This window comes from Sphingomonas sp. Ag1, from assembly GCF_000980895.1.
GTDB classification, from domain to species: domain Bacteria; phylum Pseudomonadota; class Alphaproteobacteria; order Sphingomonadales; family Sphingomonadaceae; genus Sphingomonas; species Sphingomonas panaciterrae.
This window is the reverse complement of sequence record NZ_LAZX01000079.1, coordinates 1-55,309: the sequence shown is the minus strand read 5'-3', so window position 1 is coordinate 55,309 and position 55,309 is coordinate 1. Positions and strand designations below refer to the sequence as shown.

The window sequence follows — 55,309 nt, the reverse complement described above, 5'->3', positions numbered from 1 at the left end:
GCCGCCGCCGCCGGATCGCCCGCGCCCCCCGCCACGGCATAGGTCGACGTCGCGCCGCCCAGCAGCTTGCCCGCCGCTTCCACCTGGTAGCGGTGGAGCAGCCAGATCGGCACGAACTTGCGCCGCAGCGCCGCGACCGGCTCGCCCGTCGCCAGCGCGCGCGGGCCGAAGCGTGCGATCGCCGCGGCGCGTACCGCCATCATCCGCTCCAGCTCGGCGACCGGGTCCGCGCCGTCGTCCCACAGGCTGCCCCATGGCTGCGACGCGGACACGACGCGCGAATTCTCGTCGGAAACGAACCGCAGGCCCTTGGCTTCCGCCGCCGCCGCCTTGGCCCGCGCCGCCGCGTCGGGATTGCCGCCTGCGGGGTCGCCGTACAGCCAGTCGATCGCATGATGGTCCCATGCGCCCAGCCCGACGCCATAGGCATCGCTCAGGTCCGGCGCACCATTGACCAGCCCGATGCGCGGCGCGGGATAATCCATCACCGATGCGCGATCCTGCGTGCTGCCGGCGAAATTGTGCTGCAGCCCCAGCGCATGGCCCACCTCATGCGCGGCGAGCTGCCGGATGCGCGCCAGCGCGACCTGCGCCGGATCGTTCGGCCCGCCCGTCCCGGTCTTGTCCGCTCCGACCAGCCCTTCGTAGATCAGCATGTCCTGCCGCACGCGCAGCGACCCCAGCAGCACCGATCCCTTCAGGATCTCGCCGGTGCGCGGGTCGGACACGGCATAGCCATAGGACCAGCCCCGCGTCGCGCGATTGACCCAGTTGACGACATTGTACCGCATGTCGAGCGGGTCGGCCCCGTCGGGCAGGATCTCGACGCGATAGGCATCGATATATCCCGCCGCCTCGAACGCCGCCTTCCACCACGATGCGCCTTCCAGCAGCGCGGTGCGGATCGGCTCGGGCGCGGCATTGTCGATATAGAAGGTGATCGGCGTCTTCACGCGCGATCGCGGCGCGGCGGGGTCGACCCGTTCCAGCCGGAAACGGTTGGACAGGTTCTGCACGATCTGCCCGCCCAGCGGCGCACCGAAATCAAGCACTTGCGTCGCGAAGCTGCCGCCGCGCGGGTCGAACGCGCGGGTGACATAGCCCGGCGTCGGCATCGCGACGAAGCTGTGCCGCACCACCATCGTCACTTGCCGCGGGTCGGGCGCGATGTTGCGCACCTCCGCGCCGGGCGTCTCGCTGGCATAGGTCTGCCGCGCCTCGAACTCGAGGTTCAGCGGAAAGGCCCGGACATTGTTGGTGTCGGCCGCGCTCAGCGCCTCGACCAGCTTCCAGCCCTTTTCGCCCCCGCTGTTGAGCTGCGCGGTGATCCCCTTGGTGTCGCGCGCCAGGAACGGCGCGATGTCGACCAGCAATGTGCCGTCGGCGGCATCGATCGCATCGCCCAGCCAAAGCGTGGAGGTGGCAAAGGCATCGCTCGCCGCTGCCTGCTCCGCGGCCGAGCCATTGGTGGCGCGGAACCGCGGGTTGGCGAGCTCGAACGCGATCTTCTTGCCCAGCCGCCGGATCACCAGCTCCTGCGCCGGCCCCGGCTGCGCGCGATCAAGCCCGATCGGGGCGGAGCCAAGCCCGGTGCGCAGCGCATTGATATACAGCAGCCGTGTCGCCACCCCGTCGCGCCCCGGCGCCGGCAGCGCCAGCAGGATGCGCCCGCCCTTGCGATCGACATGCACCGGCAGCAACCCGTCCAGCCGCTCGGTCCCGCCGCGCGGATCGCCCGCCGGCAGGCGCTGGGTGGCGGGGCGATCCGCCGCGCTCGCCGCGACCGGCGCGACCATGGCAAACAGAATGCTGACGGCGATGGATGTACGGATCATTTTTCCCCCCGGCGGGCGTCGTGCCGGATGGAAGCGCCTGCGGCAAGGGTGCTGGCCGGCGCATCGCGCCCCGTGGCCAAATCGCGCCGGCAACAGGCCGCACCCCGGCCGCTCGCGCTGCGCTCGCGGCCGCCGCGCACCCGCCCAATTGGTCGACAGCGTGCGTCCGATTGCCTAGCCTCGCGCGCATGGTCACGCGCATCATCATGGCCGGCGGCACGGGCCTGGTCGGCGGCCTCCTCACCGCCCGCCTCCGCCGCCGTCCCGACGTCACGCTCGACAGCCTCGTGCGAAATCCCCGGCAGCCCGTGGAGCGCAAGGTGGATTTCACCGCGCTCGCCGCCCTCCCGACGGCACCCGCCGACGTCGCCATCTGCTGCCTCGGCACCACCCGCCGCGCCGCCGGATCAGCCGCCGCCTTCCGCCGCGTCGACCATGATTATGTCCTCGCCTTCGCCCGCCTCGCCCGTGATGTGGGGGCGCATCATTTCATCATGGTCAGCTCGGTCGGTGCCGGCGGCCGCGGCCTGTATCTTGCCACCAAGGGTGAGGCCGAAGCGGGCGTCGCCACACTCGGCTTCGACCGGGTGGACATCCTTCGCCCCAGCCTGCTCCTCGGCCCACGCGCGGAGCGCCGCCCTGGGGAGTGGCTGGCGCAGCGTATCGCCCCCTTGCTCGACCCGCTGCTCCCCGGCCCGCTCGGCCGCTACGCCGCGCTCGAAGCCGCGATCGTGGCGGCGGCGATCGACCGGCTGACGACGTGCACCGCCCCCGGCGTGTACCGCCACCACGTCCCCGACATCCGCCGCCTCGCCAGCTAAAGCGGTACCGCGCCGCCCCGGATACGCCTATGATCGCCCCGCCACGATCGGGTCGCACGCAGCAACGGCGGAAGGGACGACGCATGATCACCATCTGGGGCGGACAGATTTCGCGCTCGATCCGGGTCGTCTGGCTGCTGGAGGAAATGGGCCTGCCCTATGAGGTGCGGCAGGTCGACATGCTGGCTGAAGAACGCGACCCCCAGTTCCTGGCCCTCAACCCGGCCGACTATATCCCCGTGCTGCAGGACGGTCCGGTGACGATGGTCGAATCGATCGCGATCATGGAATATCTGCTCGCCCGCCACGGCCCGACGCCGCTGGCCCCCGCGCCGCATGATCCCGGCTTTCCCGCCTATCAGCAGTTCCTTCACCTCGGTGAGGCGGGGCTGGCGACGCTGATGATGCCCGCCATCGTCAGCCGCTTCATGGCCCCGCCGGCTGAGCGCGACAATTGGGCCGCGCGCTGGTGCCTGCAATCCTTCCGGAAACGCGTGACGCTGGTCGAGCGGCGGCTCGCTGAGGCGCCTTATCTGGCCGGGGACAGGTTCACCGCGGCAGATATTTCCGTGACATACGCCTTCATGCTCGGGCAGCGTCATTGCGACCTCACGCTCAGCCCGGCGGCTAGGGATTACCTCGCGCGCACCACCGGCCGCGACGCCTATGGGCGCGCGCTGGAGCGTTCGCACGAGGGCGTTGCAACCAGCTAGAAACCTAGCGTGACCACCACGAAATCGGAATATTGCCCGACCGGCGGCAGCGCGCCGATCTCCACCGGGCCATAGACCGGAACGGTCTGCGCCGCGCCCGTGCCGGCACCCGTCACCGACCCGTCGATCGCGAACGTGTCGGTGCGCGCGGCATCACGGTACAGTCGATAGGGAACAAGGTTGCCGTCCGCATCCTGCATGCGTCGCTCGGTCCCCGCGGCATGGCGCCCGCCATCGAAACTGAGCGTCCAGCCGCGGTTCGGCGGGCACACCAGCTGCACCGATCCCGCCGCATCGATCTGGTCGCGAAAGCCCGCCAGCTCGCCAAAGTCGATGTCGCCGATCGTGCCGAGCGTGCATGCCTCGATCAACGTGGCGCGCACGCTCAGCGTCACGTCAATCCCTGAAAAATCGGGCGCGTTACGCTGGCAGATGCTTGTGCCGGTGGTAAGAATGCCGATCAACGTATTGTAGAAGAAGGCCGAATAGCTGCCCGGGGGCGCGGCCTGTCCGGGGGGTATTCGCCCGTAATACGTGAAGGTGCCGGATGTCCTGCCATTGGCGGCAATGGCCACGTTCGCCGTCAGCAGCGTGCTGCTGTCCCACAGCTCGTTTCCGGCACTGTCGACATAGACGTTGAAGTCCAGGAAGATGGGAGAGCTGCCGATCATCTTGGGCTGCTGCGGTGTTCCCGGGTAGCTTGGCGTGCCGATCGCGGCGCACAAGGTGAAGGCGACGGGGGTGGGGTCGAAGTTGGTGCAGGTCCAGTTGATCGTCCCCCGTGCCGTAAGGGCCGAGCCGAAATCGAGCGTCGGCTGATCGGCCTGGCAAAAGGCGTTGGCCTTCGCCTCCTGCGGGACGAGAAGGATCGCGAGGATAGCGCCGATGATCGCCAGCCACAGGCAGCGGCACGCCACAGGAGTCAGGAGCCGCTTCGCTGACCCTAGCGGCATGTGACCGGCCCGATCTCTACCTGCCGGCCCTCAGCGGGTTGATAATCGAACTGCGCGGCGCAGGTGCCGCCCCCGTCGATCTGCACGTCGAGCTCGTTTGAGCTGCCCAGTCCGGTGAGATACACCCGCCCGTCATAGCCGACGACCGTCGGCTCGCCGCCGCCCCGCACCGTGACGGTTGTGCCCACCGGCAGAACACGCCCCGCCGCATCGACGAGGACCACGACCGCGCTATTTTCGCGCGCCACGCCGAAATCGATCACCACCCCGCCAAGTGGCGCGGGCACCACCACCGCGTCGGTACGGGCCGGCCGCACATCCACCGGCAGCAGGGTGGGGTCGATCGAGACGGTGTTGGGCTGCAGCGGATCAAGGTCCGTCACCAGTGCCGCGCCGCGCTTGTTCGTCCGCGTCACCAGCTTGGTATTCGACAACACCGGAGTGTTGGCTCCGGCTCCGGTGACCACGGCAAAGCTCGTGTCGATGCGCGGGGCGGCATAAATGCCGTTCATGGCGACGATCGAGCCTTCGGCATAAGCGGTGGCGTGGACGTCGCCGCCATATTGCTCGATCCCCGCCTCCAGCGTGGCGAAGCGGGCAAGGTAGGCGACATTGGCGGCGCGATAGGTGTCGCTCGGCCCGGACAGCGCCTGGTTGCTCGTCACGGTCCAGCCGAACGATCCCCGCCTGACCCCCGGGGAGCGCCAAGCCCGCGTCTGAAGCCGCGCGCCACGGTCTGTCCGCGAGACGGAGGCGGAGGCTGATCCGCTGCGCCCCAGCGGAAAGGTGATGCCGGCAAAGACGCCCCAGTCGCGACCGCTCCCGAAATCCTTGTACCCGTTGATCCAGATCGACGAGCGCCTGAACACGGGGCGGAACAGCGACAGGCTGGCGATCCGCAGGTCATCATCCCCTAGCCGAGCATGAGCGTAGTTGAGGTTCACCCCGGTGCGCAGGATAGAGAAATTGGCGCCGAACCGCTTCACCCGCCGGGAAAATGACAGAAGCGCCGGCAGCGTCGGATCCGGTGCGACGACCAGATCGGGCGAGCGATTGGTCAGTTGTTCGCGCGTCAGCGTCGCGCTGGCGATGTCCTGGTAGCGGCTGTCGGCATCCTCGATGCCACCGAACAGGTTGATCCCGGCCACCCGAGCCTGAACGTCGATCCGACGCCGGATGCCGATCCTGCCCTGGAAGCGGCTGACGGCGAGCCCGGCGGTAAGCGAGCCCCAGTCCCCCAGCCGGGTGATGCCCCCCAGGCTCGCATTCCACAGGCCGCGCGTACCCTCGACATGGCCGAGCACGGTCAGCAGGTCGGAAAGGCCGTAAGCGACCGTGCCCAACGCGGCGAAATCCGGATAATAATCAACGACCGTGTCCCGCAGTTTCGCCGCGGAAAACCCGCCTCGAGCGAGAAGCCGATCCGACCCTTCGGCAGGAGGTTAGGGACGAAGAACAGCGGTTTGGTAATTTTGGTCTCGCGGCCGCTGGCATCGGTCAGCACCACCGTCGCGGTCGCACCGCCGCCCAGATTGGGAAGCGACCGGAACTCGAACGGGCCCCGTCCGACCTGCCCTGAAAAATAGCGCAGGCCGTTCAGGTACAAATCGACGCTCGAGGGGACAGCGGCGGAGGCGGTCAGGACCGGCAGCGCGGTGGCGACCAGATCGGGCCGCTCATTGTAGTTGCGGCGGATCTGCACGCCCGCCATCCGATAGGCGGTGGCGAGCTGCCCTCCATCGGCAATCGTATCGCCCACGGTCATCGCCAGCACGCGGCGCACGTCGACATAGCGCCATTGCGTGTCGAGCCGGACATGTTCGAAGCCGCCCTTGCTGGGCGGGCGCCAATTGGCAAAGCCGGTGGTCTGACCAACGCCGTACCGGCTGATGAAGCGGAAGTCGTATTGGCCTGTCGCATGGAGCCCCGCGCGCGAGCCATCGACGAAGAGGTTATAGTTGAGGACCGCGCCGGTACTCGTCTCGACGCTGTCCGGATTGAGCGGTGGCTGAAGCGCGGACTCGTCAAGAACGACCGGAACCAGCGCCTTTTCGCCCGCCTCGAACGACAGCGACTGCGTGGACTCTCGGTACTGAACGTTGACACCCGGAAGGTCGGCCAGCTTCACCAACTGCTCGCCCGGCGGGATACCCAGGCGGCGCAGATCGAACCCCAGCAGTCGCAAACGCTCCGCCGTCATTGCCAGCGCTTCCGTCCGGAAGGCGGGTCACCTGCCACAAGAACGGTGAGACCCTGCCGTTCACCCTCACCGCCAGAACAAGTTCGACGTCCTGCGTCGCCGGGGTCTCCTGTGCGGCGGCGGCACCGCCCGATACCACGATGAGACAGGTGGCAACGGCAACCTTGATCCCACAAAAGAACCGCTCACCGGGTGGCGATCGTGGTCGCTTGCCTGATCTCACGACCGCCGACTCCTGCGACCAGCGTCACATTGCTATCCGCAGTCGGAAGCACCGCCCCGGCGGGGGCGACCCAGCGCCGCGTGGCGCCGGGGAGAACATAGCCATTGAGGCCGCTCCCGAAACTGATCGGTGCCTGGGCGCCCTCGAGCCGCAGATTATCGATGCGGGCGTGACTGCGGCCGGAGTTGGTCGCCTCGATCACCAACTGCCCGCCCGAGCGATATGCCCGCCAGGCGAGTGCGGGCTGCGGATCACCGTCGCGGAAGAACGCCGGCAGGTCGTAGCGCAATCGGACGTCCACCTCACCGCCGCCCGACGGCATCTGCCGGGCAGGCGGTGGAAGCTCGTCAATCCAGAGCCGGTAGCTCCTTTCACCCATGGAGACCGGGCCGGCGGTTCGCGCAATCCGGACGGTGTAGCTGGCGCCCGGCGGGATCGTCATCGCCGGGGGGCTCGCGACAACCTCGGTTGTGGGGGCGATCTGATCCTGGCCGTTCACCTGGGTCCAATCGAACACGCGGACTTGCAGGTTCATGGGACGAGCGCCACGATTCTGCACGCTGACGGCGGACGCCTGCGCCGGCGACGTCACCTCCACCGTCAGCGGCTGAACGCGAAGCGCGGTCTGCGCTGTCACCGGCGTCGCGCCAAGTGCAAGGAGCAGGGATGCCGATTGCAGGCGCATCGTCCAACCTTTCAAAACGAGACCGTAACCGTGACGACGTCCCGGTAGGTGGCGGGCGTCGGCGCAGCCTGTGCCGGCACCCGGCCGAATACCTGGATTGCTTCGGGCGTCCCGGTGCCAGTTCCGGACAGGGTCGACAGGATGTTGGCCCGCGCGGCATCCGAATAGATCTGGTATCGAACGAGCTCGGTTCCGCCTTCAAGCTGCATGGCGCGATCGCTGATCGCCGTGGCATGTTGCCCCGCGTCAAAGGTCACCGAATAGGTGACGCCGGGGTTGCAGAGCACCTCCAATGCATTCGGGCCCGATGTGCCGGTATCCTCATCGATTGCGTCCAGCAGCAATTGGGTTGAGCCGAAATCGAGGAGCGCACTGCCGATCCCGCCGCTGGAGGATCCCGAAACCTCGCACGATGCGGTGACGAGGAGCTTCACCTGCAGCTCGCCGGTCACGGTGGATGCAAGCTGCGCGTGGGCGCCGCCGCTCCACAGCAGGATCGGGGCAGCGACAAGAGCATAAGCGCGCACGGACTTCACTCCTATATAACAAAGCCCAAGCAACTGCCTGCCGGCCCGGAAGATGATCGATTCCTTTGCGCCGCAGCTTTGAGTGATCGCCGATCTTCGATCCGTAATGTTACGCGTGCGAGAGCGCTGAGAAGCAGCAGCTGCGCACTAGCGATAATGTCCGCTATCACTAGTGCGGTTGACCGGACGCGCGTCGTCGCGCACGGTCGAAAACAATGAACGCGTTGCTGCCATTTGCCGATGACGTGACCGGGTCGGGCATCGTTGCGATCGACGCCGATGTGATCGATGCGGCGCGCCGCGCGATGAGCCCCAATTCGTGGCGCGCGCTGCGCGCCGACATTCGCGTGTTCGCCGGTTGGTGTGCCGCACGCGGACTAATGACATTGCCCGCCTTGCCTGCGACCGTCGCGACGTTCCTCGCCGATCAGGCCGATCACGGAAAGAAGGCGGCCACGCTGGCGCGCTATACGGCGTCGATCGCGCGGCTGCATGCGCTGGCCGACCAACCCGATCCCACCCGTACCGAGCGTGTGCGTCTTGAGCTGAAGGCGCAGCGACGCGCGCTGGGGGTGCGGCAGCGACAGGCGCGCGGGCTGCGTTTCCGCGGCGAGGTTGCCGATCCGCTGGCGGCCGCCGGGCCAGTCGGCGTCTGCGTCGAAGCGATGCTGGCGGCGACCGGCGACGATCTGCCGGGTCAGCGTAATCGCGCGCTGCTCAGCCTTGCGTTCGACACCGGCCTGCGACGCTCGGAGATCGTCGCGATCCGCTGGCCGCATGTGGAGCGCGGTGGCGCGGGCGGCGGCAGGTTGTTCGTGCCGCGCTCCAAGGCAGATCAGGAGGGGGCGGGCGCCTACGCTTATCTCTCCGCCAGGACGATGACCGCGCTGGGCGAGTGGCGCGCGGCATGTGGCGGGCGCAGCGACGGCGCGCTGTTTCGCCGCCTCCATCGGACGCGTGACAAGTCGGGCGCCGATATCTGGAGCGTCGGCGCCGCGCTCTCCGCGCAATCCGTGACTCTTATATATAGGGCGATGCTGGACGCGGCCCATGCGGCGGGGCTGCTGGGAATGATCGACAGCGCCGATTTCGACATCTGGCGCGCGAGCCTCACCGCGCACTCAACGCGCGTCGGGCTGACGCAGGACCTCTTCGCCAGCGGGCAGGACCTCGCCGGGATCATGCAGGCGCTGCGCTGGAAATCCCCCGCCCAGCCGGCGCGCTACGCTCAGGCGCTCGCCGTCGAGTCAAATGCCGCTGCCAAGGTGGTCGGCAAGTTATAGCCTGACCTTAACGAGCACCCATCTGCGCCAATACTTCTCGCGGGATATCGTAGTCGTCGATGATGGACTGGTGGACGAACAAGCCACACAATTCGCGCTGGATGAAATAATGATGCGCCGCCTCGGCAGCGTTCTTGATCAGCGTCGCGCGATCACCCTCGTCGGCGGCACTGTGTAGCTGCGCCAGCGTGGCCGCCAGCTTTTTCCCCGACCGACCGAGCGACGCTGCCTTTTCCGCTGCGATCTCGTGCTGGAACGCTTGGTTCAGCCGGTCCGGCGCCACGGAAGGCCCAAGTCCCTGGGGAAGTCGCAGCGACATGACGGACGACTCCGCTGATGTGATTACTGACAGGCGCTCCTACAACACTGGGGCTGGTCAGCAAATAACACAATCGCGGCCGGGGCGGCGGCAGTCCTCACCTGCGCCTTCGACGCGCCGGTCGCCGGCGTGCTGTTCGTGATCGGGAAAACGCGGCGCCAGTTTGCCTGGCGGACCGGCACTTATATGGCCGTCATCCTGGTCACCGTGCTTTCGACGGTGATGACGCGCGGGATCGGCGGGACCATCGCGGAGCTTCCGATGAGTCCGGCGGAGGTGTTGCTGCCCATGCTGCCGTTGTTCGTGCTGCTGGGCCGGCTCCTGGGGGGGGCTTGGCGTCCTCCTCAATGCCGGGCTGCTGCGCGGATTGGCCTTTGCCGACGCGGCCCAAAGGCGCCTCTACTATGCCTATTTCGCCGCGATCGGGCTGGCGATGGGCGCACTGGTGGCGCTGGTGCCGCAGGCGGTCACCGATGGTGAGGCAATGATCCCGGGCTGGGCGAGCGCGCAGGCGGGCGTGCTCGTCATGCTGCTGCTGGCGGCAGCACGCTTCTGCGCCACGGTGGCAAGCTATTCGACCGGGGTGCCGGGCGGGATCTTTGCGCCAATCCTGTCGCTGGCCGCCTGCGTCGGCGTCGCCTTTGCCCGTGCCGCCAGTGCGTTCCTGCCGGATGGCAGCTCCGCGACCAGCGCCTTTGTCATCGCGCCGATGGGCGGCTTGTTCACCGCCTCTGTCCGCTCGCCGCTAGGGTCGTCCTGACGCTGGAACTGACCAATGCTTACCCCCTGTCGCTGCCGTTGCTCGCCACCTGCCTTGCGGCCAATTTCACGGCCTATTTGCTCGGCGGCAGGCCGATCCACGAAAAATTGCTCGATCGCATCCTGAGGCTCGCCGGGTCAGCGCCGACGCCCAAGAACGCGGCAGCTGGCTAAGGCTCCTAGGGCGCACCCTGTTCTACAGCCCGCCCTGAAAGGCGAAGGTGAAGCGGTAAGGCTCCGGCATTCCAACGGGCTTCCGCCGCGTCGGCACCGGGGTCGCGGTGATAAGCGTCAGCGCGCCGTCCGCCACAGCGACAGGCTCGCCCAGCGTCATCCTGAGCTGCTTTTCCCATCCGCCGCCCAGTACCGTTGCCCGCACGATCAGGCGGCCGGCCCAGACGCACAGCAAGTCGCTCGGGCAGCGACTGTCCTCGATAATCTCATCCACGCGGACGCGCGGCCCATCGACATAGGCCACTTGCCCCAGCCTCACCGGCCCTTCCACCGGGCGCATCGACGCACAGCCACCCAGCGCCACAAGCGCTGCAATCCCCGCGCAGATCGTGCTTTTCATCGTCATCAGCCCTTGTTGGCCCCGCGTCGTAGACGATCAGAGCTGAACGGCAGGCACACCTTGGTCGCCAGGCACCAAATCGGATACTATTGATCCGATTACCGGCATCCGCTAGACAGGCTGCCGTTCTTGGGGAGTAGCCACCCGGCCCCGGGGCAATCGTCAACATACTCGATCCCTGGGATCGTGGCGATTGCAGCAACCTTCGCGTTGCCAGGCGAGACCACGACACCGCCTTTCCGCGTTGGGCCGGGAGGGGTGGGTGTCGTTTGGTCGTTGGCCCCGGGATTTGATCAATAATGCCAGGAATTCTGACGCTCGGCGCCTTGGGCGCGAGCCTGTCCGTCGACGCATTCGCCGCGGCGCTCGGCAAGGGCGCGCAACAGCCCAAGGCCCGCTGGGGGGACGCGCTTCGGATCGGGCTGGTCTTCGGTTTCTTTGAGGCGGTGACGCCGGCGCTGGGCTGGCTCCTCGGCTACCTGGTCAACGACTGGATCGCCGACTGGGATCACTGGGCGTCGTTTGTCCTGCTGCTTGGCATTGGTGGGCACATGATCGTTCAGGCGCTGAAGGGTGACGGGACACCTCCCGCCGCGTCGACGGCAGCGCTCGAGCAGCCGAGCTACCTCAAGCTATCTCTCACCGCGATTGCGACCAGCATCGATGCGGCCGCCGTCGGTGTCACGCTGGCGCTGATGGACGTCAACATCTGGATCGCCTGCCTCATTATCGGGGGCACCACCAGCTTTGTCGCCACGGGCGGCGTGATGCTGGGCAAGCGCGTGGGAGCCTATCTTGGCAATTACGCCGCAATCGCAGGCGGCGTGGTCCTCGTCGTGGTCGGCAGCACGATCCTGTATCAGCATCTGTCTGCCTAGCGGCCCGCGTCATCCCGCCGTTGCCGTGCGCCGCGGCCGGACGATGGTCTACAGGACAAGGGTAAGGCCGGCGCTCTCAGGGCAGATCGTCGGCCAGCCGCTCGATCGCCAGCGCGGTGGTGACCGACTGGAGGACATGCAGCGACCACCGCTCTGCCGCTTTCTTCGGGCCCGCCGCAAATTCGCCTTCGGTGATACCGAGCAATGGCGCGATCCCGGCGATGTTCACCACGTAAAGCCCCGTGCCATAGAGCGTTCCGAGAACCACCGGCGAGACCGTCGGAAAGGCACGGCGCAGCGGTGGATAAAGCGCGGCAAAACTCACCGACGCGCCGAGATGGTTGGTGAATTCGACCAGGCTCGTTCCCGTGTCGCCGATCACCTCGCGGGAACCGGTGGTCTCGTCGATCCAGTCGACCGCGTCACGATCCAGCGTCTTGTCCAGCACGCCCGTCTTCCGCCCGGCGAACATCGCGGCTGTCGTCACGACCCCGGCCAGCAGCCCTGCGGCGATCACGGCATTGCGCGTCTTCATCAGTCACTCCCTTGTTCGGCACCAGGACAACCCGGCAGGCGGGCGGAAGGTCCAGCGAGCGCGGCGCTGGCACTCCGGCAGAAAAGCGCCCCGCGTCGGTGCCGGGGCAGTGGCACCGTCGCAGGACGAGGAGGACACACAGGGAGGTTGCTCAGGATACTTCAGTCATGGGCCGCACCGTTGATGCCGCAGCCGTTCGGTGCCGGGAGTTGAGGGCAGGACTTTCCCGGCCGCCGACCGGCCCCGACGTGCCTGGTGCGGCGATACGGCACGTCAGTTCAGCTTGAAGCGAAGGCCAGCCCCGACGATCGACTGGTTGGACTCCACCCCGAGCCGTGCGGGCAATAGGTTAAGGTCGACATTCGCGCGCCCCTCGGTGCGGCGATAGGTGTACTGGGCGAACAGGTCGACGCGCGGCGACACCTGGTAGGTTGCGCCGGCCATGAACTGATAGGCGAAACGCGTCTGGTCATCATTCGCCACGTCGGCGCCCGACGGGCGATATTCTACGTCGACCCGCTGCACACCAAGGCCCGCGCCCAGATAGGGCTGGAACGCCTCGGCACGGTTGAAATCGTAGAAGACGTTGGCGAAAGCACCCAGGTTCTTCACCTTGCCGCGACCGTCGTTGATCACCTGCCCGACGGTAGGGTTGCCGGCGGCCGGGGCACCGCGCGTGAGCACCGACACGTCAAGGCCGTCGATCTCCGTTCCGCCGACGCTGAGGTTGCGGTGACGCCGCACGTCATATTGCGAGTAGGCCACCTCCAGTTCGGTCCGGAAGCCGTTGTCGAAGCGCGCGCCGATTTGGCCCGAAATGTTGAAACCGCTCTTGAACCGGGTCGTCCAGGCCAGCGGCGTGCCCGATGCGATCGCCGGATAGTCCGGGGTCGCGGCAACATCGCTGGTGAAGCGGCCACGATTGGCGGAATCCTCCGGCAGCGACAGACCGCCGCTGACGCCCACGTACACATCCTGCGCTGCCGCCGGCATGGCAAGCACCACCGCCGGTGCTGCCAGCAAATAGGCCAGTTTCCGCATATCAATCCCCTTAATCAAAGCCACATGAGCAGCACGTGCCGAAAGGCTGCGCCGCCCAGTGCCGATGTGCGGGACACAATCGAAACGACAAGACTGCACATCCATGGGTGTTCGGACATCTTGACTTTGGCAAAATAGGTGATCTCTCGGCGTCGCATCAACTAGACTTGCGTGGCTAGCGTGATAACTGCGCTCGACGAGGCGCTGCGCCGCCAATGGAAACGAACTGTCTGGGCAGGGTAGGAAGAGTGCGGCGCAACATGCTGCGCAACATCTTGTAATTTGCATTGCGCGCGATGGAATGCGAAACCGGCGACCATGTCGCCGCTCGAGATGATCTCCGGCAGCTCCGTCGCCGCGGTTATCAGCGACCCGACGCTGCCCGACACGCCCATCGTGGCGTGCAATGACGCCTTCAGCGCGTTGACCGGCTATGCTGCCGAGGAAGTGATCGGGCGCAACTGCCGGTTCCTCCGGGGCCCCGATACGGAGCTGCACCTGACCGAGGAATTGCGCTGCGCGGTGCGTGACCGGCGCACGACGCTGGTCGAGATCCTGAATTATCGCAAGGACGGCAGCCCCTTTCGCAATGCAGTGATGCTCGCCCCGATCTTCGAGGCGGACGGCGCGCTGCGCTTCATCCTGGGCTCTCAGTTCGACGTGACCGCCGGGCGACCGACGACGGGCGGGCGCTGCGCGATCGAGCGCCTGTCGTCGCGCCAACGCGACGTGCTGCGGTTCATGACCGGGGGGCTGATGAACAAGCAGATCGCCTATGAAATGGGGATCAGCGAACGGACCGTGAAGATGCACCGCGCCGCGCTGCTGAAGGCGCTGGGGTGCCGGACCGCGGCGGAGGCGATCCGCACGGCGGTCGAGGCCGGGTTCTAGTCACCCGCATCGGGCTCCGGCCTTTCGACCGGAGCCCTCCGCAGGGACCAGGGGTAGCGACAGGGGTAGTAGCAGGGATAGTGAGCAGCGCGCCGTTACGCGCTGGGGAGCAGCACCTTGTCGATGACGTGCACGACGCCGTTCGACTGCTGAACATCGGCCATGCTGACCGTTGCAGTGCCGCCGGCCGCGTCAGTGATGATGACCTTGTCACCCGACATGCTCGCGGTAAGCGGCGCGCCCTGCACGGTCGTCAGCATCGCCTTGCCACCGCCGGCTCGGATCTGGCGCGCAAGGTCAGCCGCGGTCACCTTGCCCGACACGACATGATAGGTGAGGACACCGGTCAGCTGCGCCTTGTTCTCCGGCTTCAGCAGCGTGTCGACGGTGCCCGCCGGAAGCGCGGAAAAGGCCGAATTGGTCGGGGCGAAGACCGTGAACGGGCCAGCGCCGTTCAGCGTGTCGACCAGCCCTGCGGCCTTTACCGCGGCGACGAGCGTGCTGAGATCGGGCAGCGCCGAGGCGTTCTCGACGATGGTTTTGGACGCGGTGGCAGCGGTTGCGGCCGTCCTCGCCTGCGGCTCGGCATAAGCGGGCGGGGCCGTTATCATGCCTCCCGCCGCCAGGATCATCAGATTGCGAAGCGCGGACACGTTGGTTCCTTTCCTTTCAGGTTCCAGATGCCGCTGCCAATGCATGTGACGCACGCCGGTTTCACGGCTCAACTTCACTGTTCTGTGCAGAACTGTGCCGCAAGTATCGGCGATCACAAGATTTGTTCAGAGATACTCCCGCTAACCTGTCCTTAAGTACAGGTGCCACCCGCCCTCACCTTGCCGGCCGCGCAAAGCTCCCCGCCGCTAGCCAGCCGAGCAGCGCCGCCCCGCCAAGCCACAGCATGAACGCCGCGCTGTTGCCTAGCGCAATGCAGCCAAGCGCCGGCGCACAGGCCCAGCCCACCAGCAACGATCGCGCCCGCCGGGTCGCGCCCCCGCCCTGCCCCGCGGCGCGGCGGCGCTTGGGATCGTCGCGGCACAACAGAAGGACGGCGGGCGCCGACAGCGCCAGTGCGACGAGGGCAAGCGCCAGCGTGCTCACGCCTCCACCGCCTCCATCCGCCGCGGCCGCTCGGGCAGCGTCAGCGGGCGCGCCTGCCAGCACCCCCGCAGCAGCCAGCCGCCAGCAACGACAAAGGCCAGGTCAAGTGCGGGGATCACCGCCTGGCCCGATGCGATCGCCGCGGTCCAGCCCGGCCCGCCCGCAGCGACAAGCCGCAGCAGTGGCAGCATCAGCATCACGAGGCCGGTCGCACCCTTCAGCATGAGCATCAACGCATCGTTGCTGCGCGCCACCACGCCAGCGATGATCGCCACTGCCGACGCGATCAGGAAGACGGTCGTCGTCCAATAGACCGCGCCGCCGTGCGGCATCGTCACGAGGAAGCCGGCCGCGGCCACCGCCAGCCCCAGCGGCAGGCCAAATCCCACCACGGTCAGCGTCCGTTCAAGCCACGCAAGCGACCGCGCATCCTCACGCCGCCGCACCACCCACAGCCGCATCCCGGTATAGGTGACGTAGCACATGGCAAACCCCAGCCCGAACCAGATCGCCTTGGACAACAGCCCCGCGAAATTGCCGAAATGGAGTGGCCCCATGATGCCGACCAGAGTCCCCCCGGCGGAGGGGCCCGCGCCGACCTGCGGCTTGGCGCGGATGAACTCGGCCGTGGCACCATTGTAGAGCAGCGCGACCGGCTCCAGGTCGCCTTCGCGCGGATTGTGATAGCTGGTCACCGTGGCGTCGCTGCGGCCGAAATTCTCGATCGCGACAAAGGTCGGCACTTCGCCCGTGCGCCGGATCGCATCGCTGGTGATCCGGTCGAGGTTGCCGCTCGCCGCCGGGCGCGGATCGGGCGTGCCGGGATTGCCGAAGACGGCATGCTGCAGCGCCTCGACATCGCCGCTGAACGCCGCCGTCGCGACGACCGGAAGCCCGACCGTGCCGTAGAAGGAGAAGAAGCTGCCGGTGAACGCCAGTACGAAGGCGAACGGCAGGCTCCACGTGCCCGCCACGCTGTGACGGTCGCGCGTCGCCAGCACCGGCTTGGCACCGCGGCGCAGGGTGAAGATGTCCTTGAACAAATGGCGGTGGATCAGCAGCCCCGAAATGGCGGCGACCAGCATCGCCAGCCCCAGGATCCCGGTCAGCACCAGCCCCCATGGGTTGGGCACATGCAACCGGACGTGCGTGTCGACCAGGAAGGTGCTCAGCGCATCGTCGTTGCGCGGCCCGAACAGGTCGTCGATATTGCCGGTGGTGGCGTTCAGCACCCGCCCCTGATGGTCGAGCTGGTAGAAGACGCCGGCCTCGGTCGGAACTCCGTCAGCGCCCGTCTCGTGCCGGTGGAAGAACACGCCCAGGCCATGGTCGCCGGTCTCCCAGATGTTGACCGCTTCCTGATACTGCCGCGGCGTCTGCGCGGTCAGGCGGCGCAGCGTGGCGTCGACCGGCTGCGCGAAGGAGGATTTGGTCGCCACATGGCCCGCCGACCAGGCGCCGATCTCGTGCGCGAACACCGCCGCCGTGCCGGTCAGCACCACCGCATACAACAGCAGGCCGAGCAGGATGCCCGACCAGCCGTGGACCGCGACCATCGCCTTGGTCTGATCCTTCCTCAGTTGAATCATAGGTTCCTCTCCGCGGCAGGGGGCCCGGCCATCATGCGGGTGGCGACCAGTCCGCCATGGACCAGCAGCAATGCGCCAGCGACCAGCGCGACTCGCGTCAGGTTGCGGTCAAGGCAGGCGTGAAAGAACAGCAGCGCCCAGATCAACGGCGCTGTCACCAGCGGAATCGCCAGGTTGTCGATTCCTGCGGCGCCGGCCGGCAGCCACAGCGGCATGCCGGCCAGCAGCGCCAGCGTCACGATGATCGCGCCCGGCCCGGCGAGCAGGATTCGCGCCCATCGCTGGCGGGCGTTCGGCTGCGCTGAAGGGGTCGGCTCGGCCATGGCGCAGCGAATAGAAACACGATCCGCCGATGGCAAGAAAAATGCTATTGATAATCTTTCGCACGCATTTAGAGGGCGCCGGCAACGAACGATTACATTTCTCGAAAGGGCGGACATGGCGAAACTGATCGTAGCGGCGGGGGTAGCAAGCGCGCTGCTGAGCCAGACCGCTCTGGCGCAGGAGGCTGCGCTCACCCCGTCCGGCGCCCCCGCCTCTGCCCCCGCCGCTACCCAGCAGACCGACGCGGCCACCACGCCGGAGGACGAAATCGTCGTCGTGGGCAGCAATGCCGGTACCAAGACCGAAACCCCGCTGACGCAGGTGCCCCAGCCGCTGACGATCATCGATTCGGGCACCTATCTTTCGCAGGGCGCGATCAACATCAGCGACACGGTGAAGTACGCCGCCGGCGTGCTCGCCAACCCCTATGGCCGTGACACCCGCGTCGACGGGTTCAACGTGCGCGGCATCAATGCGCTGCAGTTCCGCGACGGCATGCGCGACATCTTCTCGTATTACGCCAGTATCACCTCGGACCCGTATAACTTTTCCCGTGTGGAAATCGTGCGCGGGCCTGCCTCGGTTCTGTTTGGCCAGGGGTCGATCGGCGGCCTCGTCAATCTGGTGTCCAAGGTGCCGGAATTTCGCACCGGCGGCGAACTCAACCTCGTCTATGGCAATTACAACCGCAAGGAAGCGCTGGGCGACGTCAACCTAGCCGTCACCGACACGCTGGCGGTGCGCCTGGTGGGCCGCGTGCGCGATGCCGACACCTATGTCGACAACGTCCCCGATGACCGCGTGATGGTCGCGCCGTCGATCCGCTGGCAGCCGACCGCCGCGACCGACATCATCCTGACCGGTCTGTACCAGGAGGACGATACCGGCTCGACCTCGCAGTTCCTGCCGATCGTCGGCACCTTCCGCCCCAATCCCGCAAACCCGGGCGCGCGGCTCGATCCCTATACGTTCGTCGGCAAGGCGGGGTGGGATCGCTACAACGGACGCTCACTGCAGGGCGGCGGGCAGCTGGTGCACCGTTTCTCCGACAATGTCCGGCTCAGCCTCAAGGCGCGCTACATCGACAGCGACCTCGAATATTTCACCCATTATGCCGACAGCTACACCAACCCGACCGATCCCTTTTCGGTCTATGGCACCGACGGTCGCCATATCGGCCTGACCGCTGATGCCAGCGACGCGCGGATGAACGTCTTCTCGACCGACAACAATCTGCAGTTCACTTTCAACACCGGCGCCAATGTCGAACACACGTTGCTTGTCGGGCTGGACTATAGCTGGAACAAGGTCGGGAAGCGGGGCGTGGCGCTGTCGCCTGCGCTGGAGGTCGTCGACCTCTATGACATCGATTACGATGCACTGCTGACCTACGATCCGACGGGTCCGTTCGTCAATGAATCGCAAAAGCAGCTCGGCGTGTACGTGCAGGACCAGATCCGTCTGTTCGACCGTGTCTCGGTGATCGTCGGCGCCCGCCGGGACCATGTCACCAATTCGTCGGGGCAGGAAGACAACGCCACCACCTTCCGTGCCGGCATTATCGGGGAGATCGGCGCCGGCATCTCGCCTTTCTTCAGCTATACCGAAAGCTTCCTGCCGATCGCCGGGCGGCTGTCCGGGCCCGGCGGTGTTCCGGGCAATCCGTTCAGACCGCAGACCGGCACGCAATATGAAGCCGGCGTGAAGTGGCAGCCCGCGCCCACCACGCTCGTCACCGTCACCGGATTCCACATCAAGGAGCGCAACCGCGTCCTCTACCTCGCCAACAACGTGACCACTCAGTCCGGCGAGCTCACGACCAAGGGGTTCGAATTCGAGGCCAGCCACACGCTGCCGGGCAATTTCGAACTGCTGCTGAACTACGGCTACAGCGAGCTGGATTCGGAAGTGAACACCAGCCTCGATTACATGCCGCGGCACACCGCATCCTTGTGGTCGACGAAGACCTTCGCGACCAGCGCGGACGGTCCGCAGCTGCGGCTCGGTGCCGGCATCGTCTACAGCGGCAACAGCAAGTCGACCGGCCCGCTCGATCCTTATGCCCTCAACCCCGCGATTGCGCCCGGCACGCTCTACACGATCGTGACGCCCGCACGTACTACCGTGGACGCGCTGGCGGAGGTCAGCTGGAACCAGTGGCGTCTCGCGGTCAACGCGACCAATCTGTTCGACGAACGCGCCTTCGCCTCCTGCCTGGCGCGTGGCGACTGCTTCATGGCCGCGCCGCGCAACGTCATGGCGACACTCGGCTTTCGCTTCTGATCGGTTTCGGCGGCGCATTTCCACCATGCGCCGCGCGATACGTGCATCTCCCGATATGCCGTGGCTTGGGCCGCGCTTATGTCGCGGGTGTCGGTAAAGAGTGATCCGGCCAAAGAGAGTGAGGCGATATGAAGTATTTCATCGGGACCGCGCTTGCGATCCTCATCGCTGCGCCCGCTGCGTCGCAATCCGCCGGGGCGATCCAATCCAGCGGTCGCGTCGAAGCCCGGTTCGGCTGGGACCGGGGTGAGTTCAAGACTGAATTTCGCGACCCTCTGGTAGACATTTCCGACAAGAACGGAAAGAGCGGCGTCACTTACGGTATCGAAGCGGGCTATGACTATGTCACCGACAGCCGGTTCCTGGTTGGCGGCTATGTCGGGGTCGAGGGATCGTCCATCAAGGACTGCGACACCAGCCCGTTCGGCGATCGTGCCTGTCTGAAGGGCGGACGCAATTTCACCGTCGGCGCACGGGCGGGCTACGTCACGGACCAGGGCGTCGTCTATCTTAAGGGCGGCTATTCCAACGGCCAGCTGAAGTTCGAGGCCGATGATTTCGTCGATGACGAACGGGTGCGGTTCAAGGACAATCACGGCGGCTTCCATCTGGGTGCCGGCGGCGAGGTGATGGTCGCCAACAACGTCTATGGAAAGCTCGAATACGTCTTCACCAACTATTCGGCTGACAAGTTCGACGACGGCATCACCTATTCCAAATTCCGTCCGCAGCGGCATCAGGTCGTGGCCGGCATCGGCATTCGTTTCTGATGAATGCAGCGGCACGACCGCAGCGGACATCATGATATAAACATATCTTTATATCAGCATTGACAGGGCTGGTTGGATGATGTTCAACCGGCCCTGTCGAGGTTCCCCATCCCAGGCGTGGCGATGGGGCTAAGACGGGAAGCCGGTGACGTTCCAGAAGGGGCGGATTCCGGCGCTGCCCCCGCAACTGTGAGCGGAGAGCGGCAGTTCCATTTCGTGTCACTGGGCCCTGTAACGGGTCCGGGAAGGCCGGAACTGCCGTGTTGACCCGCAAGCCAGGAGACCTGCCTCCGACGCGATAACGTTCCTCGGACGGGGGTTCCTCCGGTGGATCGCGCCGGAGAACCGTGGATGGTGACTGCCATCGCGGACCATCGATGACGTGCGCGCTCCCTCTGGCTCCCCTGTTCGTACAACAGCAGGTGAGTCATGACGAACAGCGGTTTCACGTTCACGACCAGCAGCATCCCTTTTGACGAGGACTATCAGCCCGGCGACAGTACGCGGCTGACCACCAACTTCGCCAATCTGGCGCGGGGCGAGGCGCGGGCAGAGAACCTGCGCAACACGCTGCGGATGATCGACAATCGCTTCAACGCACTGATGCACTGGGACAATCCCGGCGGTGATCGCTACGCCCTCGCGCTGCGCATCGTCTCCGCTCACCTGGCGATCACCGATGGCGACCCGGTCGGCCTGCCGCTGATCGAGATGCTGGCGACGACGGTGCTCGACCGGCAGAGCGGCGCGTGGACCGACGGCATGACCGGCAACAGCCTGTCCTCCTACATCCGCGACTATGATTTCAGCATCCGCCTGCCCGATTACCAGCGGCGCAGCCCATGCGGCGGTGCGCCGGAGGGGTTCGGCGAGTTACATGGCAAGCTGTTCCGGCACTTCTTGGGCTCCAGCGCCTATCGCGACCAGTTTGGCAAGCCGCCGGTGTTCTGCCTCAGCGTCTCCAGCCGCGAGATCTATCATCGCACCACCAACTCCCACCCGGTCCTGGGCGTGGAGTATCGATGCGAGCATCACTCCGCGACCGACAGCTATTTCGCCAAGATGGGCCTCGCGGTGCGCTATTTCATGCCGCCGCACGCCGCCGCCCCGCTCGCCTTCTACCATCAGGGTCGGCTGCTCGACGATTATACCCATCTCGAACTGGCCAGCACCGTCGCGACGATGGAGACCTTCCAGAAGATCTACCGGCCGGAAATCTACAACGCCAATTCGGTCGCCGCGCATGACTATCGGCCCAGCCTCACGCGGCAGGATTATTCGCTGACGCGCATCGCCTACGACCGCGAAGAACGCAGCCGCCTCGCCGTCGCGCAGGGCCGCTTTGCCGAGGAACATGTCATCCGCCCGCATGGCGCGATGCTCGAACAATGGTCAGCGACGTGCGGCCTGTGACCCCCATTCACCCAAGGAATCCAATGATGACCACAGTGTTGCCGACCACCACCGCCGGCAGTCTGCCCAAGCCCGCGTGGCTCGCCACGCCGGAGACGCTCTGGTCGCCGTGGAAGCTCGCCGATGCCGAACTCGCGGATGCGCAGCGCGACGCCCTGCGGCTTGCGGTGGATGATCAGCGCCAGGCCGGGATCACCATCATCGGCGACGGCGAGCAGACCCGCCAGCATTTCGTCACCACCTTCATCGAGCATCTGAACGGCGTCGACTTCGATCGTTGCGAGACCGTGCGCATCCGCGATCGCTACGACGCCAGCGTGCCGACGGTAACCGGCCCCGTGTCGCGCCCCCGTCCCGTGTTCGTCGATGATGCCCGCTATCTGCGTGCGCAGACCGATCAACCGATCAAATGGACCCTCCCCGGCCCGATGACGATGATCGATACCTTGTACGACGCGCATTACCGCAGCCGGGAGAAGCTGGCGTGGGAATTTGCCGGCATCCTCAACCAGGAGGCGCGTGAGCTGGAGGCGGCTGGGGTCGACATCATCCAGTTCGACGAACCGGCGTTCAACGTGTTCTTCGACGAGGCGAACGACTGGGGCATTGCTGCGCTGGAACGCGCCGCCGAGGGGCTGACCGCCGAGACGGCGGTGCACATCTGCTACGGCTATGGCATCAAGGCCAATACCGACTGGAAAAGGACGCTCGGCTCCGAGTGGCGGCAATATGAGGAAACCTTCCCTCGCCTGCAGCAATCGAACATCGACATCATCTCGCTCGAATGCCGCAATTCGCGGGTGCCGATGAATCTGATGGAACTGATCCGGGGCAAGAAGGTCATGGTCGGCGCGATCGACGTCGCGACCGAACAGGTCGAAACCGCGCAGGAGGTTGCCGAGACGCTGCGCCAGGCGCTGCGCTTCGTCGATGCGGACAAACTGTATCCGGCCACCAATTGCGGCATGGCCCCGCTGCCGCGTGCCGTGGCCCAGGGCAAGCTGAAGGCGCTGGGCGCTGGCGCGCAGATCGTCCGGCAGGAACTGACCGGCTGAAGCCGGCGACGCCCGTTGCCCAACCTGATTATCCCCGGCGACAAAATGTCCCAGTGACACCGCCGCACGCAGGCGATATCCGCGATGCCGTGGGCGCGATCCGGAATCTGTTGGCGCAACGCCTCGTCCCGGTGCTGATCTGTGCCGCGGCGTTGCTGCTGAAGGTGCTGGTCCCCACCGGCTACATGATCGTTCCCGATGATGGGCGGATCACCGTCGCGGTCTGTTCGGGCTTCGGCCCGCAGACGATGGAGATCGTCATACCGGGTATGGATCATGCCACGCCCGGCAGTGACTCGTCCAAGGATGGTGGCGGGGGCGACATGCCCTGCGCCTTTGCCGGGCTTTCGACGCAGTTCCTGGGTGCGGTCGACGCCGTGCTGCTGGTCGCCGCGCTGGCGATCGTGGCAGGCCAGGCGCTTCGCCCGATGGTGCGGCGCCTGCCGCGCGCCGCCCTCTACCTGCGCCCTCCGTTGCGCGGACCACCGCTGCTGATCTGACGCGCCGACCGGATTGACCGGCCGGCGACACTGCCGCCTCGCGTTCGCGCGGTCGCGCCCCTGCCGCGTCGCGTGCCCGGCAGGCCCTCGTCAGCAAGAAAGTCCTGTCATGGTCCGCAGCCTGTTGCTCGGCGGCGCCGCCCTGTGCGTCGCCGCTCCCTCCCCCGTCCTTGCCCTTCCCGATGCCGCTTCCGCCCAGCGCGGCGACACCCATATTGCGATCGGCGACGATGCCATCGTCGTCACCGCGCGCGATATGGCACGCTCCACCGCCAATGTGCTCACCTCGGTCGATGTCCTCGGCGGCGATCTTGCCCAGCGGCAGAATGTCGACAACGCCTGGGAATTGTTCGCCCGCCTGCCCGGGGTGGTGCTGACCGATTTCAACCAGGGCACGACATCGGGCCGCTTCTCGATCCGCGGCTTCAACGGAGAGGGCGAGATCAACGCCGTCAAGCTGCTGATCGACGGCGTCCCGTCCAACGACAATGCCGGGCGAACCGACTTCATCGACCTGGTGGCGCCGCTCGATATCGCCGCGGTGGAGCTGGTACGTGGCACGTCCGACCCGCGCTGGGGCCTCCATGCCATCGCCGGCAGCGCCAATATCAAGACGCGCACCGGCGGCAATTACCTCGACATGCGCGGCATCGCTGGCGCGTTCGACACCTTTGACGCACAGCTCGCCGCCGGCGTCGAAACCGGCCGCCTCAGCCAGAATGTCGCGCTCTCCTATCGCCGGACGGGGGGTTACCGCGATCACGCCGACCTCGACCGGCTGACGCTGGCGGGTAAGTGGTTCTACGATTTGGGCGGCGCGCGGGTCGGCCTGATCGCTCGGCACAGCCGCAGCACGGCCGAGGAGCCCGGCTACCTCACCGATGCCGACGCCTATATCGACCGGCGGCGATCCTATGCCGTGTCTGAGACCGACGGCGGCACCCGTAATCTCAGCCAGTACAGCCTGCACCTCGACGCCGATCTGGCGCGCGACCTGTCACTGACCGCGATCGGCTATGCGACGACCAACGATGACGATCGATACGTGCGCTTCTCCGCCAATGTCGCGCAGCAGCGCCGGCTGACGCAGGAACAGCATTATGGCGTGGTCGCCGGCGTGCACTGGCATGCCGCGGGCTGGCTGATGGCGGAGGCCGGGGGCGACGTGCAATGGCAACACAATCGCAGCCTGCGCTGGACGACCGACCGGCGGATCATCACCGCACCGACGCGCGACCAGGATTTCGACCTCACGGTGGGCGGCGCTTATGTTCAGGCGATCGTCACCCCGGCGCCGTGGCTGACGATCACCCCGGCGTGGCGGATTGACCGGGTCGACGGTGACTTCCTGAACCGGCTGAACGGCGCGCGCGCACCGGTTAACGATTATGGCACGATCAGCCAGCCGAAGCTGTCGGTCGCGGTGACGCCCACCGCCGGGCTGACCGCTTACGCCAATTACGGTCGCACCTTTCAGGTGGGCGCGGGCTCAGGCGCCTTTGTCGTGCCGCCGCGCGTGCGCGATGTGGCGCCTTCGATCAACGAAGGGTGGGAGGGCGGCGTCAAGCTGTCGCACGGCCGCTGGCTGACCGCGCGCGCCGCGGTCTGGCAGCAGACGGCGAGTGGCGAGCTGCGCCGGCGCCTCAACGATCCCTCCGGTGAATTCGACAATCTCGGCGCAACCCGCCGCCGGGGTCTAGACCTGGAGGCACAAGTCCGCCCGCTGCCCGGCCTGTCCGCCTGGGCCAGCTGGTCGCATCAAAAGGCGGTCATTCGCGTGCCCGATCCCGACGCCCCACTCACCGCGGGCAATGCGATCGACCACGTCCCCCAGAACGTCGTCACCGCAGGCGTTGAATGGGCCCCGACGACCCTGCCGTGGCGCGCCTCGCTGTGGGGCAATGGGCAATCCTCCTATGAACTCACCACCGCCAACGATCAGGGACGCTATGGCGGCTATTTCCAGCTTACCGCGGAACTCGCCTATCGGCTGAACGACGCGCTGGAGCTGTCCGCGCAGGTGCGCAACCTCGCCAATGATCGCTACGAATATGTCTGGTACGACGGCACCCAGCGGCTGCACGCGCCGGCCGATCCGCGCAGCCTGTTCGGCGCGATCCGCGCGCGGTTCTGACCGTGTCCCGGACAGGAGCGCAGACCGTAACGGCGGGACGGCAGCCCTGGCGGTCGGCCGCGCGACGCATCCACCTGTGGCTGGGGCTAACGATCGGATTGCTGTTCGCCGTGATCAGCCTCACCGGATCGGCGCTGGTCTTCTACGTCGGCATCGACGCGGCGCTGCATCCCGAAACGCAGGTGGAGCAGCGGGCACCCGCGCCGGGCTGGACGTCGCCAGTGTGGGATCGTGCGCTGGCGACGGCGCACGCCGCACGCTTCGATCCGGCGGGCAAATGGTCGTTCGAGGTGACCGGGGGCGGCGGCGCGATCCCGGCGCGCTACTATCCGCCTACTTCCAGTACGGTGCGCCACCCGCAGCGGCTGATGGTGTGGTTCTCCGCCGATGGCAGCCGCATCCTGCGCGTCGCACCGTGGGGCGGCTATCTGATGAGCTGGCTCTACGAACTGCACATGCATCTCCTCGCGGGGGACGTCGGCGCACAGGTCGTCGGTTGGTCGGGCGTCATCATGCTGGTGCTGCTGTTGAGCGGCTTGATCGCCTGGTGGCCGCGCGGCTCGTGGCGCAAGGCGCTGGCGTTCCGTCGCAAAGCACCGCCGATCCGCCGCCTCAACGACATCCACCGGCTCGTCGGGGTGGGAAGCGGCGGCTTGCTGCTGATCCTTGTCGCGACCGGCGTCATCCTCGCACTGCCGGCGGTCAAGGCGGCGCTGCTGTCGACCGCGGCGGTGCCGGAGCCGCCAGCGATCGCAGGCAGCGGACCGGCGCTGCCGATTACCCGCGCGCTGGCCGGCGTCCGTGCGGCAGTGCCCGATGCCCGGCTCGCCTTCATCGACGTGCCGGGCGATCCCGCCGTGCCGTATCGCGTCCGCATCCAGGTGCCGGGCGACCCGCACCGCCGCTTTCCCGGCAGCTATGTCTTCGTCGATCAGCGTAGCGCTGGCATCGTCGCGTTGCACAATGTGCGTGACGGCGGTCTCGGCACCGCGATCAATGCCTGGGCGCGCCCGCTGCATGATGGATCAGCCGGCGGGGTCGTCGGCCGCATTCTCGCGGTTCTGATCGGCCTGGCGCCCACCGCGCTGTTCGTCACCGGCCTGTTGCGCTGGCAGCGCCGGCGTGGTCGTTGGGCGGACCCGGCGCGGTGACCATCCGCATCAACACGGGATGGCGCCCGCCTCGCAAACAGGCGTAGGCTGGCGCGGTTGGCGTTCGGCCGACGCGGCGAAGGGCGGATGGACCATCTCGGCTGGGCGCCATGGCTGATCCTGGTTGCGGTCTATACCGCAGTGGTGGCGCGCGCCGTGCTGCTGGAGCGGCGGGAGCCATATGCCCGCGCCGCGTGGCTGCTGCTGCTGGTCGCGTTGCCGACGATCGGAACCATACTCTACCTGTTGTTTGGCGAGCCATGGGTGTCGCCGCGCCTTCGTCGCCGTACGCGGCTCGTCCACCGCGCGCTGGTCGAGCACGCCCCGCCGCCAGCCCCGGACCCGCCCTCCGCGGTGGCACGCAACGCTTTTCGCACCTGTGAGACGGCGAGCGGCTGGCCATTGTCGACCGCCACCGCGCCCTGGGTGGCGCCCGATGCCGACAGCGCGATCGACCGTGTCGTCGCCGATATCGATGCCGCCCGGTCGAGCGTGCACCTGTCCTTCTACATCTGGCTGACCGACCATAACGGCTCGCGCGTCGCCGATGCGATCTGCCGCGCGGCGCAGCGCGGCGTCACCTGCCGCATCGTCGCGGACGCGATCGGCTCGCGCTCGCTGATCCGCTCGCCCCAATGGGCGGCGATGCGCGCGGCGGGCGCGCGGCTATGCGCCTCGCTCACGGTCCCCTGGGGGATCGGCTTCCTCGCCGGCCACCGCACCGATCTTCGCAACCATCGCAAGATCGCGGTCATCGACGGCCGCATTGGGTGGTGCGGCAGTCAGAATTGCGCCGACGCCGCCTTCCTGCCCAAGCGCCGCTTTGCTCCCTGGGTCGATATCCTCTTCCGCTTCGAAGGACCGGTGGTCCGCCAGGCGGAACTGATCTTCGCTTCGGCCTGGATGGTTGAAACGGGGGAGGACATGCCCGCCGTGTTCGCGGACCAGCCGCCACTCACGCCGCGTCACGGCTATCCCGCCATCGCGGTCGGCACCGGCCCCCTGTCCCCCGCCTCCACCATGACCAACATTTTCGCCGCGGTGCTCGCGGCCGCCGAGCATCACGTGGTGATCACCACGCCCTATTTTGCGCCCGATCCCCCGCTGCTCGACGCGATTGTCGCCGCCGCGCGCCGCGGGGTGGACCTCAGCATCATCTTCCCCAACCGCAACGACAGCTTCATCACCGGCGCGATCAGCCGGGCCTATTACCCCGTCCTTGCCCGGGCCGGTGCCCGCATCTTCGAATTTCGCGGCGGGCTGCTCCACGCGAAGACACTGGTGGTGGACGGGGCATTGGTGCTGGTCGGGTCCGCCAACATGGATCGCCGCAGCCTGGACCTCAATTTCGAGAACAACATGTTGATCCAGTCGCCCGAGCTGGCCGAGGCGGTCAGCGCGCACCAGCGCCGCTGGCTGGCGGATGCGATCGAGATTTCCCCCGGCGGCGTCACCGCCCGATCGCTGCCGCGCCGCTTCTTCGATAATCTGCTGACGATGGCGGCGCCGCTGTTCTGACGCATAGGGCGGGGGAGAGCGGCGGCTTTCCGGCCCCTCTCCCGTCCCATCAGAAATGGACGTTCGCCCCCATCAGGAACGCACGGCCCACCAGCCCCTGGTAATAGGTGTTGAGCGTCCCCGCTCCTGCCGTCGCCGGGAAAGGGACGCCCCGGTCGGTCACATTGTCGATGTTGAAGCGGAAATCGAAATTGTCGCTCGCACGGATGATGATCGCGGTATTCCAGATCGCGTAGCTGCCGATCCCGCGGAACTCGCGCGTGGTTGGCGTATCGGTCGCGTTGAACACCGCCGGGCCGGTATATTGCACCTGGTTGAACCAGCTGATCGGCCCGCGATCCAGCGTCAGATTGACGTTGAAACGGTCGATACTCTGGCCGATCTCTCCTCGATCGCTAACCCAAGGGGTCGCCGAGTTGATCTGGTTCTCCTGCTTTATCAGATGCTGGTAATTGACGGTGGCATTTACCCCGATCTCGCCAAATGTACGGCGATAGCTCGCCTCGACGATCACTGCCTCAAACCGACGCCCGCCCTGGTTGATGAACGGCTCATCCAGCGTCAGCACCTGGCCGAAACTTTCGCCCGGCGTCGTATCGCGGGTGATCAGGCTGCAATAGAAATTGTCCGGATAATCAGTTGCGTCGTAGCAGCCGCTCAGCACGTCGGTCGCACTGGACGATACGATGGTGTTCTTGAGGTTGATGTTCACATAATCGGCGGACAGCGCAAACCCGGGCAGGAAGCGGGGCGTCAGGACCCCGCCGACGGTCCAGGAATTGGCCTTCTCATTCTGCAGTCCGCGATTGCCCAGCACGGTGATCGGCACGGTGACCGAGTTGATCAGCGACGAGAAATCCGTCGGTAGGCCGGCCGCCGCGCAATTGGCCTGGCGCACCGCCGGGTTGGGCCCGCTGGTCAGGTTCTGGGAATCGCACGGATCAAACCCGCCATCGAACGCCGGCTGGTCGGCGGCGAACAATTCCGTCACCGCCGGCGCGCGGATCGCGCGGGTGTAATTGCCCCGCACCGCAAAGCCGTCGACCGGCGCCCAGCGGCCGCCCGCCGTCCAGGTGAAATCACCGCCGGCGACCGAATTGTCGACATACCGGCCCGCCGCGTTGATCTCCAGCTGGTAGATCAACGGGATGTTCTGATCCGGCCCGATCAGCGGGGCGCGGAACTCCCCGAACACTTCGTTGGTGGTGTACGACCCGCGCACCGGAAGGATCGGGATCGAGCGGCCCAGCGCCTCGGTGTAGAATTCATCGGGCGAGAAGCGGGAGAATTCGCGGCGGTTCTCATAGCCGACGGAAATCGCGAAATCGCCCCCCGGCAGCTTGAACACCGGCCCGGTCAGCGTCGCCAGGAAATCGCGCTGCGAGGTGATCGCCTCGGTCCGCGCATTGGTGGTCACATAATCGCGCGCCGCCTGGCTCGGTGCGCCGCTACCGAACAGGTTCAGCGGCGCGCAGGTGGTGGAGATGGTGCCGTTATATTGCGGCACATTGGGCGGCGACGCCGGGTTGCTCGGGTCCGGGTTGAACGGCAGGCAGACGATATTGCCATTGGCGTCGAAGCCGGCGTTCAGCGCCCGCCGCAGGTTCGGCTCCACCAGCGAGGGCTGGCTCGACCGGCTGTTGGTACGGCCGTAATTGGCCGACACTTCCCAGTTGAACACCCGCTCGCCGAGCGAGAAATCGCCGCGCAACCCGCCGACGAAGCGGTACATTTCCTGATCCAGCCGCGCCACGCCGGAGACGAGATCGGTATTGGCGCGCCCAAGGTAGAAAACGTCCGTGTCGCCCGCGGGCAGCCCCGCCGCCGTCAGGTTCTGCACTATCAATGCCCGCGCCTGCGGCGTCAGGAACGGATTGTTCAGCGGGATGATGAAATTGCCGTTGACGTCAAAGGCGCCTGGGTCGCTCGCGCTGAAGAAGGCCGTGTTGTAAACCGGCTGACCAGCGAGATTGGTGGCCTTGTTCCGGGAATACCACGCCTCGCCGAAGGCGGTGATCCGGTCCGAAAAGTCAAATTTCGCCAGCGCCACCGCGTTGAACCGGTCATCCTTCACGCGGGCGTTGGTGATGTCGGCGAAGTTCAGGTTGTCACCGCCCAGAAACGTGGTGGGGTCCTGCGTCGGAGTTCCGATGTTGAACGGCACCAGATTGCTGTTGCGATCGAAACCCAGGATCTGGCCCGCCGCATTGCGGACAACGGACGTCGTGCCGCCCGCGGTGGCCGGGACCAGTCGCGCGGCATCGCGGATGAACGGAATGCCCGCCGGGGTTCCCAGATAGGTGCGCGTGTTTTCCACGAGTATCTGGTTGAAGGGCGACGTGCCCGGCGCAGGCGCAATAAAGCCCAGCTGCCGCCGGATGATCTCGCGCTTGTTGCCTAACAGGCCGTCATCGTGATTGTATTCAACATTGACCGTGATGTTGCCGCGCCCGTCGGCAAAGTTCTTCCCCGCGAGCAGGCGCACGCGCTGGTTGCCCAGATCGCCGCGCTGGCTGATCCCGACCTGCCCGTCGACATCCAACCCTTCGTAATCGTTGCGCAGGATGATGTTCACCGTGCCCGCGATGGCATCGGCGCCATAGATCGGCGCGCCACCAATGGAGATCGTCTCGATCCGCTGGATCAGCTTGGTCGGGATGGTGTTGAGGTCGACCTGCGTGCCCGCGCCGCCCGATGAAAAGATCGTCGCCGGGTTCGCACCCACGAACCGCCGCGCGTTGACCAGCGTCAGTGTCCGCTGCGATCCCAGCCCGTACAGGTTGACGAAGCTCTGCCCGACGCCAAAGCCGTTGCCCTGGTCGCCGACCAGCGAACTGTCGGGCACGCCAAAGCCGGGCAGCTCGTTCAGCGCGCGGGCGATTTCCGGATAGCCGCGATTGTTGATCGTCGCGGCGTCGACGGTGGTGGTCGGTTGCGGATTGTCCACCGCGGGCCGCGCGATGCGCGACCCGGTGATGATGATGTCGCCCGGGTCTTCTTCGGTTGTCGCCGCCACCGTGCGGGGGGTGGGCGCCTGAGCCGTGGCCGTTTGGTCTGTCTGGGGGGTCGTGTCTGGAGTGGTCTGCGCTACCGCGATCGCGGGAAGCATCAGGGCGCCGAGCGCCGCCGTCGAACTACCTGCGAAAAGAGCGAACCGTTGCATGGCTTCCTCCCTTTTGTCGTGCTGGCTTCCTGTCGTTCTGGCTTCTTTTGTCCTGTGGCGGGGAAAACGCCGCGACCGCGATTGCGGGAGCATGAGTTCCGGCGGCACGACGCGATTTGCTACCTGCTGTAACAAAGGAGCAACACTGAAGCGCGGCGCAGCACCGACGCGCGACGCAGACGTTCAAAAGCGGACGGTAACGCTCAGCCCCCCCTGTGGCGCATCGTCCAGCGTCAGCGTCGCATCATAAAAGCGGAGCAGGTCCGCCGTCGCCGCCAGGCCAAGGCCCGTCCCCGGCGTCGCCGGGTCCAGCCGGATACCGATGTTGGTCACCAGCGCGCGCTGCGCCGCGGGAATGCCGGGCCCGTCATCGCTGATCGTGATCCGGTCATCCCCGCCCGCCACGGTGATCGTGCTGCGCGCCCATTTGAAGGCATTGTCGATCAGGTTGGACAGGATCTCGGCCAGATCACCGCTGTCGCACGGCAGGCGCAGCCCGTCGGGAAGGTCGATCACGACCCTGATCCCGCGATCGGCATGGAGGCGCTGCATCGCCTCCACGATCCGCACCAGCAGCGGCGCGACCGCGGTCCGCGTCCCCGCCCCGCGCGTGCCCGCCGCGGCTGCACGGGCAAGGTGATAGTCGATCTGCCGCTGCATCATGCGGCAGCGTTCAAGCAGGAACGCCGCGCTCTGCGTCTGGCCGCCGTTTTCCAGTTGCTCGGCCTCCGCGGTAATCAACGCCAGCGGGGTGCGCAGATTGTGCGCGAGATTGCCCGATTCCGTGCGCGCTCGCGCGATCAGCTGCGCCTGCCCCTCCAGCAGCGCGTTGAATCGGGTGACGACCGGCTCGAACTCGGCCGGGACATGCGGGTCCAGCCGCTCGATCTCGCCGTTGCGCAACCGGTCCACCTCCTCACCCAGCCGGCGAACCGGCGTCAGGCCGAATCGCACCAGCAGCGCCGCCCCGCCCAGCAGCAACAGGCCGACCACCGTCATCGACAGCGTCAGGTCGAACCGGAAATGGTCCACCTGTTCCTCCAGCAGGTGCTGCGCCGAGGCGATGGTGACGGTCAGTGGCTGCCCGTCCCGCAACACGCGCGCGCTGCGCTGGAGCACCTCTTCCTCCGCGCCAGCCCGCCCGCGATGCCACGCCTCATCCGCGGCGGGGATCAGCCGCAGCCCGTCGGCGAGCGAGGGCGACAGCGCGCTCCCCCGCGGCCCGTCAACCTGCCAGTACAGTCCCGATCGCCCGACGTTGAACTGCGGATCCGACAGCGGCTGTCGCACCACCGGGCGCCCTTGCGGATCGAAGTCGATCAGCGCCACCAACTCGCCCAGATGGTGATCCAGCTCGGTCTGGAAACGGTCGGTGGTGTGGCTGCGATACAAATATCCGATGAACAGCCCCGCGAGCAGGACCGCGAGGATCACGCCAAGGGCCGATCCGACGATCAGCCGCAGTCGCAGGCTGTTGTGCAGCGGCTGGCTCATGCCGCGAACCGATAGCCGAGGCCGCGCACCGTCACGACATGCTCGCGGCCGATCTTGCGCCGCAATCGGCCGACCAGCACCTCGATCGCATTCTCGTCCCGCTCCTCGCTCAGCGGATACAGGCTGTCGATGATGCTCTGCCGCGTCAGCGTCCGCCCGGCATTGTAGACCAGCAGCTGCAGCAGGTGGAATTCGCGCGCGGTCAGCGGCACCGGCTGGTCGTCCAGCCATGCCTCGCCCGATGCGGTGTCGATCGCGATCCGCCCGGCGGTGATCCGCGTCGCACTATGTCCCGCCGCACGCCGCGCCAGCGCGTGGATCCGGGCGACCAGCTCCTCCGTGCGTACTGGCTTGACGATGAAATCATCGGCGCCCGCGTTCAGCCCCTCGACCTTTTCCTCCCACCCGCTGCGCGCGGTCAGGATCAGGATCGGCGTGGCGATGCCCTTGACGCGTAGCGCCCGCACCAGCTCGATTCCCGACATGCCGGGCAGGCCGACGTCGACCACCAGCACGGTGAAGCCGTCGCTGGCGAAATCCACCGCGTCCTCGCCTTGCGCCAGCCATTCGCACGTCATGCCGTGCCGCGCGAGGTTCGCGACGACCCGCTCGGCCAGCGCGGCTTCATCTTCGACCAGAAGGATTCGCATGGCCCATTCTGACAGGTTCCTGTCAGGTTGCGAAGCTAACGGCGCGCCCAGGCTAACAACATCGGGGCGTCTTTCATGGTCGGCAACTGGCGACAGCCGCTGCTTCTCGCATTGCTCGGCGCGCTCGCGGCGTGCGGCGGCAATGACGCGATACCGGAGGACGGCAATGAGGCCGCCACCAGCAACGCCGCGGCCGCCGGCAAGTCCCCCCTCGCCCTGTCGGCGGCCGAATTGTCCCGGATTGGTGTCACGTTCGCCCCGGTCGAAAGCGTCAGCGAACTGCCTGTCGCCACCGTCCCCGCCACGCTCGCCCCCCCGCCCAACGCCCGCGTCGCGGTCGCTGCGGTGATCCCGGGCGTCGTCACCCGGACGATGGTGGTGGAGGGCGACAGCGTGCGCGCCGGCCAGCCGCTGGCGACCGTCGCCGCGCGCGAGATGTTCACGCTTGCCGCCGGGATCGACCAGGCGTCGGCCCGCGTCGCCGTCGCCCGCGCCAACGACCGCCGCCTGGGTCAGCTCGCCCGTGAAGGCGTCATCGCCGGATCGCGGGCTGACGAGGCGCGCGCCGCGCTGCGCGAGGCGGAGGCGGAACTGAACGAGCAGCGCCGCATCGTCCGCCTCGTCAACGGATCGCCCAACCGCGGCAGCTACACGCTGACCGCGCCGATTTCGGGCAAGATCACCGCCGCCACGATCACCACCGGCAGCCCGGTGAGCGAGGCGACCTCCGCCTATGTCATCGATGCGCAGGGGCGTTACGAGCTGACCGCGCAGCTGCCCGAACGGCTGTTGGGCCAGGTGCGCCCCGGCATGTCGGTGCGCGTGCCAGCCGCAAGCGGCGATGACGTGCGCGGTGAGGTGACCAGCGTCGGCAGCGTGATCGATCCGCAGACCCGCTCCGCTACCCTGCGCGCGCGCGTCCCCGCCAGCGCCGGGGTGGTTTCCGGCCGTGCGGTCTCCGCCACCCTCTATGTGCCCGCGTCGGACGGCGCGATCGCCGTTCCCGCCGCTGCCGTCACCGATGTCGACGGCAAGCCCAGCGTATTCGTCCGCACGCCCCAAGGCGCGGCGGTGCGCACGGTCGCGACCGGCGACCGCGCCGATGGCATGATCGTTATCCGCTCGGGCCTTCGCGCCGGGGAGCAGATCGCCGTCGCCGGGGTGAGTGAGCTCAAGTCGATCGCAGGGCAGAACTGATGCTTCGATCGCTCGTCGCCTGGTCGCTATCCTATCGGCTGGTCGTCATCGGCCTGACCCTGGTGGTCGGCGTGCTCGGCGCGCTTGCCTACGCTTCGCTGCCGGTCGACGCCTATCCCAATATCGCGCAGACGCAGGTCAAGATCATCCTGAAGGCGCCGGGCATGACGCCCGAGGAGGTGGAAACCCGCGTCATTGCCCCGATCGAGCTCGAAACGCTCGGCCTGCCCAATCAGGCGACGCTTCGCTCCACCGCCAAATACGCCATCGCCGACATCACGATCGACTTCACCGACGGCACCGACATCTATTGGGCGCGCCAGCAGGTCGGCGAGCGGCTGGCGAACGTCATGGCCGACATGCCCGAAGGCGTGACCGGCGGCATGGCGCCGATCTCCACGCCGCTGTCGGACGTGCTGATGTTCACCATCGACGGCCCGCTGTCGCTCGCCGAGAAGCGCGAGCTGCTCGACTGGACGATCCGCCCCGCGCTGCGCACCGTGCCGGGCGTCGCCGATGTCAATGCGCTCGGCGGCTTCGTGCGCACCTATGAGATCCGCCCCGATGCCGCCGCACTCGCCGCCGCGCGCCTGTCGGTCGACGACCTGCGCAACGCGATCATGCGCGGCAACCGCAATGACGGCGCCGGCCGAATCGCGGCGGGGGAGGAGGCGCTGATCGTCCGCGCGGTCGGCGCGATCCAGAGCGTCAGCGATGTCGAGGCGATGGCGGTCGTCGCCCGCGACGGGCGGGTGGTGCGGATCGGCGACGTCGCGACTGTCGGCACGGGATCGCTGACCCGCTATGGCGGCGTCACCGCGCACGGCAAGGGCGAGGCCGTTCAGGGCCTTGTCATGGCGCTGCGCGGCGCCGATTCGCGCAAGGTCGTCGATGGCGTGCGCGAACGGCTGGCGGAGCTGGAACGCAGCTTCCCCACGGGTACGAAGATCACGATCTTCTACGATCGCTCCGACCTGGTCGGTCGCGCGGTGCAGACCGTGCAAAAGGCGCTGATCGAGGCGACGATCCTGGTCATCGTGCTTCTGATCCTGTTCCTGGGTGATTGGCGCGCGGCGGCGATCGTCGCGACGACGCTGCCGATGGCGGCGCTCACCACCTTTCTGTTCATGCGCGGCATGGGGCTGTCGGCCAATCTGATGAGCCTCGGCGGCCTCGCCATCGCGATCGGCCTGCTGGTCGATGGCGCGGTGGTGGTGGTCGAGAATATCGTCGAGCGGCTGAACCGCCCGGGCGAGGAAAACGCCCCCCGGCTCAACATCGTCTATCGCGCGACGGCGGAGGTTGTCGTGCCGGTGACCGCCGGCATCGTCATCATCGCGCTCGTCTTCCTGCCCCTGCTCTCGCTGCAGGGGCTGGAGGGCAAGCTCTTCGCCCCCGTCGCCCTCACCATCATGTTCGCGCTCGCCGGGTCGCTGCTGCTCGCGCTCACGTTGGTGCCGGTGCTCGCTTCCTATGGCCTCAAGAGCGGCCATCATCGCGAGCCTTGGGTCATGCGGATGCTTGCCCCGCGCTACCATCGCCTGCTGACGGGCGCGTTCGCGCGCAAGAAGCTGGTCTATGCCCTGGCGGGCGTCGGGCTGGTCATCGCGGGCCTTGCCTATGGCGCGGTCGGCAAGACGTTCATGCCGACGATGGACGAAGGATCGGTGGTGATCCAGATCACCAAGCTGCCGACCGTCGGCCTCGACCGTTCGCTCGACCTCACCTCACGCGTCGAGCGGGAGCTGATCAGCAAGGTGCCCGAAGTCACCGGCGTCATCTCGCGCACCGGCACTGACGAGATTGGCCTCGATCCGATGGGGCTCAACGAAACCGACCTGTTCGTGACGCTGAAGCCCGCCAGCGAATGGCGCGGCGATCGCGAGTTCGTCGTCGCCGAAATGCGCCGCGCGCTGGAAGGAATGCCGGGCTTCGACCCCAGCTTCACCCAGCCGATCGAGATGCGAGTCGCCGAAATGCTGACCGGCGCGCGCGGTGACCTCGCGGTCAAGATCTTCGGCCCCGACCTGAAGACGCTTGCCGGGCTGGCCGGGCGGATCCAGCACGTCCTGCAATCCACCCCAGGCGCGGCCGAGGTGCTGACCGTCGCCAACGAGAATATCGACTATCTCCAGCTCGATATCGATCGCACCGCGGCGGGGCGCGCCGGCATGCCGATCGACCAGTTGCAGGACACGCTGCGCGCTCAGCTCGAGGGGCTGCCCGCGGGCATCGTCGCCGAGGGGCAGAAGCGCGTCCCCGTGATGATCCGCAGCAATGACGGCACGCGCGACGACGCTACTCGGTTTGCCGACCTCCAGGTGACGACGCCCAGCGGCGAGCTTGCCCGGCTCAGCGATCTGGCGCGCGTGGAGAAGACCGAGGGGCCGATCCGCATCGATCACGAAAGCGGCTCGCGCTATGCGCTGGTGCAGGCGTTCGTCTCGGGCCGCGATCTCGTCGGCTATGTCGATGATGCCCGGGCCCGCGTTGCTGCGGAAGTCCCGCTGCCGCAGGGCTACCGCCTTGAATGGGGCGGGCAGTTCGAAAACCAGCAGCGCGCCTCCGCGCGGCTGGCGACGGTCATTCCGATCGCGCTGTTGCTGATCTTCCTCGTCCTGTTCGTGACGCTGAAATCGGTGCGCGGGTCGCTGCTGATCCTCGCCAACATCCCCTTCGCCGCCGTCGGCGGGATCGTCGCTTTGTGGCTGACGGGCGAGTACCTCTCGGTCCCCGCCTCGGTCGGCTTCATCGCCCTGCTTGGTATTGCGGTGCTGAACGGCCTCGTCCTGGTCGCCTATTTCCGCCAGCTGCGCGCCGATGGCATGCCGATGGCGCAGGCGGTGCGGACCGGCGCCGAACGCCGGCTGCGCCCGGTGATGATGACCGCCAGCATCACCGGCTTCGGCCTCGTGCCCCTGCTCTTCGCGACCGGGCCGGGCTCGGAGATCCAGCGCCCGCTGGCGATCGTCGTGATCGGCGGCCTCGTCACCTCGACGTTGCTGACGCTCGTCCTTCTTCCCATTCTCTTTGAACGATTTGGCGAACGCCAACAGGAGCTGTCCGCATGAGCCGGGTGCTGCTTACCCTGACCTGTGGTGTCGCGGATGCCGAGGCGATCGCCGCCGGCCTGCGCGATACGCTTCATGTGCCGGTGCACCAGCGCGCGGAAACGGTGCTCGGCCGTGACTTCGATGACGCTGGCACGGTGGAGCGGGTCGCCGGCGCGCTCGCCCGCATCGCCATCACGCTCGATATCCCGGCAGACCAGATGGCTCGGGCGCTGGACATCGCCACCACCACTCGCCGCCGCCTGCCGTTCCGTTGGCATAGCGTCGCCATTCTGGACGGGGGGCGCGTCGCATGAAATGGGCATTGCTGCTGCTCGCGGGCGCCGCGCTGCCTGCGACCGCACAAACCACCGATCTGCCGCCCTCCGATCTCGTCATCCGCGTGCTCGACAATGCACCTGGCGTAGAGGCGGCGACCGCGCGGATCAGCGGGGCGGAGGCGGAGGCCGAGGCGCTTCGCCGCGGCCCGCACGAAATCACCGCGCAGGGCACGCTGTCGCGCCGCCGCGTCGATCGCGAGGGCAATTTCGTCGAATATGATGCGACGATCAGCCGCGCCTTCCGCTTGCCCGGCAAGGCCGCGCTCGATCGCCGCGCCGGAGCGCTCGGCATCGACGTGGCGCAGAACCGGATGGAGGATGCCCGGCATCAGGCCGCGCTTTCGCTCGCGACGCTGTGGTACGACTGGCTGCTCGCCGCCGACCTTCATCGCAACGCGGCGAAACTGGTCGAGAACCAGCGCGCGCTGGTCGCCGCGACCGAGCGCCGGGTTCAGGTGCGCGACGCGGCCGAACTTGACCTGCAACAGGCCAGTGCCGCGCTCGCGCTGGCCGAAGCGCAAGTGGCGGAGGCCGCCGCTGTCCGCGATCGCGCCCGCGCATTGCTCGAAACGCGGTTCCCCGACCTGCCGCTGCCCACCGAGGCCCCGTCTTTGGCTGCCCCCACCATCCCGCCGGAGGGGCTGCTGGAGCTGCAACGGCTGATCGTCGCGCGCAGTCACGAAATCGCCGCCGCCGCCGGCACCGCCGAACGCCAGTCGATCTTGGCGCGCCGCGCCCGCGCCGACCGCGTTGCCGATCCCTCGCTCGGCGTGCGCCTGTTCAGCGAGCGCGGCGGCGAGGAACAGGGGGCCGGCCTCTTCGCCTCGCTCCCGCTGGGCGGCGGCTACCGCCGCGCGCTGTCGGATCAGGCCGCAGCAGAGGCTGGGGCCGCGCAGGCCGACCGCGTGGTGGTGGAACGCGAAGTCAGCGGCAATGCCGCCGCCGACGTGGCCGAATTCCGCGCGCGGCAGACCGCCTGGCTTGCGGCCGGCGCGGCGGTGGAGCGTGCCGAACGCAGCGCCGCGCTCGCCGCGCGCGGGCAGCAGCTCGGCGCGATCGACCTCGCCGACCGGCTCTATGCGGAGCGTCAGGCCAACGAGGCACGCGCGCAGGAACTCACTGCCCGCGCCGCTGCCGCCCGCCTGATCCTGAAGCTGCGCATCGACGCGCACACGCTTTGGATCGACTAACGGCTCGCCACGGCTGCGCGCGATGACGCGCTTGCGCCATCCAGATCCTCGGCCTTCCAGTGCCGCGCGCTTTCGGCGGGTTCGGTGATCAGCCGTGCGCGCCGGCCAAAGGTCAGGTAATCCCACAGCCAGTTGAACCCGACGGCCAGCCGATTGCGCATCCCGATCAGGAAATAGACGTGCGCCACGCCCCATACGGCCCAGGCAGGAAAGCCCTTCAGCGTCAGCCGCGGGAAATGCACCACTGCCGCCTTGCGCCCTATCGTGGCCAGGTCGCCCTGATGCCGGTACGCGAATGGCGCAGGCGCGCGCCGCCCCGCCGCCTCAGCAGCGATCGCCTCGCCGGCATAGCGGCCCATCTGCTTGGCCGCGGGCGCGATCCCTGGCACCGGCTCGCCATCCGGCGTGGTCGCTGCGGCGGTATCGCCGACGACGAAGATCTCCGGCCGGCCCGGCACGGTCAGGTCGGCTTCCACCTTCACCCGGCCCGCCTTGTCCTTGTCCGCTCCCAGCCAGTCCGCCGCGTCCGACGCCGCCACGCCTGCGGCCCAGATCACCGCGTCCACCGCAATCCGCCGATCGCCCACGGTCACCTGATCCGGCCCGATGTCACTGACGGGCTCGCCGGTCAGCATCTCGACCCCGCGGCGCTCCAGCTCGCAGCGCGCATATTCGCTCAATTCCTCGGGCAGGCTCGCCAGCGGCCGCTCGCCCGCCTCGACCAGGATGACCCGCGACAAGGCAGGGTCGACATGGCGGAAATCGCGCGGCAGGGCCTCGCGCGCCATGTCGGCGATCGCTCCCGCCATCTCCACGCCGGTTGGGCCGCCACCCACCACCACGAAGGTGCAGGTTCCCGCCGTTGCCGTCCGCCCGCCCGTCAGTTCGGCGCGTTCGAACGCCAGCAGGATGCGGCGTCGGATCTCCGTCGCATCCTCGATCCGCTTCAGCCCCGGGGCGTGCGGCGCCCAATGTTCGTTGCCGAAATAGCCATGCGTTGCACCGGTCGCGACGATCAGCCGGTCATAGGCAAAATCGCCCCCGCTGGTGCGCACGAAGCGGTGGTCGGGATCCACATTCTCCACCTCCGCCATCAGCACCGTCAGGTTGCGCTGCCCCGACAGGATCGCGCGGATCGGCCAGGCGATATCGGACGGGCTCAGCGTGGCGGTCGCCACCTGGTACAGCAGCGGCTGGAAGCAATGATGGTTCTGCCGGTCGATCAGCACGATCTCCACCGGCGCCCTTGCCAGTGCCTTGGCCGCCTCCAGCCCGCCAAACCCGCCGCCCAGGATTACCACCCGAAGCGGCCGATCGCCCGCCGCGCCCGCGCCTGTTTCCCGATCGTCGACGCGCGTCCGGAACGCCGCGCTGCTGCTTCCTTGCGCTGCTGCCATGGTTTTCGAATACATCAGGCGCCGCCGCGTTCCCGACGCCAAACTGGATCAGGCACTGCATGGCTCGCCACGGCGCGCCATTGACTTGGCTCCGCGCCGTGACATACCCCTCGGCAAAATAGGTCGAATGACTTAATTGCCGGCCGGGCCGTGCAGGGGAGGATGCCATGAGGACGCTGCTCGAGCTGTGCGGTGGGATCGCCTGTCCCCTCTTGTCCGAGGTCGCCGCCCGATGAGCGTTGCCACAGGCACCGCGCGGCTCGCCGGAAAGGTCGCGCTGGTAACCGGCGGCTGTTCTGGCATCGGCCTGGGGATCGTCGAGCGGTTCATCGCGGAGGGCGCACGCGTCCTCGTCGCCGACGTCCAGGATGAAAAGGGCGCTATGCTCGGCCGGCGCTTTCCCGACGCCGTGGCCTACCAGCATTGCGACGTCACGCGAGAGGAGGACATTGCCGCTGCGGTGACGGCCACCGCCACCGCGTTCGGCGGGCTCGACATATTGGTCAACAATGCCGGCGCCGGCGGCACGCCGCTCGGCCCGATGGACATGACGGTGGAGGGATGGGATTCCACCATGGCGCTGCTGCTGCGCGCGCCCATGCTCGGCACGAAACATGCCGCCCCGCTGATGCAGGCGCGCGGCGGGGGATCGGTGATCAACATCGCCTCGATTGCGGGGCTCGAGGCTGGCTGGGGGCTGGCTTATGGCGTCGCCAAGGCCGGCGTGATCCACCTTACCAAGCTCAGCGCACCGCAACTTGCCGCTGCCAACATCCGCATCAATGCGATCTGCCCCGGCGTCATCGTCACGCCGATCTTTGGCATGTCGGTCGGCCTCAGCCGCGCCGCCGCCGACCAGATGACGGGCGAACTGGCCGACGCGGCGGAACGGATGCAGCCTTTGCGCCGGCCCGGCCGGCCGGAGGATATCGCCGGTGCCGCGCTCTATTTCGCGAGTGACGATGCGGCCTTCGTCACCGGCACGCATCAGCTGGTCGATGGCGGCATCACCGTGGGGCAGCGGATCAGCTGGGACTCGGAGGCGTTACTGCCGATCCACCAGACGCTGATGGCCCACGCCGCGGACGTGCCGGCATGATGCGCGACCTGAACGGCAAGGTTGCGGTCATCACCGGCGCGGCCAGTGGGATCGGCCTCGCGCTTGCCCGCGGCGCCCAGGCACGCGGGGCGCGGCTCGTCATCTCCGATATCCGTGCCGACGCATTGACGGAGGCAGCCGCGGATCTCGCGCGCCATGGCGAGGTGCTGGCGGTGCCGGCCGACGTGTCGGACTGGACGCATGTCTCTGCCCTTGCCGATGCTGCGCATGATCGCTTTGGCGCGATCAATCTCCTCATCAACAACGCCGGCGTCTTCGCCAGCGGGCTGACATGGGAGGTCAGCCTGGAGCAATATGATTGGGTGATCGGCGTCAATCAGCGGTCGGTGATCCACGGCATCAAGGCGTTCGTGCCGCGGATGATCGCCGGCGGACATGACGCGCATGTCGTCACGATCGCGTCCGGGGCCGGGATCACGGTCAATCCGGGCTTCTGCACCTATTCGATGACCAAGCACGCCGTCGTCGCGTTGACCGAGGCGCTCTACCTTGATCTCCTGACTCAGCGTGTGTCCAACATCGGGGTAACGATCGTGATGCCGGGCGTGGTGCAGTCCAACATCATGTTCCCTGAAAAGACCGGCCACGCCGCGCTGCAGGACGAGTTGAAGGCACGCCAGGACAATCCCGTGCTCGCCGCGCTGGAGGCGGTGATGCGTGCCGGCGTCGACAGCGGCCTGCCGGTCGCCGACCTGGTCGAGCAGGTCTATGCCGCGGTCATGGCGCGGGACCTTTACGTTCTGCCCAACTTCACCAGCGACGTGTCGCGCGCGCAGGCTCAGGCGATCGCGATGGGCCGCGTCACCGCGACCGACCCTTATCCGGCGCTGATCGCCCCCTGGCTGCAATAGTCACAAGCAAAGATCGAGACGTCGGGGGGCAGCGCTGGTATTCAACGCACGCTTCACGGGAGACGTGCCTTGGCTGACCGCATTCTGATCTTCTACGGCTCCTACCGTTCCGATCGGCAGGGCATCCGGCTGGCCGACTATCTCGTCCGCTCCTTTGCCGCGCGGGGGGCGGACGTCGAGCTGATCGACGCCAAGGCGGTCGGCCTCCCGATGCTCGACCGCATGTACAAGGAATATCCCGCGGGCGAGGCACCGGCGGCGATGGAAGAGCTCGCCGGCAAGATCCGCGCGGCCGATGCCTTCGTCTTCGTCACGGGCGAATATAATTGGGGCCAGCAGCCGGGCCTCAAGAACCTGACCGATCACTTCCTGGAGGAATGGTATTGGCGCCCCGCCGCCATCGCCAGCTATTCGGCCGGCCGCCTCGCGGGCGCGCACGCCAGCGTCGCCTGGCACGCGACGCTCAGCGAAATGGGCATGGTCGTGGTGTCGAGCACCTTGGCAGTGGGCGCGATCGGCCGTGCGCTGGATGTGGATGGCCGGCCAACCGGTGATGGCGGCGCCTCGCTGGAGCGCGCCTTCCCCCGTTTCGCCGACGATCTCGCCTGGTGGGCGGCTGCCGCCCGCGAACAGCGCGCGCGCGCCAAGCCACCTTATTGAGCCGCTGCACACCCGTCACATGAGAGCGGGTGCGCAGCGGCAGACCGTCACTCGCCCAACACCTTGTCGATCGCGCCGGCGGTGACCGGATGATAGGTCGGTCGCGCCTTGGCATAGACGCGCCGTGCGATCGTCATCCCCCAGTCACCCTGCGCCTTCAGCCCCTGATACAGCGGGCGGACCAGCAACGTGCGCCCGACGCTGGTGAGGAACTGCTCGATCGAGGGCACCGCGGGCTCGTAGCGGTTGGCGATGGCCAGCTCGAGCCAGGCCGAGCGGATATAGCCGTTGGTCTGCTCCGACAGGCGGAACGTGCGGTCGAGATCGGCGAGCCGCTCAGCCGGCAGGGTGCGCGGCAGCCGGGCAATGAAGCGCTGCCACAATTGCGTCGACCAGCCCTTCGTATCGATCGCCGACGCAGGCCCGCCCGCCGCGAAGGCCGCGGCGGCGCGCTCCACTGCCGCCAGCTGCGGTGATTTCACATGCACCGCATTGTCGGGCATCCCCGGCTCATAGGCCCAGCGATCGAGCTGAAGCTTCGCCTCCAGCGCCTGATCGCCGCGGATCAGGTTCGCGCGCAGGTCCTTGAGGAAACCCGCCGTGGTTTGCGGCTGGAAGGCGTGGCGATCGAAATAGGAGCGCAGATACGCGTCCCACCGATCGCGGCCGACCGTCTCCTCGATCGTCTTCAGGAAGATCGCGCCCTTGGTGTAATCGACCTGCCCGCCCTCGGGATCGCCGTGGAGGCGCGTGCCCGGCGTCGTGCGGCCGCCCGCGGCGCGGAAGTTCGTCTCCAGCTCGTCCCAGGTCAGGTCCGCTTCCACATCGGCGCGCTCCTTGCCGTAGAGCCGCTCCATGATCCGGTTCTCGAAATAGCTGGTGAAGCCCTCGTTCAGCCAGCTGTCCGACCAGGTGGCGTTGGTAACCAGATTGCCCGACCAGCTGTGCGCCAGCTCATGCGCGACCAGGCCGACATTGGCGCGATCGCCGGTCAGGAAAGTCGGCGTCAGGAAGGTCAGCGTCGGGTTCTCCATCCCCCCGAACGGGAAGGACGGCGGCAGGACGAGGAGGTCGTAGCGGCCCCAGCGATAGGCCCCGTAGAGGCCCTCCGCCGCCTCCACCATCTTCTCGGTATCGGCGAGTTCATAGGCCGAGCGATCGAGCATCGACGGCTCGGTCCAGACGCCGGTACGCTTGCCCAGCGGCTTGAATACGAGGTCGCCGACGGCCACCGCAATCAGGTACGGCGGCACCGGCTTGTCCATCGCGAAGCGATAGCTGCGCTTGCCGCCTGCCGCGGGTTCGCCCTCAGGGGTCAGGCGCTCGCCACTCATCACCGCGACGAGGTCCGCCGGCACGGTGATCTTCGCGGTCCAGGTCTGGCGGATGCCGGGGCTGTCCTGCGTCGGGATCCAGCTGCGGTTGTTGATCGACTGGCCCTGGCTGAACAGATACGGCTTCTTCTTGCCGGCGGTCAGCTGCGGCGGCAGCCATTGCAGCGCGCGGGCATTGGGCGCGGAGCGATAGGTGATGACGATCCGGCTGGCGCCGTTCAGCTGGATGGTGAGCGGCGCGCCCTTGTACGTCTCGCTGGCGCCCACCTTCCACGCCAGCGGGCGGCCCTTCGCGTCAGTCACGGAGGCGATCTGCAGCCCGTCGGTATCGAGCACGATCTCCTTCGCGTCGCGCGCGGCGAGCACGTCGAGCGTGGCGGTGCCGCTCATCGTCTGGCTGGCGAAATCGGCCGCGAGATCGAGATCGACATGGGTCACTCGCGCGATCTCTGGCCGGGCGTAGGACAGCACGTCCTGCGCGTCCGGCGTGGTGAGGATCGGGGAGACGGCGGGGGTGGTCTGACCGGCAGCGACGGCGGCGGTCGGCGCGAGGAGCAATGCGGCGAGGACCGCTGGAGCAAGTCTCTTCATGGCAGATCACCTGCCGCATGTCGGCAGCGGCGTCGAGCGGGTTTCGCCAACGGATGTTGCCGAGCGCCGCTCGCCGTCCCTATCAGCCGGGCAATGAGGATGCTGAACATCTTGGCCTGCTGCGTCGCGGCGTTGCTGATCGCGGGGGAAGTCGCGCGGTTCGGGGGCAGTGCGCGGTTCATTCCGATGGCGCTGGACGAGCTTGCGGTGGCCGCGCTGCTGCTGTGGGCGGCGTGGCGGTCGCGGCGCGACGGGGCGATCTGGCACCTTGTCGGATGGGGCGCCTTTTGCGGTCTGTCGCTGGTCCTGCTGGTCGAGACCGCGGACCACCAGATGCACGGGCCAGCGAAGGCCGCGGGGCCGGCCTATCTGGTGATATTGTCGGCGATGTTTGGCCTGGGTGCGGGCGCTATCGGCCGCGCCCTACGGCTGTGCCGGGTACATTCCGGCCAGCAGTGATGCGGGCGGGCTGTGCGTCCGCTTACATGACGAGAACCGGGCGTCCGCGCATCCCGCCGGCGGCGAGCAGTTGCTGCGCGCGGGCGACCTCCTCTAACGGGAATTCCCCGGCGACGCGCAGCGTGATCGTGCCGTCCTCCACCAGGCTGCGCAGCAATTCGAGCCAGTCGGTCCGTTCCAGCACCGTGCGGACCCAGACCGGCTTCACCGCGATGCCGCGCTCGGCGCCCTTGTTCCAGCCGCGCACGGGCAGATACACCCCGCCATCGCGCAGCGCACCGAACCCCGCCTCGCCCAGCAGCGCGGTGTCGAGCAGCGCGTCGGCGCCATCGGGCACCACCTGGCGGACCGCGCCGGCGAAATCATCGCTGCGCGGGATGACGATGCTGGCGCCATAGCCGCGCACAAGATCCTCCTCCTCCGGCTTCGCGTCGGCGACGACGGTGATGCCGCGGCTGTTGGCGATGGCGATGGCATAATGCGCGAGCAGCCCCGCCCCGCCGCTGACCGCCAGCACCTGGCCCGCCGACAGCCCGGCATGGTCCAGCGCACACAGCGCGGTGAGCCCGTTCATCGGCAGCGTCGCCGCCTCGGTGATGGACGTGTCGGCGGGGATCGTCACCACCGACGCCTCGGGCACGACGACGTAGCTGGCCTGCGCGCCGCCGTCCGGCCCGCCCGGCAGGACCGCCGCCATCACCTTGTCGCCGACCGACAGGCGCATGACGTCAGGGCCGATCGCCTCCACCACCCCGGCCGCATCCATCCCGGGCATCAGCGGCCACTGGCCGTCGGGACGGCCCGGGTCGCGCCAGGCGATGTCGGTCGGGTTGACCGCCGCGGCATGAACCCGCAGCCGCACCTCGCGCGCGGCGGGGGCACGGACGCTGCGCTCGATGATCGAGATCACATCAGGACCGCCGATGCCGGAATAGCTGACCGCACGCGCCGTGACCGGCTGAAGCTGCGATTCAGCCCTGTTGTCGGTCATGGTCATCGATCCTCTCCCATTACATGGCCAGTGCAGTGCTGCGGAAGAGCATCGTGGCACGAACCGGAATATACAAACCATTCGGGCCGGGTCGGCGCGCGATCAGGCGGTTTTCTGAAGACGCGGTTCGATCCGCAGGTTGACGATGTCAGTGGCGGGGCCGCGGGTCAGGATGAAGTGGATCGCCTCCGCCACCTCGCGGGCGTGCAGCATCCGGTGATCGGTGAGCGCGGCGGCACGCTCCTGCCCGCTGCATTCCTGCATGTCGGTATCGACCGATCCGGGCTGGATCACGCTGACCTTGATGTCAACGTGCGCGACCTCCTTGCGCAGCGTTTCGGCAAAGGCCTGGATGCCGGCCTTGGTGGCGGCATAGACGCTTTCGCCCACCGCCTTGACCTCGGCGCTGATCGACCCACGAACAGCAGGTGCCCGCCCTCCTGGCGTTTCATCCGGGTGAGCGCAGCGCGGGCACAGGCGAGATAGCCAACCAGATTGGTGTCGACGACGTAGCGCCAGTCGTCGTCCCCCATCTCGTCGATCGGCTGGGCGCCGAGCGCCGCGCAGGCCACCAGCATGTCGAGCCCGCCAAGCCTTTCGTCGACCGCCGCGAACACCGCGTCGATGCCGGCGCGGGTTGCCACGTCGGCGGTGAGGCCGCTGACCTCCCCCTCCCCCGTCACCCTTGTCCGCGCATCGTCGAGCGCATCGTCCAACGCCGCGCGATCGCGCCCGAAGGTGAGCACGCGCGCGCCATCGGCGGCGAGCAGCGCCAGCGTCGCGCGGCCAAAGCCCGTCGTCCCGCCCGTCAGCAGGATGCGTTTGCCGGCAAGACCGCGACGATCGATCAGCATGATTATTCCCAGGTGAGGATGAGGCGGCCGTTCGCCGGGACGTGATAGTCGATCCGGTCGCGGGAGACCGTGTGGGGGCGGATCGCGTCGCCCCCGGCGGTGGTGACATTGCTCCGGGGCAGCGTCCGCCGTTTCAGCCGCACCAGCCGGAGGTTCGCCACGCACGTCTCCCCACCGTCGAGGAGGATTGTCAGCGAATGATCGCCGGTCCGTTCCACCGCGCGGACCAGATTGTCGCAGAACAGCAGGAACGGCGCGCCCTCGACATGGTGGAAGGCGCGCGTGCAGAAGATGAAGGCCGCGCCCGCGCCATAGACCTCCTGCCCGACCTGCCCGGCGGGCTGGCCGTCCGGGTACAGGTCCTCCAGCGGGAAGGAGAGCGCGCGGTCGACATGGCCGTTGCTCTCCCGCTGCTGATCGGCGATCACCTCCGGCGGCAGCGCGTCGGGATAATAATACCAGGCGCGCGACAGGGCGTATTTGCCATATTCGGCAATCAGCATTCGCGCCTCCGGCTCCAGATCCGGGCCGCCGTCGTCGAGATAATGTTCAAAGGCGACGAAGCTGTCGAAACATTCGTACATGGCCATGTAGGGCGCGTCCTGCAGGCACGTGACCGCCATGAACGTTTCGTAATGCACCGCATGGTCGAGGCGGCTTTGCCAGATCACCGCATTGTGCAGGAAGCTCGCGAGATAGACGTAGCTTTGTTCGCGATAGACGTCCTGGTTGGTTATCCGCCACAGGCGCATGCAGGCCGCCGCGCCCCAGGCCGTGAGATTGGCCTGGTAATTGACGTTGAAGCGCAGTCCCATCGCAGCGTCGATCGCGGCGCGCGCCTCGTCCAGAAAGCGTTTGTCGTCGGTCAGTTCGAACGCCTGCAGCATCACCCAGGCGTAGACGCCGCCCACGTCAGTCTGCCCGCGGCCGTCGGCGGGGGCATCGCGCTCGATCACCGAAAAGTCGGTGACGTCATATTGCACCGGCCATTGATAGTCGAAATGCTGCGCCGCCTTCACCGCATAGTCGATCGACCCCAGGAACAGCTCGCGCGCGTCGGCCTCCCCGTCGAGGGCGAGGAAGCCCAGGTTGACGAGCGGGTGATACAGGTACCAGCTGTCGACCGCGTCGGCATTCTTGTCCTTGCCGACATTGGGCAGGTAGCGGCGCAGCGTACGCAGCTTCGGGTCATAGAATTTGCGCAGGCCGGCCTTCAGCGCCGCTTTCAGCGGATGCGCCTCCCCGCGCCACTTGCCCCAGTCGTGCAGCGCGGTGATGACCGACATCTGCACCATGATGTCGGGATATTCCGCCGCGGTATAGGGATGGACGTAGCGGTGGCCGTAATGGCGGATCGTCGCCTCCGGCGCCTCGTCCAGGTCGCGCGCGGTGCGGTCCGCGCGATCGACCCAGTCGCGATAGTCGACCGGCGGCAGATCCAGCAGCCGGTAGGCGGCGCCCAGCATCTGGACGAACTGGCGCGCCGATGCGCGTTCGTGTGGCGGCGCGTGATGGCGGACGATCAGGATCGCGTCCGACAGCGTCACCGTCTGGCCGGCCGCCAGCGCGACCTCCGCCGGATCAGCGTTGGGCGGGGGCGTCGGCAGGCTGCAGCCAAGCTCCGGCCAGACACCGCCGACAATCTCGCGCGGCTTGGTATCGGTGGCGCGGAGATAGTCGTTCAGCGCGGTCAGGTTCTGGACATAGAGGACGTTGCCGAAGGCCGGCTCGTCCAGGCGGAAATAGACGAGGCCGGTGTTGATCCCGCGCTGCGACGCGGCGACGGTGCCCTGCGCCTGCAGCGGATCGTCGTGCGGGCCCAGCGGGTAGAGGTCGCGCGGCACAAAGGGCAGGACGATCGGTTCCGCGGGGGTGAAGTGGGTGATGACCCGCAACTGCTCCAGCGTGTCACGGTTCGCGGCAAAACCGATCAGATGCTCGCCGATCGCGCTGGTGAGACGCAGCCGCACCGCCTCGCCGGGCTGGGCCCGCACCTTCCGGCAGGTGAATTCGACCGGCAGGAAGGCGGCGCGGATCGCAAGGCCGCCCGCGCCCGGACGCCGCACGATGGCAAAGATGGAATCGCGCGATGCCTTCACCTCGACAGTGAGATCACCGACATCGAAGCGGGCGATGGGGGGCGCCCGATCGCGCAGCATGTCGCGTAGGCCGATGACATAGGGACTGGCCGGGGGAATGGCCCGAAGTGGCGAGGCAATGGTCGCCGTCCGCGACATCTGTCTTCCTCAATTGACGTCAACGATGCGTTGGTAAGTCACCGAACGGCCGCCGGTTCCCGGACAGCAAAGCCTGTGCCGGGATGCTTTAATCCAGGTTGTGCAATTGCCCCCTTCAGGGCCGGTGGTGCCGGTATCTGGCGGCGACCGGCGGTACTCTCACCGACGGTGCCGCCCTCGTCACGTCACAGCAATTTGTCGAGCGTGATCGGCAGGTCGCGCACGCGTTTGCCGGTGGCGTTGAACACCGCATTGGCGACAGCCGCGGCGACGCCGGTGATGCCGATCTCGCCGATCCCGCGCGCGCCGAGCGGCGATCGCGGGTCGGGGATGCCGGTCCACATCACCTCGATATCGGGCACGTCGAGGTGCGCGGGGATGTGATAATCGGCCAGCGTCGGGTTCATGATCCGCCCGCTGCGTTCGTCGAGCAACGTCTCCTCGGTGAGCGCCAGGCCAAGGCCCATGATCATGCCGCCGCGAAACTGGCTGGCGGCGGTGCGCGGGTTGAGGATCGCGCCGCAATCGAACGAGCCGAGCAGGCGATCGACGCGGATTTCCCCGGTCACGTCGCTGACGCGAAGCTCGCAGAACATCGCGGCGGTGGAGTGCATGGCGAATTTCATCATTTCCAGCGGCGGCGTGCCGGTGGCGGTGACGCTCACTTCGTCGAGATTGGCGCGGGTGAGGATCGAGCGGAAGCTTTCGTGCCGGCTGGGATCGGCCGCGCTTGCCATGCCTTTCTGCCCCAATCGGATCTCCCCCGGGCGCAATCCGGCCAGCGGGCTGTCATTGCCGGCCAGCGGGAGCAATTCGCCCGGCAGCTTCTCCGACGCGGCGAGCAGCGCGCCGGCGATCGACACGCTTTGCCCCGATCCGCCCGCCATCGGCGCCGGCGGCAGATCGGAATCGCCGGTTTCGATCACGACGGCGTCGAGCGGGATGCCGAGCCGGTCGGCAACCTGCTGCGCCAGCACGGTCGAGGTGCCCATGCCCATTTCCTGCGCCGAGCAGGCGAGCGTCGCGCCGCCATCGCGCCGGATCGTCAGGCGCACGGCGGCGCCGGGCATGCGGATATAAGGAAAACTGCCGCTGCCGCAGCCCATGCCGATGCGCCATTCGCCCTCGCGCCGCGCGCCGGGGGTGGCGGAGCGGCGATCCCAACCGAAGCGCGCCGCGCCGTCCGCCCAGGATTTGGCCGGGGCATGTTGCGAGAAGGGCGCGCCGGTGATCGGGTGCTTGTCGGGCAGGTTGCGCAGGCGAAGCTCGATCGGATCGATCGCCAGTTCGTGCGCCAGTTCGTCGACCGCGCTTTCCAGCGCAAAGGTGCCGATCGCCTCGCCGGGCGCGCGCATGAAGGTGTTGGGCACCACCGCCATGTCGATATGGCGTTGCAGGATCTCAAAGCTCTTGGCGCGATAGGCCGATCGCGTGCCGAGCGTATAGGCCTCGGGGCAGGCGCCATAGGGCGGCATCACCGAATAGCCGTTATGGATCAGCGCGGTGAAGCGGCCTTCCGTATCGGCGCCAAGCGCCACGCGCTGCTCGGTCGCGCTTCGCCCGCCGACGATGCGATAGACGCTCTCGCGGCTGAGCTGCAGCCGAAGCGGGCGGCCGACCATCCGCGCCGCCGCGACGGCGACCACCTGATGATCCCAGAAGCCCTTGCCGCCGAAACCGCCGCCGACGAAGGGCGAGAGAACGCGCACATCCTCACGCTTCAGGCCGAACAATTTGGCCAGCGTCGCCGCCTCCGACGCGATCATTTGCGTCGTGTCGTGCACGGTGAGCTTTTCGCCCTCCCACGCGACGGTCAGCGCGTGAAGCTCGATCGCATTATGGTTCTGCCAGGGCGTGCGATAGATATTGTCCACCGCATGCGCCGCGCGGGCGAGTTCCCGCTCCGCCTTGCCGAGCGACAGGTGATTGCGCTCCATCAGTAGCGACGGGATGATGCGCGCGCCGGACTTCGCTTCCTCGAAGCGGGTCTCGGCGGGCTCGGCAGCATAGTCGATCGCGATCAGCGATGCGGCATGATCGGCCTGCTCCTGCGTTTCCGCGACGACGGCGGCGACGACCTGGCCGTTATAATGGACCTGATCGTCCTGAAGGATCGGCAGGCTGCTGTTGCCCACCGCGGTCGGATCGGTGATCGCGATCAGCGAGGGGCCGGACACGCGCGGCATGTTGTGATGCGTGACGACCAGCAGCACGCCATCGGCCGCCTCGGCGCGCGCCGTGTCGAGCCGCGTGATCCGCCCGCGCGTGATCGTGCTGTGGACGAGCGCGGCGTAGCACAGCTGGTCCAGCGGCACTTCGGCGGCGAAGCGCGCCTGCCCCTGCACCTTGGCATCGCCGTCGAGCCGCGCCGCCTGCCGCCCCACTGCGCCGCGGCGGCCGATCAGCGGATCGGGCGTGCCACCGGGCAGCCATTGCGCGGGAACCCAGCCGAGTGCGCTGCGCACCGTGCCGACGAGGACATTCTGTACCCTGCTCATGCCTGATCCTCGCAAAGAGCGGAAAGAGTGGCGGCGAGCGTCCGCGTCGCCAGCGTCACCTTGAACATATTGCCCGGCTGCGGATCGGCGGCGGCAAGCTCCGCCTCGGCCGCTGCCATGAACGCCGCCTCGCCTGGCGCTTCGCCTTGCAGCGCCGCCTCCGCGCGCCACGCCCGCCATGGCTTGTGCGCCACGCCGCCCAGCGCGATCCGGGCCTCCGCGATGCGCCCGTTCTCGATCACCAGCCCCGCCGCGACCGAGACGAGCGCAAAGGCATAGGAGGCGCGATCGCGCACCTTGCGATAATCCGATCGCGGCGCGAGGCACGACGGCGGCAGCTCGATCGCGACGATCACCTCGCCCGGCGCCAGCTGCGTTTCGATATCGGGACGGTCGCCCGGCAAGCGGTGGAAGTCGGTCAGCGGCAGGACGCGCGCGCCCTCCGCCCCGGCGACATGCACCCGCGCGTCGAGCGCGGCGAGCGCCACCGCCATGTCCGAGGGATGCGTGGCGATGCAGGCGGGCGAGGTACCGAGGATCGCGTGATAGCGCGTGAAGCCGCCGATCGCGTCGCAGCCGCTGCCCGGCGCGCGCTTGTTGCAGCGCGAACCCGCGGCATCCGCGAAATAGACGCAGCGCGTCCGCTGCAGGAGGTTGCCGCCCGCCGTCGCCATGTTGCGGATCTGCGCCGACGCGCCGGCGAGGATCGCGCGCGACAGCATCGGATAGCGGGCGCGGATCAGCGGGTGAGCGGCGATCGCGCTGTTGCGCGCGCCGGCACCGATCACGATGCTGCCGTCCGCCGCTTCCTCGATCGCGCCGGGAAGGCCGGTCACATCGACCAGCGTGTCCGGCCGCTCGACGCCCTTGCGCATCAGATCGACCAGGTTGGTGCCACCGCCGAGCAGCCGGTGCCCTGCGGTGCCGGCCAGCCGGATCGCGTCGCTCGCGCTCTCGGCGCGCCGATATTGCACCGGCGTCATGCCGCCTGCTCCCCGGCCACCGCCATGATCGCGTCGATGATGCCGTTATGCGCGCCGCAGCGGCACAAATTGCCGCTCATCCGCTCGCGCACTTCCTCGCGCATCAGCGGCGCTGGCGCGGCGAGGTCGCGCGTCACATAGCTCGGCATGCCGGCGGCGACTTCTTCCAGCATCGCGCTGGCGGCGCAGATCTGGCCCGGCGTGCAATAGCCGCACTGGAAGCCGTCATGCTCAAGGAACGCGCGTTGCAGCGGGTGGAGCCCGTCGGCGCCCAGCCCCTCGATCGTCGTAACCGAGCGGCCATCCGCCTGCACCGCCAGCGTCAGGCACGACAGCGCGCGCTGGCCGTCGATCAGCACCGTGCAGGCGCCGCATGCGCCCTGATTGCAGCCGATCTTGGTGCCGGTGAGATGCAGCCGGTCGCGCATCAGATCGAGCAGGGAGACGCGCGCATCCGCCGGCGGATCGACCGGGGTGCCGTTGATCGTGATTGCCATGAACCTCTCCTGGCGACGCCGTTGCGCGCCGTCAGGAAAGTATCACGAACTTCGTACTATTCAAGTGTCGTCATTTGCCACCTTGGCCATCATGGCGATCATCTGCCGCCGCTCGACGGGGTCGAGCGGCGCGAGCATTCGGCGATGAAGCTCGCCATACATCGCCTGAAGCACGGCGACCCGGCGCTCGCCCGCGGGCGTCAGGTGAAGCGCCACGGCGCGCCGATCCGCCTCCGGCCGCTGCCGGCGAAGCAGATCGCGCTTCACCAGCCGGTCGGTGGCGGAGGAGATGGTGGTGTTGGCCACCCCCAGATAGCGCGCGATATCGGTCGGCCCGCAGCCGTCATTCTTCGCGACATAGGAGAGGATCTGCTTGTCCAGCTCGTTCAGCGGCTTTTCCGGCCCGAGCGCCTCCGCCAGCTTGTAGCGGCGCGCGAACAAATCGAACGCAGCGCCCAGCTTTTCCAGTTCCTCGTCGGTCGGCATCGTCATGGCGACCGCTTAAACGCACCAGAAGCGATTTTGCGAGTCGCATCGCAGCCAATTGCATCATGCCGCGCCGATCAGCCGCATTCGGGTCAGCCGGGGGGCGCTACCGTCCCCCCGGTCTGCCAGCCGCCGCCCAGCGCGCGAAACACGTCGATCTGGGCGCGCGCGATCTGCGCGTCCGCCAGCGCGAGCGCGGCCTCCGCATCGGCAAAGGTGCGTTCGGTGTCGAGCTGCGACAGGCTGTCGATCTGCCCCTCGCGCCGCTGCGCGCGGGTGATCCGCGCCGCTCGTTCCGCCGCCTCGCGCGCCTGGCTCAGCGCCGCGCGCCGCTCGATCGCCTGCTTGTAATTGGACAAGGCGGTCTCCGTCTCCTCCAGCGCGGTCAGCACCGTGCCGTCGAACGTGGCGAGCGCGGCTTGCGTGTCGGCCTCCGCCCCGGCGATCCGCGCGCGAGCGCGGCCCTGATTGAGGTTCCAGTTCAGCAGCGGCCCGATCAGCCAGTTGAGCGGCCCGCCGCCGAACAGATTGCCCAGCCCCGTGCTGGTCTGCCCGATCGATCCGCCGAGCGTGATGCGCGGATAGAGATCCGCCGTCGCAACGCCGATCCGCGCGGTCGCCGCGGCGAGCCGCCGTTCGGCGGCGCGCACGTCCGGCCGGCGGGCGAGCAGCCCTGCCCCGTCGCCGACCGGGATCGGCTGGTCGAGGCGCAACATCCGGTCGCGCTGTGCCGCGACCGGCGGGAGCTCCTGCGGCGTGCGTCCGGTCAGCGTCGCCAGCCGGAACAGCGCCGCCTGCCGCTCGGCAGCGATCGTCGGCACGTCGGCGCGCCGCTGGTCGCGCAGCGCGGCGATGCGCGTCGCGTCGAGCGGCGTCGTCATGCCCACCTCAACGCGCCGCTCGGTGACGCGCAGAGACTGGTCGAGCAAGGCGACGATTCGCTCCGCCACGGCCAGCCGCTCGGCCGCCGATGCCGCATCGTCATAGGCGCGCGTCGTTTCCGCGACGACGGACACGCGCACGGCCTCGGCATCCGCCTCGGCCGCGCCGACGTCGCCGCGCGCCGCCTCGACGTTGCGGCTGACGCGGCCGAACAGGTCCACCTCATAAGAGACGTCCAGCCCGCCATCGATCAGCCAGCTTTCGCTGTTCAGCCCGGGCGCGCGCTGCACCTGGGAGAAGCGGTTGTAGGTC

Annotated in this window: 47 protein-coding genes, 3 pseudogenes and 2 riboswitches; of the genes and pseudogenes, 23 read left to right on the top strand and 27 right to left on the bottom strand. The window is 67.7% G+C overall.

The window, feature by feature from the left end; translation table 11 throughout:
* Positions 1-1,835, bottom strand: a 1,835-nt coding sequence (locus XM50_RS03900) for a zinc-dependent metalloprotease (protein WP_046407509.1), incomplete at its 3' end; no start/stop codon positions are given.
* A 188-nt stretch (positions 1,836-2,023) separates the two neighbouring features.
* Here XM50_RS03900 and XM50_RS03895 point away from each other — a divergent pair.
* Together XM50_RS03895 and XM50_RS03890 are read left to right on the top strand one after the other, a co-directional pair.
* Positions 2,024-2,656: an NAD(P)H-binding protein gene (locus tag XM50_RS03895; protein ID WP_046407508.1), complete on the top strand. Its 633-nt coding sequence runs from the start codon at positions 2,024-2,026 to the stop codon at positions 2,654-2,656.
* A gap of 83 nt (positions 2,657-2,739) precedes the next feature.
* Entirely contained in the window at positions 2,740-3,369 is a 630-nt protein-coding gene (locus XM50_RS03890) for a glutathione S-transferase family protein (protein ID WP_046407506.1), read from the top strand.
* Here XM50_RS03890 and XM50_RS03885 read toward each other — a convergent pair.
* The 5 genes from XM50_RS03885 to XM50_RS03865 all read right to left on the bottom strand — a co-directional run bounded on the left by XM50_RS03885 (position 3,366) and on the right by XM50_RS03865 (position 7,957).
* Positions 3,366-4,322: a Csu type fimbrial protein gene (locus tag XM50_RS03885; protein ID WP_082102683.1), complete on the bottom strand. Its 957-nt coding sequence runs from the start codon at positions 4,320-4,322 to the stop codon at positions 3,366-3,368. The two genes, XM50_RS03890 and XM50_RS03885, sit on opposite strands and share 4 nt — an antisense overlap.
* Positions 4,313-5,665: a fimbria/pilus outer membrane usher protein gene (locus XM50_RS03880; protein ID WP_046407499.1), complete on the bottom strand. Its 1,353-nt coding sequence runs from the start codon at positions 5,663-5,665 to the stop codon at positions 4,313-4,315. Before XM50_RS03880 ends, XM50_RS03885 begins: the two co-directional genes overlap by 10 nt.
* The gene (locus XM50_RS03875) at positions 5,629-6,522 is read right to left on the bottom strand and encodes a fimbria/pilus outer membrane usher protein (protein WP_046407498.1); all 894 of its coding nucleotides are present in this window, start codon (positions 6,520-6,522) and stop codon (positions 5,629-5,631) included. The genes XM50_RS03880 and XM50_RS03875 overlap by 37 nt, the downstream gene beginning before the upstream one ends.
* A gap of 185 nt (positions 6,523-6,707) precedes the next feature.
* Positions 6,708-7,430, bottom strand: a complete 723-nt coding sequence (locus tag XM50_RS03870) for a fimbrial biogenesis chaperone (protein ID WP_046407497.1) — start codon at positions 7,428-7,430, stop codon at positions 6,708-6,710.
* Positions 7,431-7,441: 11 nt separating this feature from the next.
* Positions 7,442-7,957, bottom strand: coding sequence for a Csu type fimbrial protein (locus XM50_RS03865; RefSeq protein WP_197075330.1), 516 nt, complete (start codon positions 7,955-7,957; stop codon positions 7,442-7,444).
* A 215-nt stretch (positions 7,958-8,172) separates the two neighbouring features.
* On the opposite strand from XM50_RS03865, the gene XM50_RS03860 reads away from it, so the two are divergent.
* Entirely contained in the window at positions 8,173-9,240 is a 1,068-nt protein-coding gene (locus XM50_RS03860) for a tyrosine-type recombinase/integrase (protein ID WP_046407494.1), read from the top strand.
* 7 nt (positions 9,241-9,247) lie between these two features.
* Here the strand turns inward: XM50_RS03860 and XM50_RS03855 are convergent, their stop codons facing one another.
* Positions 9,248-9,559 carry a DUF6665 family protein gene (locus tag XM50_RS03855; RefSeq protein WP_046407492.1) on the bottom strand — a complete coding sequence of 104 codons (312 nt, stop codon included), beginning with the start codon at positions 9,557-9,559 and terminating at the stop codon, positions 9,248-9,250.
* 72 nt (positions 9,560-9,631) lie between these two features.
* Here XM50_RS03855 and XM50_RS21115 point away from each other — a divergent pair.
* A pseudogene (locus tag XM50_RS21115) lies at positions 9,632-9,874 on the top strand (chloride channel protein); the annotation flags it as partial.
* A 25-nt stretch (positions 9,875-9,899) separates the two neighbouring features.
* Positions 9,900-10,319 (top strand): annotated as a pseudogene (locus XM50_RS19095) (chloride channel protein); the annotation flags it as partial.
* Positions 10,320-10,514: 195 nt separating this feature from the next.
* On the opposite strand, the gene XM50_RS19480 reads toward XM50_RS19095, so the two are convergent.
* Positions 10,515-10,898, bottom strand: coding sequence for a hypothetical protein (locus tag XM50_RS19480; protein ID WP_231621844.1), 384 nt, complete (start codon positions 10,896-10,898; stop codon positions 10,515-10,517).
* A gap of 113 nt (positions 10,899-11,011) precedes the next feature.
* A riboswitch (yybP-ykoY riboswitch) is annotated at positions 11,012-11,187 on the top strand.
* 4 nt (positions 11,188-11,191) lie between these two features.
* Between XM50_RS19480 and XM50_RS03840 the strand changes: the two genes are divergently transcribed.
* Positions 11,192-11,770: a manganese efflux pump MntP gene (locus tag XM50_RS03840; protein ID WP_046407491.1), complete on the top strand. Its 579-nt coding sequence runs from the start codon at positions 11,192-11,194 to the stop codon at positions 11,768-11,770.
* 76 nt (positions 11,771-11,846) lie between these two features.
* Here the strand turns inward: XM50_RS03840 and XM50_RS03835 are convergent, their stop codons facing one another.
* Entirely contained in the window at positions 11,847-12,305 is a 459-nt protein-coding gene (locus XM50_RS03835) for a hypothetical protein (protein ID WP_046407489.1), read from the bottom strand.
* Between the two features lie 273 nt (positions 12,306-12,578).
* A complete protein-coding gene (locus tag XM50_RS03830) occupies positions 12,579-13,346 on the bottom strand; it encodes an outer membrane beta-barrel protein (RefSeq protein ID WP_046407487.1) in 768 nt (255 codons plus the stop codon).
* Positions 13,347-13,664: 318 nt separating this feature from the next.
* Between XM50_RS03830 and XM50_RS03825 the strand changes: the two genes are divergently transcribed.
* Positions 13,665-14,237 carry a LuxR C-terminal-related transcriptional regulator gene (locus XM50_RS03825; RefSeq protein WP_046407486.1) on the top strand — a complete coding sequence of 191 codons (573 nt, stop codon included), beginning with the start codon at positions 13,665-13,667 and terminating at the stop codon, positions 14,235-14,237.
* 95 nt (positions 14,238-14,332) lie between these two features.
* Here XM50_RS03825 and XM50_RS03820 read toward each other — a convergent pair whose 3' ends face one another.
* From XM50_RS03820 to XM50_RS03805, 4 genes are all read right to left on the bottom strand, one after another.
* Positions 14,333-14,869, bottom strand: coding sequence for a fasciclin domain-containing protein (locus XM50_RS03820; protein ID WP_082102687.1), 537 nt, complete (start codon positions 14,867-14,869; stop codon positions 14,333-14,335).
* 196 nt (positions 14,870-15,065) lie between these two features.
* Positions 15,066-15,335, bottom strand: coding sequence for a hypothetical protein (locus XM50_RS03815; RefSeq protein ID WP_046407484.1), 270 nt, complete (start codon positions 15,333-15,335; stop codon positions 15,066-15,068).
* The gene (locus tag XM50_RS03810) at positions 15,332-16,924 is read right to left on the bottom strand and encodes a PepSY-associated TM helix domain-containing protein (RefSeq protein ID WP_046407482.1); all 1,593 of its coding nucleotides are present in this window, start codon (positions 16,922-16,924) and stop codon (positions 15,332-15,334) included. The genes XM50_RS03815 and XM50_RS03810 overlap by 4 nt, the downstream gene beginning before the upstream one ends.
* Positions 16,921-17,247, bottom strand: coding sequence for a hypothetical protein (locus tag XM50_RS03805; RefSeq protein ID WP_046407481.1), 327 nt, complete (start codon positions 17,245-17,247; stop codon positions 16,921-16,923). Before XM50_RS03805 ends, XM50_RS03810 begins: the two co-directional genes overlap by 4 nt.
* A gap of 115 nt (positions 17,248-17,362) precedes the next feature.
* Here XM50_RS03805 and XM50_RS03800 point away from each other — a divergent pair, with 115 nt between their 5' ends.
* From XM50_RS03800 to cls, 8 genes are all read left to right on the top strand, one after another.
* Complete coding sequence (locus XM50_RS03800; RefSeq protein WP_046407480.1) at positions 17,363-19,531, top strand: TonB-dependent siderophore receptor; 2,169 nt, start codon at positions 17,363-17,365, stop codon at positions 19,529-19,531.
* A 128-nt stretch (positions 19,532-19,659) separates the two neighbouring features.
* Complete coding sequence (locus XM50_RS03795) at positions 19,660-20,301, top strand: outer membrane protein (protein WP_046407479.1); 642 nt, start codon at positions 19,660-19,662, stop codon at positions 20,299-20,301.
* Between the two features lie 82 nt (positions 20,302-20,383).
* A riboswitch (cobalamin riboswitch) is annotated at positions 20,384-20,607 on the top strand.
* A 123-nt stretch (positions 20,608-20,730) separates the two neighbouring features.
* Positions 20,731-21,714 (top strand): putative oxygenase MesX, encoded by a 984-nt coding sequence (locus tag XM50_RS03790; protein WP_046407477.1) that lies wholly within the window; start codon positions 20,731-20,733, stop codon positions 21,712-21,714.
* Positions 21,715-21,740: 26 nt separating this feature from the next.
* Entirely contained in the window at positions 21,741-22,769 is a 1,029-nt protein-coding gene (locus tag XM50_RS03785; RefSeq protein ID WP_046407520.1) for a methionine synthase, read from the top strand.
* A gap of 53 nt (positions 22,770-22,822) precedes the next feature.
* Positions 22,823-23,269 (top strand): DUF2946 family protein, encoded by a 447-nt coding sequence (locus XM50_RS03780; RefSeq protein WP_052742408.1) that lies wholly within the window; start codon positions 22,823-22,825, stop codon positions 23,267-23,269.
* A gap of 109 nt (positions 23,270-23,378) precedes the next feature.
* Positions 23,379-25,403, top strand: a complete 2,025-nt coding sequence (locus tag XM50_RS03775; protein ID WP_046407476.1) for a TonB-dependent receptor — start codon at positions 23,379-23,381, stop codon at positions 25,401-25,403.
* A gap of 2 nt (positions 25,404-25,405) precedes the next feature.
* The gene (locus tag XM50_RS03770) at positions 25,406-26,554 is read left to right on the top strand and encodes a PepSY-associated TM helix domain-containing protein (RefSeq protein WP_046407474.1); all 1,149 of its coding nucleotides are present in this window, start codon (positions 25,406-25,408) and stop codon (positions 26,552-26,554) included.
* A gap of 57 nt (positions 26,555-26,611) precedes the next feature.
* The gene (gene cls, locus XM50_RS03765) at positions 26,612-28,072 is read left to right on the top strand and encodes a cardiolipin synthase (protein WP_231621843.1); all 1,461 of its coding nucleotides are present in this window, start codon (positions 26,612-26,614) and stop codon (positions 28,070-28,072) included.
* 49 nt (positions 28,073-28,121) lie between these two features.
* Here cls and XM50_RS03760 read toward each other — a convergent pair whose 3' ends face one another.
* The 3 genes from XM50_RS03760 to XM50_RS03750 form a co-directional block, all read right to left on the bottom strand.
* Positions 28,122-31,235: a TonB-dependent receptor domain-containing protein gene (locus XM50_RS03760; protein WP_046407473.1), complete on the bottom strand. Its 3,114-nt coding sequence runs from the start codon at positions 31,233-31,235 to the stop codon at positions 28,122-28,124.
* A gap of 183 nt (positions 31,236-31,418) precedes the next feature.
* On the bottom strand, positions 31,419-32,729 hold the full coding sequence (locus XM50_RS03755; RefSeq protein ID WP_046407471.1) for a sensor histidine kinase: 1,311 nt from the start codon (positions 32,727-32,729) through the stop codon (positions 31,419-31,421).
* Positions 32,726-33,379 carry a response regulator transcription factor gene (locus tag XM50_RS03750; RefSeq protein ID WP_046407469.1) on the bottom strand — a complete coding sequence of 218 codons (654 nt, stop codon included), beginning with the start codon at positions 33,377-33,379 and terminating at the stop codon, positions 32,726-32,728. The genes XM50_RS03755 and XM50_RS03750 overlap by 4 nt, the downstream gene beginning before the upstream one ends.
* 75 nt (positions 33,380-33,454) lie before the next feature.
* Here XM50_RS03750 and XM50_RS03745 point away from each other — a divergent pair, with 75 nt between their 5' ends.
* From XM50_RS03745 to XM50_RS03730, 4 genes are read left to right on the top strand one after another with little or no spacing between them, the layout of a single operon-like run.
* Positions 33,455-34,576, top strand: coding sequence for an efflux RND transporter periplasmic adaptor subunit (locus XM50_RS03745; RefSeq protein ID WP_046407468.1), 1,122 nt, complete (start codon positions 33,455-33,457; stop codon positions 34,574-34,576).
* Positions 34,576-37,647: an efflux RND transporter permease subunit gene (locus tag XM50_RS03740; protein ID WP_046407466.1), complete on the top strand. Its 3,072-nt coding sequence runs from the start codon at positions 34,576-34,578 to the stop codon at positions 37,645-37,647. Before XM50_RS03745 ends, XM50_RS03740 begins: the two co-directional genes overlap by 1 nt.
* Complete coding sequence (locus XM50_RS03735) at positions 37,644-37,943, top strand: hypothetical protein (protein ID WP_046407464.1); 300 nt, start codon at positions 37,644-37,646, stop codon at positions 37,941-37,943. The genes XM50_RS03740 and XM50_RS03735 overlap by 4 nt, the downstream gene beginning before the upstream one ends.
* Complete coding sequence (locus XM50_RS03730; protein ID WP_046407463.1) at positions 37,940-39,157, top strand: TolC family protein; 1,218 nt, start codon at positions 37,940-37,942, stop codon at positions 39,155-39,157. The genes XM50_RS03735 and XM50_RS03730 overlap by 4 nt, the downstream gene beginning before the upstream one ends.
* Here XM50_RS03730 and XM50_RS03725 read toward each other — a convergent pair.
* The gene (locus tag XM50_RS03725) at positions 39,154-40,569 is read right to left on the bottom strand and encodes an NAD(P)/FAD-dependent oxidoreductase (protein ID WP_231621842.1); all 1,416 of its coding nucleotides are present in this window, start codon (positions 40,567-40,569) and stop codon (positions 39,154-39,156) included. The genes XM50_RS03730 and XM50_RS03725 overlap by 4 nt on opposite strands.
* Before the next feature lie 217 nt (positions 40,570-40,786).
* Here XM50_RS03725 and XM50_RS03720 point away from each other — a divergent pair, with 217 nt between their 5' ends.
* From XM50_RS03720 to XM50_RS03710, 3 genes are all read left to right on the top strand, one after another.
* The gene (locus XM50_RS03720) at positions 40,787-41,653 is read left to right on the top strand and encodes an SDR family NAD(P)-dependent oxidoreductase (RefSeq protein WP_046407462.1); all 867 of its coding nucleotides are present in this window, start codon (positions 40,787-40,789) and stop codon (positions 41,651-41,653) included.
* The gene (locus XM50_RS03715; RefSeq protein ID WP_052742406.1) at positions 41,650-42,525 is read left to right on the top strand and encodes an SDR family NAD(P)-dependent oxidoreductase; all 876 of its coding nucleotides are present in this window, start codon (positions 41,650-41,652) and stop codon (positions 42,523-42,525) included. The genes XM50_RS03720 and XM50_RS03715 overlap by 4 nt, the downstream gene beginning before the upstream one ends.
* 69 nt (positions 42,526-42,594) lie before the next feature.
* A complete protein-coding gene (locus tag XM50_RS03710) occupies positions 42,595-43,185 on the top strand; it encodes an NADPH-dependent FMN reductase (protein WP_046407461.1) in 591 nt (196 codons plus the stop codon).
* A gap of 47 nt (positions 43,186-43,232) precedes the next feature.
* Here the strand turns inward: XM50_RS03710 and XM50_RS03705 are convergent, their stop codons facing one another.
* Entirely contained in the window at positions 43,233-45,110 is a 1,878-nt protein-coding gene (locus XM50_RS03705) for a M1 family metallopeptidase (RefSeq protein ID WP_046407460.1), read from the bottom strand.
* Positions 45,111-45,209: 99 nt separating this feature from the next.
* Here XM50_RS03705 and XM50_RS03700 point away from each other — a divergent pair, with 99 nt between their 5' ends.
* Positions 45,210-45,569, top strand: coding sequence for a hypothetical protein (locus tag XM50_RS03700; protein WP_046407459.1), 360 nt, complete (start codon positions 45,210-45,212; stop codon positions 45,567-45,569).
* Positions 45,570-45,591: 22 nt separating this feature from the next.
* On the opposite strand, the gene XM50_RS03695 is transcribed toward XM50_RS03700, so the two are convergent.
* The 8 genes and pseudogenes from XM50_RS03695 to XM50_RS03660 form a co-directional block, all read right to left on the bottom strand.
* Entirely contained in the window at positions 45,592-46,566 is a 975-nt protein-coding gene (locus tag XM50_RS03695) for an NADP-dependent oxidoreductase (RefSeq protein ID WP_052742404.1), read from the bottom strand.
* Positions 46,567-46,662: 96 nt separating this feature from the next.
* Positions 46,663-47,414 (bottom strand): annotated as a pseudogene (locus XM50_RS03690) (SDR family oxidoreductase).
* Between the two features lie 2 nt (positions 47,415-47,416).
* A complete protein-coding gene (locus XM50_RS03685) occupies positions 47,417-49,651 on the bottom strand; it encodes a hypothetical protein (protein ID WP_046407458.1) in 2,235 nt (744 codons plus the stop codon).
* A gap of 185 nt (positions 49,652-49,836) precedes the next feature.
* On the bottom strand, positions 49,837-52,149 hold the full coding sequence (locus XM50_RS03680) for a xanthine dehydrogenase family protein molybdopterin-binding subunit (protein WP_046407457.1): 2,313 nt from the start codon (positions 52,147-52,149) through the stop codon (positions 49,837-49,839).
* The gene (locus XM50_RS03675; protein ID WP_046407455.1) at positions 52,146-53,132 is read right to left on the bottom strand and encodes an FAD binding domain-containing protein; all 987 of its coding nucleotides are present in this window, start codon (positions 53,130-53,132) and stop codon (positions 52,146-52,148) included. The genes XM50_RS03680 and XM50_RS03675 overlap by 4 nt, the downstream gene beginning before the upstream one ends.
* Positions 53,129-53,629, bottom strand: coding sequence for a 2Fe-2S iron-sulfur cluster-binding protein (locus XM50_RS03670; protein ID WP_046407453.1), 501 nt, complete (start codon positions 53,627-53,629; stop codon positions 53,129-53,131). Before XM50_RS03670 ends, XM50_RS03675 begins: the two co-directional genes overlap by 4 nt.
* 60 nt (positions 53,630-53,689) lie before the next feature.
* Positions 53,690-54,121 (bottom strand): MarR family winged helix-turn-helix transcriptional regulator, encoded by a 432-nt coding sequence (locus tag XM50_RS03665; RefSeq protein ID WP_046407451.1) that lies wholly within the window; start codon positions 54,119-54,121, stop codon positions 53,690-53,692.
* An 86-nt stretch (positions 54,122-54,207) separates the two neighbouring features.
* Positions 54,208-55,309, bottom strand: a 1,102-nt coding sequence (locus tag XM50_RS03660) for a TolC family protein (protein ID WP_046407449.1), incomplete at its 5' end; no start/stop codon positions are given.

Bases quoted from the DNA above. Each gene is read 5' to 3' on its own strand.
- XM50_RS03720 (WP_046407462.1), top strand. From the start codon at position 40,787: ATGAGCGTTGCCACAGGCACCGCGCGGCTCGCCGGAAAGGTCGCGCTG.
- XM50_RS03680 (WP_046407457.1), bottom strand. From the start codon at position 52,149: ATGAGCAGGGTACAGAATGTCCTCGTCGGCACGGTGCGCAGCGCACTC.
- XM50_RS03750 (WP_046407469.1), bottom strand. From the start codon at position 33,379: ATGCGAATCCTTCTGGTCGAAGATGAAGCCGCGCTGGCCGAGCGGGTC.
- XM50_RS03870 (WP_046407497.1), bottom strand. From the start codon at position 7,430: ATGCGCCTGCAATCGGCATCCCTGCTCCTTGCACTTGGCGCGACGCCG.
- XM50_RS03730 (WP_046407463.1), top strand. From the start codon at position 37,940: ATGAAATGGGCATTGCTGCTGCTCGCGGGCGCCGCGCTGCCTGCGACC.
- XM50_RS03675 (WP_046407455.1), bottom strand. From the start codon at position 53,132: ATGACGCCGGTGCAATATCGGCGCGCCGAGAGCGCGAGCGACGCGATC.
- XM50_RS03760 (WP_046407473.1), bottom strand. From the start codon at position 31,235: ATGCAACGGTTCGCTCTTTTCGCAGGTAGTTCGACGGCGGCGCTCGGC.
- XM50_RS03665 (WP_046407451.1), bottom strand. From the start codon at position 54,121: ATGACGATGCCGACCGACGAGGAACTGGAAAAGCTGGGCGCTGCGTTC.
- XM50_RS03885 (WP_082102683.1), bottom strand. From the start codon at position 4,322: ATGCCGCTAGGGTCAGCGAAGCGGCTCCTGACTCCTGTGGCGTGCCGC.
- XM50_RS03715 (WP_052742406.1), top strand. From the start codon at position 41,650: ATGATGCGCGACCTGAACGGCAAGGTTGCGGTCATCACCGGCGCGGCC.
- XM50_RS03785 (WP_046407520.1), top strand. From the start codon at position 21,741: ATGACCACAGTGTTGCCGACCACCACCGCCGGCAGTCTGCCCAAGCCC.
- XM50_RS03745 (WP_046407468.1), top strand. From the start codon at position 33,455: ATGGTCGGCAACTGGCGACAGCCGCTGCTTCTCGCATTGCTCGGCGCG.
- XM50_RS03805 (WP_046407481.1), bottom strand. From the start codon at position 17,247: ATGGCCGAGCCGACCCCTTCAGCGCAGCCGAACGCCCGCCAGCGATGG.
- XM50_RS03855 (WP_046407492.1), bottom strand. From the start codon at position 9,559: ATGTCGCTGCGACTTCCCCAGGGACTTGGGCCTTCCGTGGCGCCGGAC.
- XM50_RS03825 (WP_046407486.1), top strand. From the start codon at position 13,665: ATGTCGCCGCTCGAGATGATCTCCGGCAGCTCCGTCGCCGCGGTTATC.
- XM50_RS03685 (WP_046407458.1), bottom strand. From the start codon at position 49,651: ATGTCGCGGACGGCGACCATTGCCTCGCCACTTCGGGCCATTCCCCCG.
- XM50_RS19480 (WP_231621844.1), bottom strand. From the start codon at position 10,898: ATGACGATGAAAAGCACGATCTGCGCGGGGATTGCAGCGCTTGTGGCG.
- XM50_RS03795 (WP_046407479.1), top strand. From the start codon at position 19,660: ATGAAGTATTTCATCGGGACCGCGCTTGCGATCCTCATCGCTGCGCCC.
- XM50_RS03895 (WP_046407508.1), top strand. From the start codon at position 2,024: ATGGTCACGCGCATCATCATGGCCGGCGGCACGGGCCTGGTCGGCGGC.
- XM50_RS03790 (WP_046407477.1), top strand. From the start codon at position 20,731: ATGACGAACAGCGGTTTCACGTTCACGACCAGCAGCATCCCTTTTGAC.
- XM50_RS03670 (WP_046407453.1), bottom strand. From the start codon at position 53,629: ATGGCAATCACGATCAACGGCACCCCGGTCGATCCGCCGGCGGATGCG.
- XM50_RS03695 (WP_052742404.1), bottom strand. From the start codon at position 46,566: ATGACCATGACCGACAACAGGGCTGAATCGCAGCTTCAGCCGGTCACG.
- XM50_RS03835 (WP_046407489.1), bottom strand. From the start codon at position 12,305: ATGAAGACGCGCAATGCCGTGATCGCCGCAGGGCTGCTGGCCGGGGTC.
- XM50_RS03820 (WP_082102687.1), bottom strand. From the start codon at position 14,869: ATGATCCTGGCGGCGGGAGGCATGATAACGGCCCCGCCCGCTTATGCC.
- XM50_RS03705 (WP_046407460.1), bottom strand. From the start codon at position 45,110: ATGAAGAGACTTGCTCCAGCGGTCCTCGCCGCATTGCTCCTCGCGCCG.
- XM50_RS03875 (WP_046407498.1), bottom strand. From the start codon at position 6,522: ATGACGGCGGAGCGTTTGCGACTGCTGGGGTTCGATCTGCGCCGCCTG.
- XM50_RS03740 (WP_046407466.1), top strand. From the start codon at position 34,576: ATGCTTCGATCGCTCGTCGCCTGGTCGCTATCCTATCGGCTGGTCGTC.
- XM50_RS03775 (WP_046407476.1), top strand. From the start codon at position 23,379: ATGGTCCGCAGCCTGTTGCTCGGCGGCGCCGCCCTGTGCGTCGCCGCT.
- XM50_RS03800 (WP_046407480.1), top strand. From the start codon at position 17,363: ATGGCGAAACTGATCGTAGCGGCGGGGGTAGCAAGCGCGCTGCTGAGC.
- XM50_RS03810 (WP_046407482.1), bottom strand. From the start codon at position 16,924: ATGATTCAACTGAGGAAGGATCAGACCAAGGCGATGGTCGCGGTCCAC.
- XM50_RS03830 (WP_046407487.1), bottom strand. From the start codon at position 13,346: ATGCGGAAACTGGCCTATTTGCTGGCAGCACCGGCGGTGGTGCTTGCC.
- XM50_RS03860 (WP_046407494.1), top strand. From the start codon at position 8,173: ATGAACGCGTTGCTGCCATTTGCCGATGACGTGACCGGGTCGGGCATC.
- XM50_RS03700 (WP_046407459.1), top strand. From the start codon at position 45,210: ATGCTGAACATCTTGGCCTGCTGCGTCGCGGCGTTGCTGATCGCGGGG.
- XM50_RS03890 (WP_046407506.1), top strand. From the start codon at position 2,740: ATGATCACCATCTGGGGCGGACAGATTTCGCGCTCGATCCGGGTCGTC.
- XM50_RS03725 (WP_231621842.1), bottom strand. From the start codon at position 40,569: ATGTATTCGAAAACCATGGCAGCAGCGCAAGGAAGCAGCAGCGCGGCG.
- XM50_RS03840 (WP_046407491.1), top strand. From the start codon at position 11,192: ATGCCAGGAATTCTGACGCTCGGCGCCTTGGGCGCGAGCCTGTCCGTC.
- XM50_RS03755 (WP_046407471.1), bottom strand. From the start codon at position 32,729: ATGAGCCAGCCGCTGCACAACAGCCTGCGACTGCGGCTGATCGTCGGA.
- XM50_RS03735 (WP_046407464.1), top strand. From the start codon at position 37,644: ATGAGCCGGGTGCTGCTTACCCTGACCTGTGGTGTCGCGGATGCCGAG.